The sequence below is a fragment of the Maritalea sp. S77 genome (assembly GCF_049801075.1).
GTDB lineage: Bacteria > Pseudomonadota > Alphaproteobacteria > Rhizobiales > Devosiaceae > Maritalea.
In genome coordinates this window covers 1,027,512-1,083,381 of record NZ_JBNAGG010000001.1, presented here as the reverse complement: position 1 = coordinate 1,083,381, position 55,870 = coordinate 1,027,512, and the positions used below count along the sequence as shown (strand labels likewise).

Sequence of the window (55,870 nt, the reverse complement as noted above, 5' to 3'; positions counted from 1 at the left end):
ATTCCCTGCTGCTGTGAAAGCAGCCACCCAAATCGATCCGGCGCTGCCAGAGTGGCTGAGCGATCTTTATGAGCGCGAAGAGCGCTATGAAGTGATCGCCAACAGTCAGAGTGAAGTGGAAAACTTCATCAAAGCTCATTGCCGCGCCAATAAGGAGCTCTAATGCCACTACGTTCGACCACCCTCGATAATGGGATGACAGTGATCACCCATTCAATGCCAAGCCTTGAAAGTGCGTCAGTTGGCGTTTGGGTAAAGTCTGGCTCGCGCTGCGAAACTGAAGAAGAACACGGCCTGTCCCACTTGCTGGAACATATGGCCTTCAAAGGCACCCATTCCCGCACCGCGCGGCAAATCGCTGAAGAAATCGAAAATGTGGGCGGCGATGTCAACGCAGCCACAAGCATCGAGAATACGGGTTATTTCTCGCGCATTTTGAAAGAAGATGTAGGCCTTGCCGCCGACATCCTTTCTGACATTTTGCAAAATTCTCGCTTTAGTGAAGATGAGCTGACCCGCGAAAAACACGTGATTTTACAAGAAATTGGCGCCAGTCACGATGCGCCAGATGATTATGTGTTTGATTTGTTCCAAGAAGCAGCCTTTGAAAAACAGGCTATTGGCCGTTCCATCTTGGGCACCACCGATTCTGTAGAAAGTTTCTCGCCAGACGCCATCCGCGCCTATATGGACCGGATGTATGTGGGCGACCGCATGGTGATGAGTGCGGCAGGTAATGTGGATCACGATCAACTGGTCGATATCGCGGCAAACCAATTTAAAGATCTAAAGGTCAGCGGCGCACCAGAACCTGTGGAAGCGAAGTTTACAGGGGGCGAACGCCGCCTCAATCGCGACCATGAACAAGCGCACATCTTGATCGGTGTTGAGGGGCGTCCTTACCACCATGATGGTTTTTATGCCTCGCAAATCCTGTCGTCCATTTTAGGCGGTGGCATGAGCTCACGCTTGTTCCAAGAAGTGCGTGAAAAGCGCGGTCTCTGCTATTCAATCTTCGCCTTCCATTGGGCCTTTGCCGACACGGGTACGTTCGGCGTTTCAATGGCCACGGGCGAAGATGATGTAAAAGAACTCATGCCTGTTGTGCTCGATCAATTGCACCAAGCCACGCAAAACATCACCGAAGAGGAAGTGTTGCGGGTGCGCAATCAAATCCGCGCCGGGCTTTTGATGTCTTTGGAGCGCCCATCATCGCGCGCAGGCCAATTGGCCCGGCAGCAGCTGTTGTGGGGACGGCCCATTTCACTGGAAGAAACAGTGGAACGCATCAACCGCATTGATGCAGGGCGAGTGATGGAAGTTGCATCACAATTGTTCCACAATGCAAAGCCCGTCGTCTCAGCCATTGGACCGCTTGATCATTTCCCAACCTATGATCGAATCGAAGACGGCCTCAAGGCATAGGAGATGAGGGGTGATTAAACGATTCTTCTCGTTGAATAGCTTCACCCCGCTTGAAACTGAGCGGTTGCTCCTTTGCTTGCCCGAATTGGAAGATTATCCACAATGGGTTGAGCTGCGGGCGGCCAGCCAGACTTTTCTCAAGCCATATGAGCCAACTTGGGGCGAAACCGAGTTGGCGCGCTTCTCTTTTCGGCACCGCGTTAAAAAGGCGAGGGCCGATGCCAGCGCCGACAAAGCCTATGCTTTTTTGATCTTTGAGAAAGGTGAAAATCCGAGGCTGGTTGGGGGATTGAACCTTTCCAATATACGGCGACGTGTGGCGCAAGCGGTCACGCTTGGATATTGGGTGGGTGCCGATCAAATCAATAAAGGCATCATGACGGAGGCAGTTGCCAGAGTTTTGCCATTTATTTTTGATGAGTTAGGCCTTCATCGCGCTGAAGCTGCATGCCTAGTTCATAATCATCGTTCTATGCGTGTGTTAGAGAAGAACGGGTTTATGCGCGAAGGCCAGGCAGAAGGCTATTTAAAGATTGATGGTAAATGGCAAGATCACGTTCTGTTTGGGCTCACCAAAGAACGTTATCAAAAAGCCTAAGCATTTGAGATCTGAAGATAACCTCGACAATAAAGTTGATGTAACGGCTTTTTCACGCTACGAAAAACCGTTGGGGGTAAATATGGGAATGTACCGCGCGCTGCGTAATGCTGTTATTGTTTTGGCGCACCTATGCCTTTTGCTATGGGCAGGGGCGGCGACAGCATTGGATGTGGTGACCATTCCTGAAAAAGTGGGCGCGGTTGATCTATCCGACGCCATTGAATTGCGCGAGGGCCAAGAAGGCCGGGTGCAGCTGTCCACAGCACCAGACGTGAACGGGATTATCCGCCGTATCGAAGTGCAAGCGACAGACGCAAGTTCAAACCCCAATTGGGCACTTATCGCCATTCACAACCCTCTGGATGTTCAGGTTGAGCGATTATTGGTCGCTCCCTTTTTCCAAATGCCAGGGTCTGGTGTGTTCCGCGCAGATTTGGGCGGCAAGCGCATCAATGTCATCACCGCCAGCCAAGGGTTCCGTCCCACTCGCGTTGATGATCAAGAAGCTGATGTGTTCTCCATCACTGTCGACCCTGGGGCCACGGTCACCTATGTGCTCGAGCTAGAGGGTGAAAATCTGCCCGATATGGTCCTGTGGGAACCATCATCCTACCGCGACTATATCAACGCCTTCACCTTGTTCCGTGGCACCGTATTGGGCGTGTCCGGGCTGCTGGCTGTGTTCTTGTCCATCATGTTTGTGGTGAAGGGGCGCGGGGTGTTTCCCGCCGCTGCCGCACTTGCATGGGCGGTAATGTTCTACTTGCTCGTGGACTTCGGCATCTTGTCGAAACTGATCAATATTCAACCCACCCAGCTACAAACCTATCGCGCCGCGGCCGAGGCGGCGCTGGCCACAACTTTATTTGGCTTCCTTTTTATCTATCTCAACCTGCATCGATGGCATATCCGCTTTATCCATTTGGCGCTCGCCTTGATGTTGGTCATGTTGGCCTTGATCATTTTGGCCTTCTTCCAACCTGTCTTGGCGGTAGGTACCGCCCGCGCAGTGTTGGCATTGCTCGGCGTGTTCGGCATTGTCGTTGTTGGATTCCTAGCGATGCGCGGATATGACCGCGCAGTACTGATCGTGCCGACCTGGATTATCTTTGTAGCTTGGCTGATCTTTGCCTACATGGTGGTCTCAGGCGAAATCACCAATGATGTGGCGCAGTCTGCCGTTGCAGGTGGCTTGGTCTTGATTGTCATGCTTTTAGGGTTCACCGCCATTCAACATGCCTTTACGGATGGGCAAGTGTCCGTTGGTGCGTTGACTGAAGTTGAACGACGCGCATTGGCGCTCACCGGCAGCGGCGATTTTGTTTTCGATTGGAATATTGAGCGCGACCGCGTTGTCGTGTCTGAAGGGTTGGCCGCGCGCTTGGGCGAACATCCATCTGCGCTGCGTGGCGACATTAAATTATGGCTGGAGCGCTTGCACCCGGAAGATCGGGATCGGTTCCGCACCGCACTAGACACGCTAGTGGAATTGCGCCGTGGCAAAGTAGCTGCAGATTTCCGCATCGCCAGCCGTGATGGGAGCTATCGGAGCTTCCGACTGCGGGTGAAGCCAGTATTGGGCGGCAGCGACGAAGTTTCCCGCTGCGTTGGCACTTTACAAGACGTGACCGACGAGCGCGTTGCCCGCGATCGCTTGTTGCATGACGCGGTGCACGACAGCCTGACAGGCTTGCCAAATATCGAGCTATATTGGGACCGTTTGGAACGTGCGCTTGCACGGTCGCGCGAATCTCGCTCCACAAAACCTGCGGTGTTCTTCATCGACTTAGACGGCTTCACCAAACTTGACGAGCGCATCGGTCACGTCGCTGCAGATTCGGTGTTGCTGGCCGTTGCCCGCCGCTTGACACGCCTTATGCGACCATTGGATACGCTGGCCCGCATAAATGGTGATCAGTTCGCGGTCATTCTGGTATCTGAAAGCAGCGCCGCCAACATTGCCAATTTTGCTGAGCAATTGCGCAAGGCGATCAAAGATCCGATCAAATTTGGTGATAGCGAGTTGTCGATCTCCGCCTCCATGGGCATCACGATTTACGACAATAAGCCAACAACTGCGCAGCAAGTGTTGCGCAATGCGGAGCTGGCCATGTTGCACGCCAAACGCGATGGCGGCGACCGTATCGAGGCTTATCGCACCACAACCAACGACACCAGCTTGCCGGGTAACTCACTGTTGGTCGATCTGAAGGCGGCAATTGAAAAGCGCGAATTACAAATTCTGTTCCAGCCGATCTTCGACCTAACCAACGGCCGCTTAGCAGGTGCCGAAGCATTGATGCGGTGGAACCATCCGAAGCGTGGCGCGGTTAGCCCATCTGAGTTTATTCCTTTGGCGGAGCGCAATGGCCTGATCGAAAAGCTGGGGCGTGTGGTGATTGAGCAGGCGTCAGCGCAACTCAAAAGTTGGCTTTCCGGCGGCGATGTGGACAAATCGTTCTTCCTGTCCATCAATCTTTCTGCGCAACAGCTTGGGTCAGAAACATTGCTCAATGAAATGCGTGAGCTTGTCGCGGACAATGAGGGAATCTCCAAGCGTTTCTTGCTGGAAGTGACCGAAAGCCAAGTGATGACCAGCCCAGAGCAGTCTGCCTATATCTTGGAAGCCCTGAAAGGCATGGGATTCCGTTTGGCGCTCGATGATTTTGGCGTCGGCCATTCCTCACTTTCCTATCTGCACCGCTTCCCGTTTGACTTCATCAAAATTCCATCCACATTCGTGCAAATGGATGAGGAGAAAGGGATCGCGCAAACGCAAATGCCAATTATGAAGGCCATCACTTCGCTGGCTGAAGATCTTGAATTGTTGGTCATTGCAGAAGGTGCAGAGCGCGAAGAAGAAGTAACGCGGATCCGTGGGCTTGGCTGCCGCTACGCGCAAGGCTTCGCATTCTCTAAAGCCGTGTCCGGTGGCGATTTTGAGCAATTGTTGAGCAAAGATGCGAAAAGCCGCAAACAAGCGGCGCGCAATGCCGAACTCCGGGCGATCAAAGCCAAGAAAGAGCAACAAAAGATTGCCGCTGCAAAACAAGTGAACGTAGAAAGCCCGCAAAGATAGCGTCTTGCGCACTAGGCTATGCGGTCTTAGTGGATCTAAAGTTTAGGCATTGCCTGAATGAGGCGTGAGGAAGGCCAGATCGATGCCAGCATCTTTCAATGCCTTGCTATAGCGCTGTTCCATCGGTGTCGAAAAGATGATCTCGTCACTCGCGGGCGCTACCATCCAGCCATCGCGCACCAATTCGCTTTCCAGCTGCCCCGGTTCCCAGCCGCAATAACCCAAGGCCAACAGGGCTTTTTCCGGTCCGTCGCCTTCTGCAATGGAGCGCAACACGTCCAACGTGGTGGACAAGCACATATTATTGTCCACATCCATTGAGTTGTCTGCAGTCTGATAATCGGGTGTGTGCAATACAAATCCACGGCCAGTTTCAACCGGGCCGCCAACAACAATCGGTTGTTTATAGGGATCAGCGTGGCCAGCCTCCACATGATCGCTGACCTTGATGTCGAACTGTGCCATCAGGTCCGCAAATTGCAGGTCAGGCATACGCTTATTCACCACCAAACCCATGGCACCCTCTTTTTCATCGTGGGCACACATATAGATCACGGTGTCTTTAAACCGTTCATCTTCCATGTCTGGCATAGCCACCAAGAGTTGGCCTTTAAGCGAAAAAGTCACCACTTCACCTTCTGTTGCTACTAACGAGTCTCGCCCTATCCCTATGAATAAACGCTTAACAGGTAAATGCGTTAAATCAAATATCGTTCACAAAGCTCTGATCAAGAGTGTCTTTTCTGCGCCATAAATATCGCGTATGAACTTCGCCATGAACCCTAAAACACTGCTCGCTTCAGCCCTTATTTTTGCCTTGCCTGCCGCTGCCAGCGCCGAAACTGGTCCTTGGACTGATGTGGCGCCGGGTGCGAAAATTCGTGTGCTAACGTCTGATCATGTGTCGGCTGATGGTAAGATGCTCGCCGGGCTAGAGTTTCAATTGAGCGGTGGCATGAAAACCTATTGGCGCATTCCCGGCGAAAGCGGCATTCCGCTCACAGCCGATTGGAGCAATAGCGTCAACATCGATCATGTCGACTTCTTATGGCCCATGCCCAAGCGCGCGATCAGCAAGGGCTATTTCGATTATGTCTATGATCAGGATTTTGTCTTGCCTTTCGAAATCGCGATCGATGGTGAAAGCGATGGCATGTCGCCCAAGCTTGTCGGTAATCTATTGATGGGAATTTGTGGCGAAATCTGTGTTCCGGTTACCTATGAAATTTCGAAGACATTGGACCTGAGCGCCAAAGACATCTCTGTGAGTTTCAAGTTAGACGCTGCATTGGCTGACGTGCCAATTCTGGATGACCGCCCTAACGCACCGTTTGATGCTGTCTATATTGATGCCACGCAAAATAAGCTGGTTGTACGGCCATCCGATGACTTGCAAGAAAATCAGTCGTTAATACTTGATTTACCAAACCAAAACCTACTTTTTGACGTGCCTCAAAATGGCCCCGGTTCGCAGCTAATCAGTTTTCAACCGCTAAGGGATATTTCCTTGGCCGATCATGTTGGCTCAACAGCACGGTTGACCTATAGTGGTCGCGCGGGCGCCTTTGAAAAAATGGTGCCCATTTTATCGTTTGATGCGATTAACCCGTAAGGGACGCATCGGGGCAAACAGATTTTTGAGAGGGGTTATATGGCTTTGGATATCGGCAGCAAAGCGCCATCGCAGCAGGTTAAACTTGTAAACGCCGAAGGTGCAAAAGATGTTGATTTTGCTGATATTGTGGCAGTAGGAACAACTGTAATTTTCGCGGTGCCGGGTGCGTTCACCGCAACTTGCCACCTCAACCATATGCCGGGCTATATTGGTCTTTCAGACGAATTTAAAAATGCAGGTGTAGATCGCATCCTGTGCTTGTCGGTCAATGATCACTTTGTGATGCAACATTGGGGCGAGCAAACGGGGGCGTTCGGATTTGTCGATTTGATTTCCGATGGCAATGCCGATTTGGCAAAAGCGCTGAAATTGGATAGAGACTTTTCAGCCGCAGGATTTGGCACACGCTATGTTCGCGCTAGCCTTTTGATCAAAGATGGCGTAATTTCCCATGTGGAAATTGAAACGAAGCCGGGCGAAGTTGTGGTGTCCGGTGCGCCGCATATGTTGGATGTGGTAAAAAACAACCACTAGATTTGGTTGTTTCGGGGATAATTCGGGGGGCCTTCGGGTCAAAAGTGAGAAGCATGTCAGTACGCGTAGTAACAAAAAATCTATTTGGCCGTGCCAGCTTTGCTGGAGCAACGGCTATTGTGGGCGCTCTTTTGTTGTCAGGCTGCGTCGGGTCATTCACCGGCGGTGAGTCAGAAAGCAAATATATCAACAGGTCTGCAAGCGAAACTGAAATCGCCAGTTCCGCCCCATCTGCATTGCCCATCATTGCCAGCGAATGCCCCGAAATCAAAATTCGTCCGGGCGGCGAAAGCTTTGCAATCTATTCAAAAGGCCGCAGTGGCGATCCGAAGGGCTTGCGCTATCAAGCCGTGATCGACAAGCAGTCGCGCAATTGCATCGTTTCAAATGGCTTGATCACTGTGAAAATGGGTGTTGTTGGCCGCTTGTTGGCAGGCCCACAGGCCGGCTCTGGCGCAGTTGATGTGCCTTTGCGCTTCGCTGTTGAGCGCGACGAAATGGCGGTCTTTTCTGAGAAGTACAATATCCCGATCACCATCACGCCACCTAATCAGGGCGAAGAGTTCGTCAAGGTTGTGGAAAATGTCGCCATTCCTTATGTGGGCGGCGAACAGATCACCATTTGGGTGGGCTTTGATCCAAAAGGATAATTGGGGGAATCCCCAATAATTGTTGACCTAGCGGAAATTGCTGCTAGGTTGACCACTGCAATGCGGGAGAGATCGGGCCATTGAGCCTGACGCCGAAGGAGCAACCGCCCCGGAAACTCTCAGGCATCAGGGACCGCATGCATAAATAACTCTGGAAAGCGGATTGCTTTTGCAATCACACCGAAGGGGGTAGCCGGAACGTCAGTTCCGGGAAATCTCTCAGGTTTACCCGACAGGGGGGGCGCCAGGCGACATCATTTGTCGCGTTGCTGGCACTTGTCGGATAAACAATTGAGGGAATTATGGCAGGGGCGGATACTTCCAATCTTTTGCAAACGCCATTGAACGACACCCATATTTCATGGAGCGGTCGTATGGTTGGTTTTGCGGGCTATGCAATGCCGGTTCAATATAAAGGCATTGTGGACGAGCACAATCACACAAGAAATGCAGCATCGCTTTTTGATGTGTCGCACATGGGCCAAGTTGCCGTTAAAGGCGCTGACCATGAAACAACCGCGCGCGCGCTTGAAAGCTTGATGCCGGGCGATCTGGTTGGGCTGAAACCAGGTGAAATGCGCTACACGCTTTTGCTAAATGATAATGGCGGTATTGAGGACGATTTGATCGTCACACGGCCAGCCGAAGCGGGCACAGATGGCACATTGCTGATCGTGTTCAACGCTGGTCGTAAAGATCATGACGTGGCCATTTTGAAAGCCGCTCTGGGCGACAAACTGGACATCGACACATTCTTTGACAGCAAAGCCCTTCTGGCGCTGCAAGGCCCAAAGGCGGCTGACGTGTTGTCGCGCTATTGCGATTTGCCACAAAAACTCAGCTTTATGAACGCCGCTGCCACAACCATTGATGGCATCGACGTTTATGTGTCTCGCGCGGGTTACACTGGCGAAGACGGTTTTGAACTTTCTGTTGCCAATGAAGATGCCGTGAAACTGGCTGAATTGCTGGTCAGCAATGACGAAGTTGAACCTGCTGGCCTTGGCGCTCGGGATAGCTTGCGCCTTGAAGCGGGGCTTTGCCTCTATGGTCACGATATGGATGACCAGCGCGATCCCATCAGCGCGGGCCTTATCTTTGCCATTGGTAAAGGTCGCCGCGTTGAAGGCGGTTTCCCCGGCGCATCTAAAATTCAAAAATTGATTGCTGATGGCGTGGCTGAAAAGCGCGTTGGCATTTTGTTTGAGGGCCGTATGCCCGTGCGCGAAGGCGCAGACATTGTTGACGAAAGCGGCACCCCGATTGGCAAAGTTACTTCAGGTACTTTCTGCCCAACCATTGGGTCACCTGTAGCATTTGCCTATGTGCCAAAAGAAAAAGCGAAGATTGGTACGGAATTGACCGCCATTGTGCGTGGCAAGCCGGCTAAAGGCACCGTGACCAAGCTTCCATTCACACCTGCAAATTATGTGCGTCTTTAATCCAAGGGGGAAGAAATGAGCGACACAAAATATACCGAAGATCACGAATATATCCGCGTTGAGGGCAACCAAGGCACTGTTGGCATCACTGATTATGCTCAAGGCCAATTGGGCGACGTGGTGTTTGTAGACGTACCAGAAGTTGGCGCTAAATTCGCCAAAGGCGACGAAGTTGCCGTTGTTGAATCAGTGAAAGCCGCTTCTGAAATCTACGCGCCAGTTTCCGGCACTGTTGTTGCCGTTAATGAATCTTTGGCAGACGAGCCAGGCTTGGTGAACTCTGACCCAGTTGTAAATGGCTGGTTCTTCAAAATCGAAATTGATGACGCTGGCGAGCTGGAAGGCTTGCTCGACGAAAACGCCTATAAGGCGCACATCGACTAAACGAGGACAAATATGCGCTATCTTCCAAATAGTGATCAAGACAGACAGGTCATGCGCGATGCCATCGGCATCAAAAGCGATGACGAGCTGTTTGTACGCGTACCGAAAAAGGTTTTTGACACAGCCAAGCCAGACTTGCCTGATCATCAGCCAGAATTTGCCGTAGAGGCGCATATTCGCCAGCTTGCGGCCAAGAACCGCGCCGGTGGAGATGGTCCATTCTTCGTTGGGGCAGGGGCATATCGCCACCATGTGCCCGCCAGCGTGGACCATTTGATCCAGCGGTCAGAGTTTTTGACCGCCTACACTCCATACCAGCCTGAAATTTCCCAGGGCACGCTGCAAATGTTGTTTGAGTTTCAAACACAAGTGGCCAATTTGACTGGCATGGAAGTGGCCAACGCCTCGCTCTACGACGGCTCAACCGCCGCCATGGAAGCGGTGTTGATGGCCCGTCGTTTGAAAAAGCGCGATGGTGTTGTTGTGTCAGGTGGTTTGCACCCGCAATATCGCGACACCATCGCCACCTATTTGGGCAAAGACCCTGCATTCAAATGCATGCAGGCTGACCCGCAAGCGCAAGAAGACATTGTTGCGCAGATTGACGACAGCACTGCATGTGTTGTGGTTCAGTCTCCAGACTTTTATGGCAATTTGCGTGATTTGCGCCCGATTGCTGAAGCCGCCCATGAAAAGGGCGCACTTTTGATCGCTGTATTCACCGAAGTGGTGTCTCTCGGCGCAATCGAATCTCCCGGCGCACAAGGGGCGGACATTGTGGTTGGCGAAGGCCAATCCATCGGCAACCCACTCACTTTCGGTGGGCCATATGTCGGGTTGATGGCCACACGTCCTAACCTTGTGCGGCAAATGCCTGGTCGCGTTTGCGGTGAAACCGTAGACGCTGAAGGCAATCGTGGCTTTGTGCTGACGCTCTCTACCCGTGAGCAGCATATCCGCCGCGATAAAGCCACATCAAACATCTGCACCAACTCTGGCCTTTGCGCCTTGGCCTTCTCCATCCACATGTCCTTGTTGGGTGAAAAAGGCATCGAGCATTTGGCATTGTTGAACCACCAGCAAGCTGTGAAAACCGCCGATGCCTTGAGTAAGATTGATGGTGTTGAAGTGCTGAACAGCCACTTCTTCAACGAATTTACCGTGAAGCTGCCAAAAGCGGCTGCGCCAATCGTGGAAGCACTGGCCGAGAAGAATGTTCTCGCAGGTGTACCTGTGTCGCGCTTGGAGGCAGGTAAGAAAGAACTTGAGAACCTTTTGGTGGTCGCTGCAACTGAACTGACCAGCGATGCAGATATTGAAGCGCTTGCAAGCGCGTTGAAGGAGGTCATCTGATGTTGAACAATCAAGGCCGTCCAACAGGTGTGGACAATGTTGCCGCATCATCCTCAAATGGCGCAGCTTTGCTGCCATCCGAGCCGTTGATCTTTGAAATTGGCACCAAGGAAAAATCTGGCGTAGATTTGCCTGCGCTTGATCAAAGCGTAGGTTCGAAATTGGGCAGTTTCGCTCGTAAATCAGATATTGATTTGCCAGCGCTAACCGAACCACAAGCTATGCGCCATTATGTGCGCATTTCACGGTTGAACTATTCAATCGATGCAGGCTTCTACCCGCTTGGCTCGTGCACCATGAAGCACAATCCGCGCCTCAATGAAAAAATGGCACGCTTGCCAGGCATTGCGGATATTCACCCACTACAACCACAATCAACTGTGCAAGGCGCAATTGAATTGATGGAAGAGCTGGCGCATTGGTTGATGGAATTGACGGGCACCAAAGCCGTGTCCATGACGCCAAAAGCTGGTGCTCACGGTGAAATGTGCGGCATGATGGCCATCAAAGCCGCCCACGAAGCCAATGGTCAAAGCCACCGCAATATCGTGCTGGTGCCTGAAAGCGCCCACGGCACAAACCCAGCCACTGCGGCATTCTTGGGCTACAAAGTAAAGCCAATCAAAGCCCGCGAAGATGGCACGGTTGACGTACAGGCGGTAAAAGACGCGTTGGATGAAAATGTTGCGGGCATCATGCTCACCAACCCCAACACTTGTGGCTTGTTTGAGCCTGATGTGATCGAAATTGCTGATGCAGTGCACGAAGCTGGTGCTTACTTTTATTGTGATGGCGCGAACTTTAACGCCATCATGGGCGTCATCCGTCCGGGCGACCTGGGCATTGATGCGATGCACATCAACTTGCACAAAACCTTCTCCACGCCGCATGGCGGCGGTGGCCCAGGTGCTGGCCCAGTTGTGCTCTCTGACGCTTTGGCACCTTATGCGCCATTGCCATATGCGAAGCGTGATGGCGACAAGCTCAGCTTGGTGGAAAACAAAGGCGAAGGCAGCGACCATCTTGGCCGTTTGTCAGCTTTCCACGGTCAAATGGGCATGTATGTCCGCGCATTGACCTATATGGCCTCTCACGGGTTGGACGGTCTTGGCCGTGCTGCGCGTGACGCGGTGTTGAACGCCAACTACCTTAAGGCAAAACTGTCAGATCTTTACAATGCGCCATATGGTGATCAGCCTTGCATGCACGAAGTGTTGTTTGATGACAGCACCTTGAAAGGCACAGGTGTTTCAACGCTCGATTTGGCCAAAGCCATGATCGATGAGGGGTATCACCCCATGACCATGTATTTCCCATTGGTTGTCCACGGCGCCATGTTGATCGAGCCGACAGAAAGCGAAAGCCTTCATACGCTTGATCAGTTTATCGGCACCATGCGCGAGCTGATGGAAGACGCTAAAGCAGGCAATGTGGAGCGTTTCACCAATGCTCCAATGAAAGCGCCACTGCGTCGCTTGGATGAGACCCGCGCAGCACGTTCGCCGATCCTAAAATGGGAAGAGCCAACGCAACAAGAAGCGGCAGAATAAGATAAGCCGCCCCATGTGACATCGTGGGGCGGTTTTTTCATCTCCAAAGCGAGGTGAATTGAAACAAAAGCGGTAAAACAATAACAAATAAATACCGCTTCATTAGGCGGTGGGTACTGCAGAACCCGCCGCCTTTTTATTGCTCCAATTGCCATTCATCTTTTCCCCATGATCATCCGACCCGCCCACCGCGAAGAACTTGAAGAGCTGAGCGCACTCTGCCTCCGCGCCAAAGCCTATTGGCCTTATGACGCAGCCTTCATTGAAGCGTGCCGGGAAGAACTAACGATTACCCCGGAGGATCTAGAGCAGCACACAATTATGGTGGGCGAACAGAACAATAAACCGATCGGCGTCATCCGCCTCGACCGGATCGAAGATGGATATGACCTTGATCTATTGTTTGTTGAGCCAGACTATATCGGCATGGGAGTAGGTCGCCAATTACTCGAATGGGGGATCGACCACGCTATAGCGCAAGGATGTCACCTGATAACCACTGTGGCCGATCCGAATGCAGAAGCTTTCTATGCTCATATGGGATTTAAAAGGGTGGGAGAGTACGCTTCGAGTTCAATTCCGGGCAGAACCCTCCCAGCAATGGAACGGGCGCTCTAGTGCGCCCCAGCGCCTTCCGGCGTGTCTTTTGGCAGGCATAGTTGCCAGCAAACGCCAAATTTGTCGCTTACCCAACCATATCGTTTGGCAAAATCATATTCACCCAGCTGCATCATCACATTGCCTTCTTTGGACAATCGTTCATATGCGAGGTCGAGACTGACAGGGTCTTCAAAAAACACAAAGAGAGAGAATGACGGGGTGAAGTCAAAGGGTTGATCGATGGGGCTATCGATCATCAGCAACTGATTGTTCCCGAAAACAAGATTGGCAGATTCGATGGTGCCATCATCGCGGGTGCGCTTGTCGGTGACCAGTGCAGCAGGTATCGCATTCGAATAGTGCGATAGGGCATCGCCAGCATTACCTTTAAACATCAACATTGGATGCAACTTCATAAAATACCTCTTTATTCAATATAGTTGCATTGTGCATAAATTTACGATCAGCTTCAATAAGCCATTGTCGTGTTTGTTGTTTACGTCGCGCAGCGGTGCTAAACCAAAGCGAAGACGAAAGAGGTAAGCGTGCGAAAAATAAGTGTATTCTGGCGGGGGCTAAAAGCAGCATTTGGTGATGAGACCGTCCGCACCATTCTCAGCATGACTATTGCCATCATTTTGTTGGCTGCGTTGGTCTATATGTTTATAGAGGGGTGGGGCTTTATCGATGCGCTCTATTTCACGGTGATGACCATTTCCACCGTCGGTTATGGCGACATCACGCCAGAAACAAATCTGGGCAAGCTGTTCACCATTGTTTATGTGATCTGCGGCATGGGCATATTTGTGGCCTTGGTCACGCGCATTGCCAACACAGTGTTGCGCCAATCAGTTGAAGAGTTTGAGGAGGCTGAGCACCACTCAAAGAAATCAAAAGCGCATAAAGAAGCAGCAGCGAAGTCGCCGGAGGCGGCTATTGGCGACACGCAATTGCCGTCAAAAGACCAATAAAAAAGCGGGCCAAAGCCCGCTTAATTTGTTCAAAACTGATCAAATCAGATTAGTTCAGATTTGCAGAAACATCTTTGATTGCATCATCGATCAGTGCGTCGCCTTTTTCAGACATTTTGTCCGCCAAAACGATCTTTGCAGCTTCCACTGCAATGTCCGCAGAGCGAGCACGCACATCGGCCAAGGCTTGCGCTTCAGCTTGAGCGATCTTTTCTTCCACCGCTTTTGTGCGGCGTGTGATCAACTCATCCAATGAGTTTTGCGCCTCTTCAGCCATCCGATCCGCTTCAGATTTTGCAGCTTCAACAATTTCAGCAGCTTCATCTTCAGCAGCTTTGCGCTTGCGTTCATATTCAGCCAAAAGGGCCTGCGCTTCTTCGCGCAACCGCTTAGCTTCTTCCAACTCATCCGCAATTTGTTTGGATTTGTCGTCCAGCAATGCTGTCACTTTTTTGGGCACGCCCAAATAGGTGATCAACGCCAAAAAGACAACAAGACCGATAAACGCCCAAAAGGTTGCATCTAGTTCCATCTTGTTATCCTTTCACCACTTTCGCGACAGCATCTTTAGCGGCTTTTTGTGCAGTGCGGCCAACAATGTTGGTCACGATTGCCAAAGCTGTTTCAGATGCAATTTCATCAACATTCTCCATAGCAGCTTGCTTGGTTTCGCGAATGTTGTTTTCTGCAGTGGCCATTTTCTTTGCCAAATCGGCTTCGACTTTGGCACGCTTCTTGTCGAGGTCCGCACGGATAGAACCGCGTGTTTCCTCAGCAATATTGTGCGCCTTTTGTTTAGCGTCGGCCAATTCTGCTTCATATGTTTTGATGGCTTGATCGGTTTTCTGCTTCAACCGCTCTGCTTCAGCCAAATCCCCTTCAATGCGATCACGACGCACTTCAAGAATTTCGCCAATGCGGGGCAGGGCAACCTTGCTCATCAAGATATAAAGCGCAGCAAATGTCAGCGCCAACCACAAGAGCTGTGAGCCAAAGGTACTCGGGTCAAAAGGTGGAAATACACCTGTTGCACCGTGGTCCCCGCCATGCGCTTCAGTCGTCGCATGGGTGCCGTCAGTTGTCTCGTGCGAGCTATTTGTATTGCTTGCCATTTGAATACCTGGTTTTTACCGTCGCCTCTAATAGGCAACCAACAGTGCATTTCATTCTGCCAAAAACTGGCGAAAATGCAATGAAAGGCAGCCCATTGATGTACTGGGCTGCCTTAAAACTTTTAACGCGCGTTGATTAAACGGCGAACAAAAGCAAAAGGGCAACCAAGAATGAGAAGATGCCCAAAGCTTCAGTCACCGCAAAACCGAAGATGAGGTTACCGAACTGAGCTTGTGCTGCTGATGGGTTGCGCAAAGCACCTGACAAGAAGTTGCCAAAGATGTTGCCCACGCCCATTGCTGCGCCTGCCATGCCAACACATGCGATACCGGCACCGATAAGTTTTGCTGCTTCCGCTTCCATTTTGAACTCCTTTAAAAGCTGGACCTTATTGCGGCAATTGCCGCATTGTTAGTTGAAAACTGTTAGTTGTTAATGGCTTGGGTGAATTGCATCATTCAGATACATAGAAGTTAGAACCGCGAACACGTAGGCCTGCAAGGCAGACACTAGAAATTCAAGCGCTGTTAGCGCAACGGTCATAGCGAATGGCAAGGTGGCACCCAAAACACCAACCGCACCAAGCGAAGAGAGGCTGACAATAAAGCCGGCGAACACTTTCAAAGTGATGTGCCCCGCAAGCATATTGGCAAACAAACGAACTGAAAGGCTGATCGGACGAGAGAGGAACGATACGATCTCAATCGGAATAACGATCGGCAACACATAACCGGGCACGCCAGCAGGCACGAACAACTTCAAGAAGCCCAAGCCGTTGCGCATAAACCCGTAAATAATCACAACGCTGATCACCAGCATAGCGAGCGCGAAGGTAACGATGATGTGGCTGGTGACGGTAAAGAAGTAAGGCACCATGCCGAACAAGTTGGCCACAAGCACGAACATGAACAGCGAGAACACAAACGGGAAGAATTTCATCCCTTCGGTGCCAGCGCTCGATCGCACCATATTGGCCACAAATTCATAGAGCATTTCTGAGAGAAGCTGCAGACGCCCTGGCACAAGGCCGCGGCCGCGTGTCGAAAGGATCAAAAATGCAGCGATCGCAACAACAGTGATCACCATGAACAAAGCAGAGTTGGTGAATGCGATTTCAAAACCGCCTGTTTCGCCTTCGCCTGCACCGCCAACGGTGAAAATATCAGTGATTTTAAACTGATGAATTGGATCGTTTGCCACGCTCCAGCCCCTTATCGCTAATGCCCTTTTGCGTTCTTATTGTCCGCATCCGAGCCCAAATTCATATCCGGCGTGATTATCGCTTCGGCGTTCATTCGTGCGGCAGATCGCACTACATTCAACACCCCGGCAACAAAGCCCACCAACACCATCACCAATAAAAGCCAAGGCGAAGTGCCCAAACCCATATCAGCAAAATACCCAATAAAGCCCCCCACAATGATCGCTGCGATAAATTCGGTGCCTAAACGCGCCGCTTTCGCGTGACCAGATAGGTGCTCTTTTGGTTTGGTTTCGAATTCGCCATATCCACCGCGTTGCCGTGCTGCCCGAATGCGGGCATCTAGGTCGCCTGTGGGAGCGCTACCCACCAAACTGTCTGAGGCGTCTTTTTTGGCGCCATTTTTATCAGAATTGGACATATTCCCATCCTGCCAAAACTGGCATTTCGCACAAAAAACAGTGCCCCTCAAATTCGGGGGCAACATAGGGCTTTGCCTGTTTGGTGTCAAGATTTGGGTGTGTAAGTTAACCTATTGAAAATAATATAATATTCGACGTGATGGAATCTTTTTATTCGCCCGTTTTTTGTTCATTTTCAACTTTGCACACTTTTTCGCCATAAATTTTAAAGCGCTACCTTCAAGGATTCGGGATTGGCTTGATTTTTGTACATATATGTATAAAATTTTGAAATGATCAAATATCAATTGAATGCTTCGCTCGAGCAATTGGAGTTTACCAACCTGTTGCGAACAGCGTGGCCCGCATTCGAAGTTAGTCATTTTGACCGCATGTTAGCTAGCTGTGCCGCGTATGTATGCGCGAGGGCCGATGGAGACCTGATCGGTTTTGCTAAGCTCATTTCAGATGGGCACCAACATGGATTCGTGTTGGATCCAGTTGTCGCCCCCATATATCAAGGCAACGGTGTCGGGAGTTGCCTAGTGAAAATGTTGGTTGAGTTTGCCTGTACCGCAGAATTGACTTATCTGCATGTAGATTTCGAGCCGTCATTGGCGCCATTTTACAAAAGCCTTGGCTTTAAAATGACAGAAGCAGGGTTGCTTCACATGGGAACTGCATAGCATTGGCCCGGCGCAAATCCTTTCACATAACAGATGCCTACGAAATTTTGCTGGATCGCTTCTGGCGACAGGGGCTGTCGGCGATGAGTGTGAAGGGCATGGCGGATTGTTTAGGGCTCACCCGCTCGAGTTTCTATAATGCCTTTGGAAACCGAGAGACCCTCTTGCAAAATCTGCTGCTGTATTACGAGGTGCAGACCCCACAAATCGCTTTGGTGCTGGCAGAGCCGCCAATCGATGTAAAACAACTGCTGACAAAGCTGATCCGCGAGATGTGTGCTGCGCACCGCGCCGATTTCGACCGCAAAGGCTGTCTTTTGACGAACCTCGCCATTGAAGCGCGCGACAGTGAACCAACCTTGCGCAACATGCTCCTGCAAATCAACACGGATCGCATTGCGCGCTTAATCGAGATTTGCCAATGGGCCGCGACTGCAAAAGAGCTGCCCCGCAACACTGATTGTGAAGAATACGGACATCAATTGTTTGCTCTGTTGGAACAGATCAATCTGTTGGCTCGCAACCTGCCCACTTGCGATCCGCTCGAGGACATCGCGCTCACACAGCTTGCCCGATTGGGGCTTTATACGGAAGATGAGCCGGAGCCTGACCGCGCAACTTGAAGATAAATCTTCGCTCGGCCGCCCCGGATTTAATCCGGGGCCAATCCCTTTTACCCGACATCTTCCAAGAAACTCTCGGCGGTGGTCAAATCTACAGAGACCAAATTGGAAATGCCTTTTTCGGCCATGGTCACACCAAACAAGCGGTCCATCCGTGCCATGGTGATCGGGTTGTGGGTGATGGTCACGAACCGCGTATCGGTTTTGTGCCGCATTGAATCCAGCAAATTGCAGAAACGTTCCACATTGGCATCGTCCAATGGCGCGTCAACTTCGTCCAATACGCAAATGGGGGCCGGGTTGGTAAGAAACACTGCAAAGATCAGCGACATGGCGGTGAGCGCCTGCTCGCCACCAGAAAGCAATGTCATGGTTTGTGGCTTTTTGCCTGGTGGCCGCGCAATAATTTCCAGCCCAGCTTCCAGTGGATCATCGCTCTCCACAAAGGTGAGCTCCGCCGTACCGCCGCCAAACAACTGGGTGAACAAATCTTTGAAGTGATTATTCACTTTATCAAACGCTTCGGTCAGCCGTTGTCGGCCTTCGCGGTTTAGGTTTGAAATGCCCGTGCGCAGTTTGGCAATTGCCGCGATTAAATCTTCGCGGTCAGTCACCATAATGGTGAGCTGCTCTTCGGTCTCGGTTGCTTCTTGCTCCGCCCGCAGGTTCACGCCGCCCAACCGTTCACGCTCGCGCTTTAACCGTTCCAGCTTTGCATCCACCTTATCAAGCTCGGGCAGAGAATCTTCGGGTTTCAGCCCGGCAACCTCGGCAGTGCGGCTGGCTGGAATGTCCAGCGTTTCGGAAACCATCTGCTCAATTTGCATCCGCTGGCTGGCCAACGACTTAAGGCGTTCTTCAATGCGGGCGATCTCTTCACGCACTTTAGCAAGGGCGGAAAGGGCATCGCGGGCATCTTTATCTTCATTGCGCTGGCGTTCCATGGCCACGGCCACTTTGTCCGCCGCACGTCTTTGCGCGTGGGCCGCATCTTCAATCTGGTCTTCCAGCTTCGCGCGTTTTTCGCTGAACTGGTCGGGCGCACTCGCCAATTGTGCCAGTTGCTCGTCAATATCCGCCTTGCGCTTGGCCAACACGTCCAAGTGTGCCTGCGTGTCGTTCAAACGGTTCTGCCACTTTTGCGTTTCAGCGCCGATGCGTTCCAGCCGCTGTTTGCGCATCCGTGCTGCGTTTTCAAATCCGGCCAACCGCATCCGCGCATCGTTGGCCACGCGGCGAAGCTCTGCCAATTGCTGGTTTGCGGCCTCAATCTTTTGCGCCAATGCGCTTTCATCTTCAATCTGCGCCAAAGCTGCTTCTGCATCGGAAACAGCGGCTTGTGCCTCATCATGGCTGGATTTCAATCGAATTTCAGCTTCTTCCAGCGCGGACCGACGAGAAGTAAGGTCCACCAATCCCTTTTGCGCTGCATCCAACGCGCCTTGGGCCACATTGATCAGCCGTTGAGCGTCGCGATAGGCTTGCCGCTTGGCCTGCTCGTCCTGCCGAGCTGCATTCAACTTGGTCGTCGCGTTCTGATGTTGCGCGTCTAGGTCCGCGGCGGCAGTTTTAGCTTTGGCCAAATCCGCCTCAATCTCCTGCAACCGATTGCGCTGTGCCAGCCGTTGAGCCGCTGCGCTCGGCGCATCTGCCCGCGCCACAAATCCGTCCCAACGCCACAAATCGCCTTCCAGCGTCACAAGGGCTTGTCCCACTTGCAATTCATTATGCAGCGCTTTGCCTTGGGCAATGTCCACCAATCCAATTTGCTTGAGCCGCCGCGACACCAAAGTGCTGCCGGTTACAAATTGGCTGAGCGGTGTCACACCATCGGGCAAACTGGGGTCGCCCGCGCCAACTTCAGCGCCCGCCCAATAGAGAGGGGCGCCTGCATCTGAAGAAGCATCCAAATCATCGCCCAGCGCCGCGCCCAATGCGGTCTCGTAACCGGGGGCCACTTGCAGGGCATCCACCACGGCGGGCCATAGCGATTTGTCATGCACATTGAGCATATTGTGGATCGCGTGGGCTTCGGCTTCCAGCCGCGTCACTTCACTTTTGGCACCGTTGCGTGGTTCGGTCAGCGCATCCAAAGCTTGTCGCGCTTGTTCCACTTGCGCCTCAGCTTGGTCTGCCGCTTGCTCACTGGCCGCCAGTTTTGCACGAGCCTCCTCCAGCTCGTGCTCGCGCAGCTGAATGGTTTTGTCTTCTTGCAATTTGGCCACAAGTTGCTGTGCTTCCTCGCGCACATCAGCCAATTGTTGCACCAATTTTTGAGCCCGGACACGGGCATCATTTAAGCTGCGCTCGGTTTGGGCCTTGTGGGCACGCAAATTGCTCAGCTTGTCGCGCTCGGCGCTCAAGCCTTTTTCAAACTCTTCGGTTTCAACGCTGGTGCGCTCGGCCTCTTGTTGGGCCGTGGCCATATCTTTGGCTTCAGCTTCTTCATCAGCCAGCAAACCCTTTTGCTCGTCGATCAGCCCCAGCAAAAATTCCTTGGCCTCTTTCACCTGCGCATCATCACGTTCCACATCGGCATTCACTTGCCGCGCACGGCCTTCCAGCTCAATGCGGCGATTTTTGGCGCGGCGGGCGTCAGCCTCTAATTGCTCCAGCGCCATTTTCACCCGCTGCAATGCAGCTGCGGCCTCGGCCTCGGCCTGCCGCAAAGGCGTCAGTTCCGCCTCCGATTGCTCCAGCTTCTGCCGCGCGCCAAGTTCCACATGGGTTGCATCGGCGAGCAAATTCACCAGCCTTTGATGTTCCGCCTGCGCTTCCTTCTCCGCCACCTTGGCGTTCACCCAGCGCAAATGGAACAGGGTGGCTTCCGCCTTGCGAATTTCGCCCGAAAGCCCGCGATAGCGCGTCGCCTGCCGCGCCTGCCGCTTTAAGTTCTCAAGTTGAGTGCTCACTTGGCCGATAATATCGTCCACGCGGTCGAGATTGTTTTCCGCTGCCCGCAGCCGCAACTCCGCCTCATGGCGGCGCGAGTGCAGGCCGGAAATGCCTGCCGCTTCTTCCAAGATCGCGCGGCGCTGCACAGGCTTGGCCGCAATCAGCTCGCCGATCTGCCCTTGGCGCACCAGAGCTGGGCTGTGCGCCCCGGTTGAAGCGTCCGCAAACAACAGCTGCACATCACGCGCCCGCACTTCGCGGCCATTCACGCGATAAACAGAGCCTTGCTCCCGCTCAATCCGGCGGGTCACTTCCAATTCATCATCTTTATTGAAGATGGCAGGGGCCGTGCGGTCTTTATTGTCCAGCACCAGGCTCACTTCTGCCGAGTTGCGTTGCGGGCGGTTGGATGAGCCGGAAAAAATCACATCATCCATGCCCGAGGCACGCATATTTTTGTAGGAATTTTCCCCCATCACCCAGCGCAAGGCTTCCACAAGGTTAGACTTGCCGCAGCCATTGGGGCCAACAATGCCGGTCAGACCAGATTTGAGGTGAAGTTCGGTGGGGTCGGTAAAGCTTTTAAAGCCGACAAGTTTGAGGCGCGAAAATTTCATCTCGCGCCTCTTATAAAGAAGTGCGAGGGTCTAAAGAAGTGGATCGATTTCTTTAGCCCAATTTTCAAGCGGAACTACCCCTTCAATCAGCTTGCCGTTCACGAAGAACGAAGGTGTCGCGCTCAGGTTAAACTCTTCAATCGCCTGGGTCCGCAACAATTCTAGTTCCTTAAAAAGCGCTTGGTTTGTCAAGCTGGCGTCGAATGTTTCCTGTGTAAATCCGTTATTTAGTGCAATTTCAGCAATTGCATCGCGCGGCGTTTCGGAGGTTGCCCATGTGCGTTGAGTCGCAAAGAACTTCGCCAGGATGTCGTAATAATCCACATTCACGCCTTCTTCTTCGCTTGCAGCGAGCATGTAAACCACTGCATCGAGGATGTTGCGCACGAACGGACGCACCACAAAGCGGATCTTGCCGCTATCGACATATTGCTCTTTAAACTGCGGATAAACTGAGTTGTGGAACGTGCCACAGTGCGAGCAAGTGGGTGATGAATATTCAATCACAGTCACTTTCGCATCATCATTGCCGATCCAACGGTCTTCAAATGCCAATGGCTTCATCAAATCGCCAGTTGGGGCATATTCAGTTGGGGTTTCGTTATCGGCTGTGTTCACTTCGCTTTTGTTGCCAGCTTGTGCATTGCCGTTATTGTTGTCGCACCCGGCCAGCAAAAAGGCACCGGCCCCAGCGCCAACCATCAGCATATGTCTGCGAGAAAGTTCCACGTTCCACTCTCCATCAATTGTTTGATGGCAACTTACACATAATAATGATGGCAGCAAGAGGGCAGGGCGCTAATGCCGTCCTGCCCCCACCTCACATTTGAGTGATGTGGCGCTTATTTCCGCAGCAAATACACGCCGGCCCAGATAAACCAGACGATAAAGCCAAGCCCAAAGATCGAGCCGCCAATCTCTTCCGCACCGGGGAGAAGCGTGGAGAGACCTGCAACACCGATCACCATGCCCCAAATATTGAGCGGCTTTTGCAATTGGTTCGACAAATACGCCCCGAGCGAAATCACCAGCACCCAAAAGCCCCCGGCCAATTCATTGCCGCCGCCAATGCCGTTTTCCACATGCGATAGCGCCAGCATCAATGTCGCCGCACCTTCGGGATCGTTCCCCGCCATGCTCGTCACCGCTTCCAGCGAGATGTTGGACACCATGCCCGCCGCCAAAATCAGCCCGGCCCAGATGATGCCATAGGCCGACCCGATGGCCGCCAAAGTCGGCGCGCCGCCTTTCAATCGGTCATAAAGCGCCACGGCCAGCACCACCATGGCAAAGCTGTTCAAAATCCAGATCACAAAATTCCACACGGCGAGCGTGGTTTTATTGTCGATCATAAATTGAACCTTGTCGGCCGCGCCGCCTTCGAAATAGCCCGCAGGGGCCAACACGGCGAGCAACAAGGCAAAGCCAAACAAATAGGTGCCGCCAGCCACAATGCCCGCAACGCCGCCGGCCTTTTGCAATTTCACATTCATCATTTTCATCCTGCACAATTAACGTGGCTTGCACATAAGGTGCATTGGGCAGAGCGCAAATGACTTGAGAAATCATTTTATTGACCCCACATATCACCCGGCTAATATGTGGGGCAAAGTGGGGGCACGGTGATGGAAAAAGGCAGCGTTTCAGCTGGTTATCTAAAATCAATCTTGGATTATGCGGTAGATAAGGGCGCGTCTCGTTCCGCGCTATTGGCCGCAGTCGACTTGGATGACGCCATTTTCGCTAATGCGGACAACCGCGTGCCGATGGAAAAATTCCGCCGCATGATGCAATTGGGCGCGGAGCACACCAACAACCCGTCCTTTTCGCTGGATTATTGTTGGGACATGCCCTTTGTCCGCACCTCCATTGTCGGGCTGATCGCGGAATCCACCGCCAATATGGGCGAAGCACTGGCGCAGCTCAACCGCTATGGCCAATTGGTGGCCGAGGTCGATATCGGCACCGCAGGCGAACGCTTTGCCCTTGTGCCAGAAGGCAATGAATTGTGGCTGGAAGATACGCGGATCAATCCCAATGAGTTTCCCGAACTCACCGAAAGCACCTTTGGCCGCTTCATCTGCGAGTTCCGCCGCCATTTTGGCGACACCCCCTTCGTCAAACGCATCAAAGTCACCCACGAGAAGCCCGCCCATTATAAAGATTATGACCGGGTGCTGCAGGCCCCGGTTGAATTCGCGGCTGACCGTAACGCCATGGAAATCGAAACCTCATGGCTTACGGTGCAAACCGATTATGCGGACCGCTATGCCTTTGGCATTCTCTCCAAACATGCCGATGCATTGATGAAGGAGCTGGAAAGCAGCAAAACCATAAAGGGCCGGGCCGAAAGCATCATGATCCCTGTGCTGCACACGGGCGAGCTAACCATGGATCAAGTGGCCGAAAAAATGGGTCTCTCCCGCCAAAGCCTTTATCGCGGCCTCAAAGCCGAAGGCATTTCCTTCGAACAATTGCGCGACGACCTCCGCCACAAAATGGCCTGCCACTATCTGGCCGAGAAAAAAGTCTCCGCCAACGAAACCGCCTACCTCGTCGGCTTCTCCGACCCCAGCGCCTTCTCCCGCGCTTTCAAACGCTGGACGGGGCAGGCCCCCGGATCGTGGCAGGCGGTGGGGTAGGGGCGAACTGACACCGCGGTAGCCACACCCGCTACCGTCACCCCGGACTTGATCCGGGGGGCAAGCAGCGCCTGAGCAATTCGCACTGCGCAAAAAAAAACTCTCGCGTCATTGCAAGACCAGCCTCGCGGCGTGAGCGTGTATCTGTCTTGCAATCCATTTCACCTGTCGGCAGTCAGAAGCGGTACATTAGGGTACTACCATTCCAACGCCCACCACCGTCACCCTCGGGCTTGACCCGAGGGTCCAAGCAGCACAAGCGAATCGGCTCAATGCCAAATCACCCACAAATCTGATCAAACAAATCATCCCAGAACGGATTGGATTTCTGGATCAACTCAACCTTCCAAGCCCGCGACCAGCGCTTCAAACTCTTCTCCCGTTGAATAGCCGCGCCAATTTCATCATGCGCTTCAAAATACACCAAGCGCTTTAACTCTTGTGTCTTTGTAAAGCCGTCAACAAGACCTTCGCGATGTTCATAAACCCGCCGCACCAAGTCACTCGTCACCCCAACATATAGCGTGCCGTTCATCTTGTTGCTCATGATGTAAACCCATCCACCCATGGCGAAAACATTGCCGCTACATGGATTACCGGGTCAAGCCCGGTAATGACGGAAGGGGGGGGCAGAAATGACGGGAGAATGTCTGGCAGAGATTTCTCAAACGCATGTGGATTATGGCACCAAGCCAACCACGCCCCATCACGTCACCCTCGGGCTTGACCCGAGGGTCCAAGCACTGCCAGCGCAGTTGCACCGCCCAAACCATCATCCAAGTGATGGCAAGCGCACTCCTGCGGCGTAAGCGTGTATCTGTATTGCCATCCATTTCGCCTGTCGACGTACAAAACAGCGGGTCATAACTACTACATTCACCCACCCACCACCGTCACCCTCGGGCCTGACCCGAGGGTCCATGCAGCGCAAGCAAAGGCGTACGCGATTATTGAATTACAGTGAAGATAGTCCAATCTGGATTCCCGCCTACGCGGGAATGACTTTGAGTTTGTACGAAGCACTAAACCAACCCCAAGTCACCCCGGATTTGATCCGGGGGCCATGAAGCATCGGTTACTTGACACAAAGTCTAGGAATCGCACGGAATGGGCACAGACATATCGAAAGCAATACTTATGAAGTTTAAACTCAAGCAATTTGAAATAGATAAAGACGACCCCTTTGGCCCAAGCGATATCTTAAACCGCAAGGCCCAAGGTGAAGCGCTTGCCAATTTAATCCAGAACGTTGAGCCACCCTTTGTGATCGCGCTTAACTCACCATGGGGTACAGGCAAAACAACATTTGTTCATCAAATGAAACAATATCTGGAAAATCAGGACCATTGCCACCCATGCGTGTACTTCAATGCTTGGGAAACAGATTACCACAGTGATCCGATTATTGCCTTCACAAGCGAGATCATTGACGTGCTCAGTGAAAATGGAAATAGCGGTGCTGAGCAAAAGAAAAATATAGAAAAGCTAAAAGAAACTGCTGGAAAAATTTCTCAGAGGTTGCTGCCTCTTTTGCTGAAGTTTCTAACTCGCGGGGCCATTGATCTTGATAAAGAGATAGAGGATTTCTTAGCCGACGGTGCCGCCGCAGCAGCCTCAGAATTGGTTGATGCATATAAGGGGGAGAAAGATCTCCTCGAGGAATTTAAGCGCACACTTGGAGCTGCAATTGATAATTTAGAGACAAATTGCAAAAGATTGCCACTTGTGATCTTCGTGGATGAATTAGATCGATGTCGTCCAACCTATGCCATCGAACTTCTTGAACGGATCAAGCATATTTTCGACGTCGATAATGTTGTGTTCCTTTGTTCAATTGAAAAACAGCAACTAATGGTAAGCTTGTCCTCAGTTTATGGCAGTGGCACAAACTCGAATGGATACCTGAAACGCTTCTTTGATTTAGAAATTACTTTACAGCGACCCAATCGCTCTCAATTTACCGGAGCATTGGTCCAAAAATTTGGTTTGGCAAATTTCTTCAAAAACAGAAAAGTGGATTTAGAATTAGAAGAGTTTTTCGAATCGGCAGGTCTCCTATTCAGTATTTTTGATGCTGACTTAAGAGCTCAGGAGCATTGTATGTCTGCAGTAGCTGTTGCAGCGTTAATGACTCCAGAAAACCAATACCTTTTTCCCAGAATGTTGTTAGTTTTAATAACCCTAAAAGTTTTCGTGCCTGATCTTTATCACAAATACGCATTCGGGGATGCAAGTGGGAAGGCGACATGGGAAGCTTTGAAGGAGAAATACCCGATCATTTCTAACTTGAATGAAGACGATAAAATACCAATCCAAGCAGAATTAATAATTGCAAAAATGGCGAGATCAGCAATTCAATCTGAAGATAATCAATATTACACAGAGCTTGTAGGAAACCCCCGGGAAGAAGTAGAACGCACTAGACTTGGCGAATATCTAGCATTATTTTCTAGAGGCTATCCTACGCGAAGGCCGCAACTGTCCTACATAGTGAACAAGATTGAACTATCGGACATATCTGACTACTAACCCCGCCCCTTAAGCCCCCGCCCAAGCTTCATCAGTGCCTCGCGCAGTTCCGCATCCTCAATGCCATCCAGCTCTGCATTCAGCTCCGCCTCAACTTTCGGCGTCAGCGGCCGCAACTGAGGCCTTGCATCCTCTTGCTGCTGCGGCAAAAAGGGGCGGCGGGAGGGTTTGATTTTATCCACCAGATAAAAGCCGAAATAGCGGTTGATCGCGCCTTTGATCATGTCGGTTTCGTGGGTGAAGGCGAGGGCGTATATGGGGTCGACGCTCACGGTGAGCACAGCGCCCGCCGCGCCTTCCATTTGCCCGGAATGGGGCCATTTGAGCTGATCGGGGATCACCGATTGATCAAACGGTTCGGGCACAATATGCGCCCAACGGGTCAGCAGTTCGGCATTGGCAAAGCCGCGCTTTTGCGCCAGCGGTTCAATCGCGCGTTCGGCCAGTTCCGAAATCGACATGGCGCGGTTGAAATGCTTATAGGCTCTGGTCTTTTTCTTCTCTGCCATTGCGTGCCCGTTCAAATATGTTGCGCACAAATGGTGCTTTTGGCTTGAGCCAGCGGCGCAACGCAGTACAGTGCCCATCATGCATGAAAAAATCTCAAAAACTAGGGGGAAAAATGCCCCCACTTTAGACGCGGAAGCGATGCTCGACTGGTATGATCGTTCGGCCCGCACCCTGCCATGGCGCGTGGGGCCGCAGGCGCGGGCAGAAGGGGTGTTGCCCAACCCTTATTTCGTCTGGCTGTCGGAGATTATGTTGCAGCAAACCACCGTGCCCACGGTGGGGAAATATTTCGCGGCCTTCACCAGCACGTGGTCGACCATTTTTGATTTGGCCGCCGCCCCGCGCGACGATGTGCTCAAAGCTTGGGCGGGCCTTGGCTATTATGCCCGCGCCCGCAATCTGCACGCCTGCGCCCAGGTGCTGGTGGACGAGCACAATGGCATCTTCCCCGCCAGCGCCGAGGAGTTGCAAAAACTGCCCGGCATAGGGCCTTACACCAGCGCCGCCATCGCCGCGATTTGCTTTGATGAGCAAGTGGCCGTGGTGGATGGCAATGTGGACCGGGTGGTGGCGCGCTATACTGCACTGGAGAAGTCGGTGCGCGACGAAAAGCCCTTTGTGCGCGACGTGGTGGCGCGGTCCGTGCCCAAGCGGGCCGGGGACTTTGCCCAAAGCCTGATGGATTTGGGCGCCACCATTTGCGCCCCGAAACGCGCCAACTGTCTGATTTGTCCCATCGCACAAAACTGCGCGGGCAGAAAATCCGGCGCGCCGGAAAACTATCCGGTGGCCGCGCCGAAAAAGCCAAAACCCCAGCGCTTTGGCCATGCCTTCGTGGTGCAAAACAAACAGGGCGAAATCTTCCTGCGCCAGCGCCCGGAAAAAGGCCTGCTCGCCGCCATGACCGAAGTGCCCGGCAGCGAGTGGATTGGCGAGCGCACCGAACCTGAATTTCCATTCGTGGGCGATTGGCACAAGCGCGGCACCATCGACCATGTGTTCACCCATTTCGCCTTGGAAGTAACCGTCTGGTTCATCCAAAGCGACAGGCCGCCGGCGGCTGAAGGGTGGTGGCAGCCGCGTGAAACCGTTGAGGGGGAAGCCTTGCCGACCGCCTTCAAAAAAGTGCTGCAAAAGGCGTTGAAATAGCCCTTAGCGCAAAATCTTCGCGGCGATGGGCGGGGCCAGCAGGTTTAAAAACCGCAGCAATTTAGCTTTGCCCACCCAGATTTCATGCTGCCCTTTGGCAAGACCATTCACCACCTCAAGCGCTGCCTGTTGCGGGGTAATCTTTCCGGTGCCACGCCCAGTTGTCATCTCCGTATCCACCAGCGCCATCACCGCTTCGCTGACCTGAATCTGCGGCGCTTCATCCTCACATTGATAGCGGATCGCGCGGCTAAAATTGCGCACGCCCGCCTTTGTGGCGCAATAAACGGGGGAGGCCGCTTTCGGCGCAATCGCCAGCCCGGTGCTGATATTGCAGATCAACGCCCGCTCTTGCCGCGCGAACTGCGGCAACAGCCCAAGACTCAAAGAGATAAGCGCATCAAGATTGAGCGCAATTTCATTGCGCCCATCCGCAATATTCTGTGCTGTATTGCCTGCGAGCGCATCCATCTCAACCTGCCGCGCTGCGTTGTTGATCAGCACATTCAGGTCCAAATGTGCGGTGCGCAGAAATTCAATCAGTCGGTCAACCGCTTCAGCCTGCGCAAGGTCACAAACATAGGGCGTCACCGCTTGAGGGAATTGCTGTTGCAGCCGCCGCAAATCATCTTCATTGCGGCCCACCACAATAAGCTGAGCCCCCCGCGCGATCAGCAGTTTTGAAATCTCCAGCCCAATGCCCCGCGCACCGCCGGTCACCAGCGCCTTGCTGCCCGAAAAGTCAAATCCCATCACCACACCTCATTTACAATCAAATTGTTGAGTGTGATAATTGAGCAATTACTCAGTTTTGGAAACTCGCATTTGACTTCGCCCGTCGCACAACCCGCCAGCCCCCGCAAACAGCCGCGCCAAGCACGCGCTCGCGCCACTGTCAACGCAATTTTGCAGGCCAGCACTCGCATTTTACAAACGCACGGGTTGGAGAAACTCAACACCAACCACATCGCCGAGGTGGCTGGGGTTAGCGTGGGTACGCTATACCAATATTTCCCAAGCAAGGATGCAATCCTGATCGAACTGATCCGGCAAAAGCGCAGCCAATTGCACGATGCATTGGCAGACGCGGCAGCGCAAACTGCTGAACTGACGCTGGAGCAGGCATTGGACAATTTGTTGCGCGTGACCATCGCCCACCAATTGCGCTGGCCGATGGTGGGACGTACGCTCGACTATGCCGAAAGCTTCCTGCCTCTCGCTGACGAAAGCCTTGCCTTCAAGCGCGGCCTCACGGAAATCATTTCGACAATGCTCGTCAAATTCGCAGTGCCAAATGCTGAGATGGTGGCGCGTGATTTGATCTTCGCTTTAAACGGGTTGATCGAGGGGATTTTGGCCACGCAAAACGCAGATGCGGACCAAATCTTTGCCCGCGCGCAAATTTTGGCACACGGCTATATAAAAGCGGCCGGAGAAAACTGAAATTTGCTGAAATTATCTAAAACTTTTTGGAGTTTTAGCGGACAAGAAAAAGCCGCTGATCCAACTTAGACCAGCGGCGTCAGGTTGCCTGTATGCAGTACTGGAGGTCAGGCTGATAATTTCTCCATGCGCGAGCGAATGTCCGCGCGTAATTCGTCAATCAAAACAAGGTCTTTGCCCTGTTGGATGTGCCAATAGGTCCAGCCATTACAGGCCGTTTGCCCTTGCACCGCGGCCCCCACTTTGTGGATCGAACCTTCATGCCCTTCGCAGGCAAGGGAACCATCGGCGCGTACAACCGCTTTGAATTTCTTTTTTGAATCCAACAAGATAGCGCCCGGTTCCACCATGCCTTGCTCGATCAAAGAGCCAAACGGAATCCGCTTTTCCGCGCGCTTGCCCTTCACTGTTTCCAGCACCACCTTGTCCAGCGGCTTGATGGTCGCAATGCGTTTCAGCGCCGCGTTGATATAATCGCTCTCGCGCTCAATCCCGATAAAATGGCGGCCCAGTTTCTTGGCCACAGCACCTGTTGTGCCGGTGCCGAAAAACGGATCAAGGATCACATCGCCCGGCTTAGTGGTTGCCATAAGCACCCGATATAAAAGCGATTCTGGCTTTTGCGTTGGGTGCACCTTGTCGTCATTCTCATCCTTCAACCGCTCTTGCCCCGTGCAGATCGGGAACAACCAATCAGACCGCATTTGCGTGTCATCATTGGCCTGCTTCAGCGCGTCATAATTAAAGACAGGCTTTGAATCTTGACTTTTACTGGCCCAGATAAGTGTCTCATGTGCATTAGTAAATCTCGTGCCGCGGAAGTTTGGCATCGGGTTGGATTTACGCCAAATAATGTCGTTCAGCATCCAATAGCCAAGGTCTTGCAACGTCGCGCCAACGCGGAAAATATTGTGGTAAGACCCGATCACCCAAATCGCGCCATTCGGCTTGAGAATGCGCTTTGCAGCAGCAAGCCAGTCGCGGGTGAATTTGTCGTAATGGGCGAAATCATTGAACTTGTCCCAATCATTATGAACACCATCCACATGTGACTGGTCCGGGCGTGTAAGCCCCTTATCCAATTGAAGAAAATAGGGAGGATCGGCAAACACCAGATCAACTGACCCGGCGGGCAGGGCATTCATCCGTTCGATACAGTCGCCAACCAAAATGGTGTCGATTGGCAAAACTTCTTTCGCTTCCTCAGAAGCTGGCGCCATATCCCGCGCCTCGGAACCCAACTCACGCAACATTTACTTAACCCTAACGCAATACTACCTCGCCAGTTGTAATTTGTTAGGGTTAAGCGAGCTTTAAATCTTATGGTAAACCAAAAGTAAATATTGAGCTCTCGGGCCTAAAGTGCTGTTTTGAATCACTTTTCTTTCGCGATTATTTCTGCGATCGGCTTAAAATCTTTGCGGTGGTGATAGCAGGCACCATGGTCGAGCAAGGCAGTCAAATGCTGCTTGGTGCCATATCCCTTGTGCTTCAAAAATCCGAAATGCGGCGCATCGCGTTCCATGATCTCACACGCACGATCTCGCGTGACCTTGGCGATGATCGAAGCCGCAGCGATGGATAAGGACCGACTATCCCCCTTAATCAAGGAGTGACCAGCGCAGGGCAGGTTAGGCGGCACATCGCGACCGTCAATCAGCGCAACGTCCGGCAACTGGGCCAAAGCCTCCACCGCGCGACGCATGGCAATTAAAGTCGCGCCACGAATATTGTGCGCTGCGATCATCTCCGGCGGTGCGCTGGCAATGCCCACAAAGGCGCCGCTTTTGAATATCTCATCATAAAGCCGGTCGCGGGCCTTCTCTGTCAGTTTCTTACTGTCATTCAATCCATCGGGCACATTGGCCTGATTCAAAATGACAGCAGCCGTTACAACGGGCCCGGCCAACGGGCCACGGCCTGCTTCATCTACACCGCATACAATATTGCCTTGCTCGCGAAACGAGTCTTCGAGTGACATGTCGGGGTCGCCAAAAAGATCTGACTGAGAAGTGGGGTGTGAATCGCGCTTAGCCATGCCATTTTGTGCCATAGAGATTGGCGGTAGGGAAGGCGAAACAAAAATGTCCGCCGACTTTCAAACCGAATTGACGGCTGATAAACTATTGAAACAAATCACCACTATCACTGAGATGAGCCAGAAACGAAGGAGAAATTTTTATGGATCAGATGGCTGAAATGGCAATGGGCTACTGGCCGATTGTGTTCAACGCAATCAAAGCACTGATCGTTCTAATTGTGGGTTGGATCGTGGCTGGCGCCGTTTCTGGTCTGGTGCGCAGAAAGGTCGCTGCCAATGAGCGGATTGACAACACGATTGGAAATTTTATCGCCGCGATCGTGAAATGGGCCATCCTGCTGATGGTTGGCATCACCGTTTTGGGACTGTTCGGCATCGAAGCCACATCGCTTGTGGCCGTTATGGGCGCGGCGACATTAGCCATCGGCTTGGCATTGCAGGGCACACTGTCCGACTTGGCGGCAGGCTTTATGCTTATTCTGTTCCGCCCCTATAAAAATGGGCAATTTGTCGATATTGGCGGTACGTCTGGCACCGTGGTGGATATCAACTTGTTCGTGACCGAATTGGTGACACCCGACAATGTGCAAATCATCATCCCCAACGGCCAAGCGTGGGGCTCGATCATTACCAACTATTCCCATCACAAAACACGTCGCTGCGACTTGCTGTTCGGCATTGATTATGGCGACGATGCGGATGTTGCGATGAAAATCATCGAAGATCTCGCAAAAGCAGATGAGCGTGTTTTGGATACGCCGGAGCCGTGGCTACGTGTGACCAATTTGGGCGACAGCAGCGTGGATATTTCTGTGCGCCTATGGTGCAATGCGGCCGATTATTGGAACCTGAAATTTGCCATGACGAAAGCAGTGAAAGAGGCCTTTGATAAGGGCGGAATTTCCATTCCTTACCCACATTCTGTGGAGATCCAAAAGGAAGGCTAAACCCCAGCTGCAACGAGGTAAAATGAGTGCCCGCCGGAAAACCGGCGGGCTTTTTGATTTCATGGAGCGCTCAACGCGCTCTATTTTCCAAGCCAATTCAGGATGGCCTGATTGGTCTCTTCAGGCTTTTCCTGTTGAATCCAATGGCCGCAATCAAGGCTGACTATATCCACATTTGGCACAAAATCAGCGAGGTTTTCTGATTTTGGGATCATGTCTTGCTCGCCGTAAATCATCAAGGTTGGCTGCTTTATGATTGGATCGACTTCGGCCAATAGATGCCAGTTGCGATCCATATTGCGATACCAATTGATGCTGCTGGTGAAACCGTTCTTCTCAAACGCAGAAACCAAAACCGCTAATTCTTCATCGCTTAAAATTGGGTCGCCAAAAGCGAGTTCCGCTTTCGCGAGATTGATCATCATCATGCCCGGTTCTGGCGGGGCGAGGGGCACATTTTTGCGGTACAGATTGTTGAGAAAGCGTTTTGTGTTTTGATCCAACACGGCATCGGCGATGCCCGGTTGGCGGTTGAAATGCACGAAGTAGTGATCGCCACCAAAAATTTCCTCCAAAAATTCAATCCATGGCTTTTCGGTGCGTGCCTGATAGGGAAGGGCCAAATTGATGATTTTGCGCACGCGCTGCGGGTGCAGTTGCGCCAAGCTCCACACCACATTGGCGCCCCAATCATGACCAACAAAAATCGCATCATCATAGCCAAAATGATCAAGCAGAGCGACGAGGTCGCCCGTAAGGTGCGCAATGTCATAGGCGGTCACCTCATCTGGGCAAGATGAATGACCATAGCCCCGCTGATTGGGCACAATGACATGATAACCCGCCGCGGCAAGCGCTGGAATTTGGTGCCGCCAGGCAAATGCATGTTCGGGCCAACCATGGCAAAGCACAATTGGGTTGCCGCGATGCTCTTGGCCAGCCTCAAAAACTTCCAGCTCAACGCCATTGACCGCGATCATGGTGGGTTGAGGAAATTCAGTTGAATTGATCATTATATCCATTTGTCTCTACCTGCTCACTTTTCGAGATATTTCGCAAAATGGAGACTATGGATAAATATGCCATTTTCTGACATATTAAATGCATGGGCGACAATAATTTTGAAAAGCGGGCCGAACGGCGCAGCAGGCTTTTAGGGTTGTTGCGATCTGAAGATCATTGGACAACAGCCGATTTGCGCACGCAATTGGGCGTCAGCCAACGTACCCTGATGCGCGAGTTGGCGGCGTTGAAAGAGGCGGGTTATCCGATTGACTCTGACCGAGGACGAGGCGGTGGCATTCGGCTGGATGGGCGCTGGGGCATCGAGCGGCTGAACCTAAGCCATTATGAAGTGATCGAGCTGATCCTCTCCCTCGCGATTGTCGAAAGCCTGCAATCGCCGTTGCTCACCAGCAACCTGAAAGCCATTAAGCAAAGGCTGTTTCAAGCCTTTCCACAAAAGCAGCGCAGCGCTGTTAGCAATATCCGCAAGCGGGTGATGATTGGCGATAACGCCAACAAATTTATGCTCTCAGAATATGCGCCTCCGCCACAACAAATCTCCGAGCGCATCGCCGAGGCGTTCCTGCAGCAGGGGCTGTTGGAGATCGACTATCAAAACGAAGCCATGGAGCGCCGCACGCGGGTGATCGAAGCCCAATATATCCTGCTCAACTGGCCGATCTGGTACATCATCGCCTGGGACCACCTGCGCGATTCGTCTCGCGTGTTCCGCATTGACCGGATCAAACAGGCAAAGCTGGTGGAGGGCAGTTTCACCCTGCGCCCGAAAGAGGATTTTACCGGAATTTATCGGCCATTTTATCAGACGATTTAAAGGGGAACATCGTGTCGAAAGTCTCAGCTTATTTCAGTCGTTGTGCATAATCTTTTAGCTGATCTCTAAGTACATGGTCAGTATTGTAGAAATAGAAGCGAAGTTTTTCCATATATTCCGCATCTGGATGGCTATTTCCACCCGAGAGTAAAATATCAATTAGCATTGCACGTATTTTGCTACCTTGTGCAAGATCTGACATGTCGTTCAATATGCAATTGTGTAAATATTGAACGAAATGGATACTGATTTCATCTGACTTTGCTACTCTTAAAAAGACTTTTCCAATTGTCGTTGCTGCACCAATAGGAATGATCCATAGGTCAGTCTCATCACTATTTTGTTTCACCGTATGGGGTGAGTCTTGTTCTATGTGTTTGCTTGCAACTACCCAATTGCCTAGAACATGGACTATTTCATACAATAAACGTGCACTTGTCGTTGGGAACTCAGAGTGTTTATCAAAGCCCGGTGCAGACTCTGTGTAGCAGTTTACCAGCTCGTCGGCGAAGTGCTGAAGATACATCAGCCACATATGATAGGGCAGTCCTTGGCGTATGGCTTCGTTCACCATTATATCAAAAAAACGTATGGCTACGAACGTGCAATCTTTCCAACAAGTTTCCTCAAAGTTATCAGGAGGATCGTTTAAATTTTCGTGGTAACTGGTTTTTGAACCGGCCCGAATATGATTGATGACGTAATCTCCGACAGGTTTCCATACTGCAAGCCGCTCTGCTGTTCTTATATTGCTAAACAAATAACTCAGTAAATAGTTTTGCTTGGCAATTGCATATCCAAAATCACTATTGATGTTCTCGTTGTTCGATATTTCTTGATATAGCCTGCTACTGCTTTCTGAAATTAAATCTTGCATTACCTTATCCGCAAAATTGAAGCGGGATTGCAGTCTAATGGACATTAAATCCGGTAATATATCAGGTCTCATAGAAGTAATGAAGCTTCGAAGTTCATTTGACTGTAGCAAACTTCGGAGGATACTTTCCGCTTCTGCTTGCACCTTGTATTGGCCAGGCACGAGCTTCGACGTCCAGCTGATGCTATGCCTGAATTTTTCGTATACAGCTTCGAGAGTTCTTGTTTTTTCGTCTTTGGCTTCTTCGCTTTGGCCAGTTCTGAGGGTTTGCACATTTTGTCGTGTAAACCAGTTTCTATTAGCAAGCCAGTCGTGCAATTTCTGTATTGAAAGCTCTCGATTAGCTGTCCTTTCAATTAGTTTAAGATTAGGTCCCATGAAGTGCAGTAATTCAGCAAATCGCTGTGTGAGGAGTAGCTCCTGAGTGATTTTACCAATTGCCGAAATTGAGTTGGAACCTGGCTTTAGTATGTTGTTGAGTACGATTGCCAATAACATCCAGCAAAAAGCAACTAAGAAAGCAGCTTGTTGAGGCGTGAAGTTTCCTCCTTTTTTAAAGCTGATCAGGTCGCATATTTCAGGTTCATTTACATAACAGGGCTGCCCCAGAACGTAGAAAAACTCGAAATATAGTACCAATAGGATGGCAAGAAAGGCTAGCGGAATTTGGTATTTCAAATGTAGCTGGACACGAAGGCGGGTCACAGGAGGAAGAATTGCATAGAACGCCACAAATAGCGCAATAAAGCCAAGAAATCCGTCGAGTGTCATTTAGAAAAACCTAATAAAACTAGAATGAGTTGATTCCGACGATATAATATTAATTGATTGAAATCACGGCAAAATATCCGGAACGACGTCCCCAAAATAATGGAGTACCGTGTGGGGACACGACAATTGGGGCGTGCACTCCGATCAGGCGGAAGCGGTTTTAGCTGGCGGATATTAAGGCGTCGCCTATCCGCTGGCTTTTGCTATTGCATTTACCGACATATGTCGGTATAAACGCCATTATGCGAACAAGATTGACGAAAAATGATCGCCGCGCAGGTATTCTGGCAGAAGCACGAAAGCTATTTGCGGCTCGAGGCTATGCGCGCACCGAAATGGAAAACATAAGGCTTGCCTGCCAATTGTCGCGCGGGGGGCTTTATCACCATTTTGGCAACAAGCGTGCAGTGCTAGACGCATTGGTGGAAGAGGAGATATTGGCATTGGCTGATGTGCTGCGAGAAACCAGCGTGTGGCCAATTGCCGTGTTGCTAGATGCTGGGTCGTGCCATTTGGGCAACGACCCTGGCATCGTCGCCAATCTGAACACCAAAGAAGAGCAGCTGGAATATCTGTCCAGTCTCGAGGTGGCGATGGGGCAGCATTTGAACAAAGTGCTGGCCTTGCGGTTCGGGGACATCATTCGCCCCGAATTTGACGCAGGTCATGTGGCGGAGCTGTTTCTAACGGTCAATATGCATATCAATCGGCGCCAAATTCTCGGCGAATGGAACGATGCACAGGCCGCAGGATTTGCGGCAACCGCGCTTCAAGCCCTGGAGAAATTCTTAAAAGATCCATCAGAACTACAATCCGCAATTGCAGAACTCAAAAAGGTTGGGAATGCATGATGCCTGTGCTTTTTCTCGGACTTACATTTGCCATATCACTCGCCGGCTTTGCGTGTATCTGGGCAATCCCGGCCGCCAGATCTCCCGAAACAGCAGTGGGGCTGCCATTCTGGCTGATCATGGTGTGGGGGCCGACACTGGCCGCACTGTTGGTGAGTGCTAAAAACGGAAGCTTACCCGACTTATTGAGCCGTACCGTCAAACTATCGACAGTGCCGCCCGAAGTTTGGCTTATGATCATCGCACCCATCATACTGCTTCTTTTGATGCGCCCACTTGCGCAGGAGGCAACAACACCGCTCAATGTTGGGCTCCTCTTCGCGATGATTGGCTTTAACCTGATCCTTGGCCCATTGGGCGAGGAACTGGGGTGGCGCGGCATTCTTCAGGAACATCTAAACCAAAGATTTGGCTGGTTAGAAGCATCATTGATTGTGGGAGGAATCTGGTTGATTTGGCATTTGCCCTTATGGGCAATCGACTCGCCCCACGCGCAGATCGCGCTGCCACTTTTTGCGGTGCACGTTATGCTTTACTCTGTGATCATCGGGGCAGCCTACACAATTTCTGGTGGCTCAATATTGCCTGCAATCTTGATACATTTGTCGGTCAATGTTGCTGCAAATCTAGCCATATTTGCAGGATTTAAAGATCCCAACTCGTGGTTTTCCATGAGCATCGGGCCCTATCTCGTGCTTGCGATTTGCGCGTGCATTATCGTTTTTGCACGAACCGGACAATCCGGCCTGCGGTGGCTGCCCTTCTAAAAGCGTTATGGCGAATTGCATATTTGAACGGCAGAACAATGCCGCACTAAAAAATGTCCAGAGCGCCGCCCCAAAATGTTGGAGTACCGTGCGGGGGCACGACGATTGGGGCGGTCGCTCTGGTAGAGAGCTAAGTCTGGTGGCTAGCGGGCCAAAGGATAGGGGAATCCTAGAACAGACTTAGCTGCGGGTCGTCTACTTTCGGAGGTGTAAAAAGGTCAGTACGCAAATGCGGCAGGCGCTTTTTCATGCCGTAGCGTTCCAGCGCCAGATCAAACCGGCGTTGTAGCGAGAAGGCATAGGGGCCTTGCCCGGCCATGCGCGAATGAAACCGCGGATCGTTTTCGCGACCTTGCCGCACATCGCGCACAAGATTGAGCACATGGCGCAACCGGTCCGGATAATGCCGCAGCAGCCATTCGCGGAACAATTGCCGCACTTCACCGGGCAGGCGCAGCATAATCATGGCCGCGCCACTTGCCCCATTGGCAGAGGCAGCGGCCAAAATCTTTTCAATCTCCGCATCATTGATCGCCGGAATGATAGGGGCAACCGCCACAGAAACGGGAATGCCCGCTGCTGACAACAACTCCACCGCTTCCAGCCGCCGTGCGGGTGAGGACGCACGGGGTTCTAACTTTCGGGACAAAAGATGGTCGAGCGAGGTGATGGAAATGGTGACATGCACCAGATTTTGCTTGGCCAACTCGGTCAATAAATCCAAATCCCGCACAATCAGGCTGGATTTGGTGGTGATGGTGATCGGGTGCTTATGCGCCACGAACATTTCAAGCAAGGCGCGCATGATCTTCTTGTCGCGCTCAATCGGCTGATAAGGGTCCGTGTTGGTGCCAATAGCAATTGGTTTCACACCATATTTCTTATTCAGCCATGCTTCATAAAGCCGATCTGCAGCGTTGGTCTTGGCGTAAAGTTCACGCTCAAAATCCAGCCCTGCCGAATGGCCCAGATAAGTGTGTGTCGGCCGGGCAAAGCAATAAACGCAGCCATGCTCACACCCGCGATAAGGGTTGATGGAGCGGTCAAAATGAATGTCCGGTGAGTCATTTTTGGTGATGATGCTCTTGGACTTTTCGTCCCGAACCGTGGTTTTCACCGTCTCCAACGCATCAAGGTTGCCCCAACCATCATCCATGGTCTCGCGGCTATAGGGTTCAAACTTTGAGGTTTGATTGGATTGCGCGCCGCGGCCGCGATTAAGATGTGGTGCGATAATGGTGCGCGACAACACATCCGCATCGCCGCTTTTTGCGATACGCGCCAGGCTTTCCGGTGAGGGCGGAAATACTGCGTTCATTCCCATTTTAGTCTCCGTGCCTTTGGCGCAAATAAGCGCGCTCAGTTCAAATCAGTTCAGAACCGATTCTTAGCACAGAAATGAGAACAAAAAAAGAACATTTAACGCGATTTTAAGAAGTTCAACCGCGCCGAAAACGGAGCTAAGCCCCGTCAGTCATGGTCTGGCGCCACATTTAGGCGGGGGATATTATCAATGAAATTGCACGGCTTGTGACGACTATCCAATTGATAATTGATCACGCCCTGCCAGCCATCACGGCAGGCACCTTTAGAGCCGGGTAGGCAGAACACCAGCGTGTCCCGCGCCAAGCCTGCCGTGGCGCGGCTTTGCAAGGTGGAGGTGCCAATCTGCGCAGCTGAATATTGATGGAACAGCACGGAAAACCCATCAATACGTTTGTCGAACAACGGCTCAAGCGCTTCTGGCGTCACGTCGCGCTTGGCAAAGCCAGTACCGCCTGTGGTGATCACCACATCAATGTTCTCATCTGCGAGCCAAGGCTCAACCACGCCACGAATGGCGTCCACATCATCTTTGACGATTTGCCGATCCAAAACCTTGTGACCGCTTTCCTCAATCATGGATTTGAGCAGCGCACCGCTATCGTCATTTTCCAGGGTACGCGTGTCGGACACGGCCAAAATGGCAATGTGCAGCGGGATAAGGGTTTTGGATTCGTCGATATTGAATTTGAACATTGCAGCTCACAAGAAGTTAGGCGCTGATGGCGCGTTTGAACTTTAACATATCATGCCAAACAAGCGCCTTTTGCGCGGGCTTGTTGAGCAAATGAGAAGGATTGAGGGTGGCGAATGCTTGGGTGCTGTGCCCATCGATTTCCACTTTATGAGCCTCGCCACGCAGGCGCAAAATGCTGCCTTTTTGGTTGAGGACCGCGTGAGCTGCCTGTTCCCCCAAGCAGAGGATGAAATCTGGCTTGATCAACCCCACTTGGCGTTGGAAAAATGGCATGCAAATATCATGCTCAATCGGCGAGGGGCGACGGTCGCCCGCGGGTCGCCAAGGTAAGATATTGGTGCGGTACACATTTGCATAGTCGAGTTGGATGGCTTCCAAGATCTTTTGCAACAGGATGCCCTCTGCCCCTTGGAAGGGGAGGCCCACCATATCATCCTGTTTGCGCGGGGCACCGCCGACAATCATGATGCGAGCATCTTCTGGCCCTTCGCCAAATACAAGCTTATCTGCATGGCGTTTCAGCGGGCAAGCATCAAAATTGAGCAAGGCTTCGCGTAAATCTTTGAGGTTCTCAGCGGCCTTGGCCGTCTTTTGCGCGACTTCAACCTCAGTTTTGCCCGCAAGGTTTTGCTGTTTCGCAACAGGCTTTGCGTCCTGTTGCTCCAATAATGGATTGGCAATTGGTCCTGACCCGTGGGACACGCCACCTGATTGCGCTGGGGCAGACTGAATTGGAGCCTGTTGCTGCGGTGCGGGTGCGCTGACGGGTGCCTTCGGTGCGGCAAACCGATCGATTGCTTCTTCTTCCACCGCCAAGTCGACACCCATCGCATCATACCATTCCAAAAGCCCAGCAAGGCTGGCAGTATCCGCATCCAAATAGGCAGCGCCGGGCACAGGCGCAAAGGCACCTTTTTCGGTTTCGTCTTCTGATGGTGGGGCAGTGTCGCTCATAAAACAGTCTTAGCGCATGAATTGACGTGCGCCTAGCGGTTCACACCGAAATTTGAACGAATTTTTGCGCGAAAAATTCCGCACACATCCTTGCGCCTCAGCCATAAAATCGCCAATCTATGCGTTAAATATCGCTTTGACCGAATCCAAATCAATTAAGGGCTATCCCAAACGTGATGAATTGTTCAAAAAAATTGCAGCACCTCGTTCTGGCTTCAGCAATGGTGTTGGGACTAAACGTGACCGCACACGCGCAAGACACGACCAACATCGAACAATTTTCGCTCTATCATCCCTCGATTTCCGGCAGCTATTTGGCTGGTCGCGGGGCGTTTGAGGATCGCGAGAATGATCTGGCAGCGTCTTACTTCCTAGATGCGCTGGAAGCGGATTGGGGCAATATCGCCCTATTGGACCGGGCGTTCGTTTCTTTAGTGGCCGCCGGGCGCGTGGATGAAGCCGAAATGGTAGCAAAGCAATTGCTGAGCGTTGAGCCAGAGAACGAATTGGCCCGCATCGCCGTTGGCGTCGTGGCACTCAAAGAGCGTCGTTATGCGTCCGCGCTGAAGGCGCTGGAAGGCATGTCTAAGGACTCGCTGTTCGGCATCACCGGCAATGTGATTTGGTCTTGGGCACTAACCGAGGAACGCGGTGGCCTCGCTGGCGTGGAAAATCTTGAACCCATAAGCCAGCCTGGTTTTAAAAACTTTCTGGTTTTCCAAAGCGCTTTAATGGCCGACCTCGCAGGTAATGCAAGCCAAGCCAATGCGCTTTATGAGCAAGCATATGAGGCCGACCCATTTGTGTTTCGCATCGTGGAAGCCTATGCGCGCTTTTTGGGCAATCAAGGCAAACATGATGAAGCGCTAGATGTGATCCAGCGCTACAATGATCGCGGGCTAACCCATGTGAACATTGAAGTGCTGGGCGAAACCTTGCAGCAAAAGAAGCGTCCCGGCCGCATGTCAGATAATGTGCAACAGGGCGCAGCTGAAACGCTACGCGGATTATCTTCCGCCTTGTCGCGCGAGCAAGCCTCAGACATCTCAATCGTCTTGATGCGTTTGGCGAGCTATCTGCACCCAAAATCAGACCTCATTAAATTTTCAATTGCGGATTTGATGGAGCGCGCAGAGCGCTATGAAACGGCGAATGCCCTTTATGCGCAGGTTGACCGCAAGTCGCCATTGCACGGGCAAGCATTGGTACGCACCGCTGAAAATCTGCAAGAAATCGGCGATATTGATGAAGCTATTCGCAAGCTTTCAAACTTGGCAAACACCATGCCGGACAATTTGACCGCGGTGATTGCACTTGGCGATGCCTTGCGTCGCGATAAGCGATATGGCGAAGCGGCAAAAGCCTATGATCGGGCGCTGGATATGACTGGTGGCGAACGCGCCATTGATTGGCACCTTCATTATGTGCGTGGCATCGCGTTTGAACGCGAAGGCGAATGGGAAAAAGCTGAAAGCGATTTCCTAAAAGCGCTGGAGCTGAACCCAGACCAGCCGCAAGTACTGAACTATCTCGGCTATAGCTGGGTCGATCAAGAATTGCAGCTTGAACGCGCATTGGACATGATTGAAAAGGCTGTCGCGCTGCGGCCCGAAGATGGCTATATCGTAGACAGCTTGGGTTGGGCCTATTATCGCTTGGAACGTTTTGAAGAAGCAGCGGAAACGCTGGAACGCGCCGCGCGTTTGAGCCCAAGTGACCCTACAATTAACGACCATTTGGGTGATGCCTATTGGCAGGTCAATCGCAAACGCGAAGCGAGATTCCAATGGTCAATTGCATTGGAATTGGCGGGCGAAGATGATGCGGAACTCATCGAAGAAATTCGCGAAAAGCTAGATGGGAACCTGAGCGCGCTTAAGCGTGTGGCGGAATTGAGCAACTAACCCATGAATGCTGAATGGCGCGAGCCAGCCCCTGCCAAGATTAACTTGGCACTCCATATTGTGGGCCAACGCAGCAATGGTTATCACGAGTTGGAAAGCTTGTGTGTGTTCACCGAGCTTTGTGATGAGCTAACGGCCACGTCCGCCGACGTGGACGAATTGGGGCTCACCGGGCCATTTGGTGCGGCGCTAAAGGGCGAGCGATCAAACATTGTCTTGAAAGCCTTGGCGCTGTTTCGCTGTGAATTTCCAGATACTTTGCCCGCTGGTCTCAAGATCGAATTGGACAAGGCACTGCCAGTTGCCGCGGGCATTGGTGGCGGGTCCGCCGATGCGGCGGCCATGTTGCGGCTGGCCAACCGCATTTCAGGCCTCAATCTCGAGCTAAAAGATATGATGGGCATGGCGCTGGAACTGGGCGCTGACGTGCCCATGTGTCTATTATCGCGCACCGCCTTTGTGGATGGCGTGGGAGAAAATTTGGACCCGATGCCAGACTTTCCCAAATTGCATTTGGTGCTGGCCAATCCGGGTAAACCTGTGTCCACGGCAGATATTTTCCGCAAATTGACGGAAAAACAAAACCCACCACTGCACCGGGATGCCGCAGACTATCGGCACATTACAGCGATCACAATGTGGCTGGAAGGCACGCGCAACGATTTGCAAAAGCCAGCAATTCAATTTTTGCCAGAAATCGGCGAGATGCTAATGGAATTGGGCGAGCAGAAGGGGTGCCTCTTGTCCCGAATGTCCGGATCTGGTGCCACCATATTCGGCATGTTCGGCACCGCAGGAGAAGCGATGTTGGCAGCACAAACGTTCCGCAAAAGCTGGCCGCACGCTTGGGTGGCTCAGTCAGCAACGCTTTAGGAAATTGGCGGCTTAGTAAGCCCGCTCAACGCAATAATCTGCTACTTCAATAAGAATACGACCGCCGGGTTGATCAGCAAACATCTCAAGGTGTGCCTTTGCTGCATCTGCGTGGCGTTGCGCGCGGGCGAGCGCATCGGCCAAAGCGTTGGTGCTTTGCAAGATTTCAACGACTTTGGTCACAACGTCTTCGCTGGCTTCAGCGTCACCAAGATGTTGTTTGATAAAAGCGCAATCCGCTTCATTGGCATTTTGCAACGCGTGTAAAATCGGCAGCGTCATTTTACCTTCGCGCAAATCATCGCCCACATTTTTACCGATGGTGCCGGTGGCGCCACCATAATCCAGCACGTCATCTACAATCTGGAAGGCAATGCCCAACTCTGCGCCATAGCCTTTAAGAGCATCGCGCTGTTCGGGAGTGGCCCCGCCAGCCATAGCGCCAACACCAGTCGCGGCTTCAAAAAGTGCGGCTGTTTTGGCTTTGATCACGGCGAAATATTCATCCACTTGCGTGGTCAAATCATTGGCTTTGGACAGTTGAAACACTTCACCTTCGGCAATGATTGCTGCCGCTTGCGCCAAAACGCCAAGCGCGTCCACATCGCGAGTTTCCACCATCATCATAAAGGCTTGGCCAAGCAAAAAGTCGCCCACCAACACTGAAGCTGCATTGCCCCACACCATGCGTGGCGCCAGTTTGCCGCGGCGCTTTGAGCTTTCGTCCACAACATCATCATGCAGCAATGTGGCGGTATGCATAAATTCAACCGCTGCCGCATAATTAATGTGATGGGTGTTTTTCGGCGCGAACAAACGGGCAGCAGCAACAGTGAGCATAGGGCGCAAACGTTTGCCCCCGGCGTCGATCAAATAAGCAGCAATTTCAGGCACCATTTCCACGCGACTGCCGATGCGCGCCAACAGCATTTGATTGACAGCTTCCATGTCGTCGCGCGTAAACTCAATCAGTTCACCAACCACATCTTTTGGTTTGACCTGATCAGCCATTGCCTGCGCACCACTCATTTTTCGCCCCATGGACAAATGTCCCAATTCGCTTAATCGAATTTTTGCTGTAATCTTGTGACAAACTCAAGAAAACTTGTTGCTCACCGTCGGACAAGATAACCCTATTCGATACAAAGATTCATATATGTGCTTATGTCCGTAGACCACCCGCAAGGGAAAGTAAAACAACATTGTGTCACATCTGACGCTTTTTTAGGCGGTAAACTCAATGTTTGCCAGCCCGAAAAAGGCTTTCGTGCAGGGGTAGATAGCGTGTTATTGGGGGCAGCCGTTGATGATGCGACCAAAAAACTGCTTGATCTTGGGGCGGGCGTTGGCGTGGCGGCCATGACAGCGCTGACCTATTGCCCAGACGTGACGGCACTTTTGGCTGAATTTGATCCAGAAATTGTTGGGATTGGCAGGCAGAATATCCGCAGTAACGGATTTGAGGCGCGCGCCAACTATTGCCAAATCGACATTATGTCCCCAGGGCCTGAGCGCGAAGCGTCTGGCATGGTGCAAGATCATTTCGACACGGTGATCGCCAATCCGCCTTATTTTGATGAAAAGACCGTCTCTTTACCGAACGACAATTACGGCAAACGCGCCCATGCCCACGCCATCGATTGCTTGGAACGCTGGGTGAAGGCGGCAGTGAGCTGCGCAAGGGCAGGCGGCGAAGTGATTTTCATTCACCGGGCAGCAGAGCTGCAAAAGCTGATGAAATATTATGATCGGCGGCTCGGCAACATCACCATCCTGCCGATCGTGTCGCGTCCAGAGCAACAGGCGAGCAGAGTGCTCGTGCGTGGTTACAAGGGCTCCAAAGCGCCCTGTAAGCTCTTGTCTCCTCTCTCATTGCATGGCGTGGAGGGGCGCGAATTTACGCCCCAACTACAAGCCATTTTGATGGGAAAAGACAAATTGCACTGGTAGTTTGAAATTTACACCTTACATTGTGGCAAAATAGCAAAGAACAACGCGCATGTGCGCAAACAGGGACATATATGCACGACGATTTGACTGATGAAATCAAAGCACCATGGCACGCCCGTCTTTTGGGCCGCGACAACGTGCAAATTCCGGTTGTGCGGTTGACCGGCACAATCGAGGCCAGCCAGAAGCCAGATCGCATTAATATTGCCAGCGCGGCGCCGATGCTTAAACGTGCGTTCAAAATCAAAAATGCGCCTGCTGTGGCCATCATCATCAATTCGCCAGGCGGTTCCCCCGTCCAGTCGCGGATGGTGGCGAAATATATCCGCGACCTCGCCAAAGAAAAAGACAAGAAGGTCTTGGTGTTTGTTGAGGATGTCGCGGCATCAGGTGGCTATTTTATCGCCAGTGCTGGTGACGAAATTATTGCTGATCCTGCATCCATTGTCGGCTCAATTGGTGTCATTTCGGCCGGTTTTGGATTTGTCGACGCGATTGAAAAGCTCGGCGTAAGTCGTCGTGTTTACACCGCCGGGGAAAACAAATCGACGCTAGACCCGTTTTTGCCCGAAGATCCAAAAGATGTGGAGCGCCTGAAAAAGCTGCAACTCGACGTGCATGAAGTGTTCAAAGACTATGTAAAAGAGCGTCGCGGCAACAAATTGAACTTGGAACAAGAAGGATTGTTCTCTGGCGAGTTCTGGACCGCAAAAACCGCCATCGAGTTTGGCCTAGTCGACGCGCTCGGCGACATCTACGAGACTTTGAAAAAGCGTTATGGTAAGAAGGTCAAGCTGGTCAAAATTGAAGAAAAGCGCGGATTTTTCTCCATGCCTCGCATTCCATTTTTGGGCGGACAAATTGGCCAAACTTCATTAAGCGATGATATGCTTTCAACCTTAAAAGCGCAGGCCCACTGGTCTCGCTTCGGCCTATAGAGGTATTGCCATTGTTGCTTCGTATTGCTGTTTTTGTTCTGTTGGTTGTGCTGGTCTATTACGGCATCAAATCCATTCGGGAAAATTTCCGGCAGCATTTCAAAGATATTGATGAGCAAAAAAAGGCGCGTGATCAATCTGATCGCGCGCGCGGCAATATTGTCGATTTGGAAAAAGACCAAAAAACCGGCGTTTATAAGCCCAAAGACAAAAAAGACTAACGCATTTTCTAAAACTGCACTTGTTCGCACAAGGGCATTCGCGATCAAATCTTGAAAAGCCCGTTCAAGGGACAAAGCGAATCATGAAAATGCAATTTGTCGACCACCCTTTTCGCGCCCAGGCTTTGGGAGAAATTCACGCTCGGCCGGTGCAGCCGTTGGAGGCTGAAGGGCGCTTGCGACGCGTGGCAACCTATTTCGGCCATGAGCCGGGACGTCACGACCAGATGCGCGAAGAATTCGCGGCATGGTGCTACAAAAATCAAGTCAAACCCACCTTTATGACCGACCGACAGGCGCGCTATGAGGTGGACGGCATCGAAACCACTTGGCAATTGCATTCAGAGCATGTGTCCATCACATGGATGTGTCCGCAAAAGCAGGACGAGCCTTGGCCGGAAAATATTGGCTTGGAAGCTATTATGGGCGCCAAATTGCTGGTGACCACGCGGATGGATTTAATCGACGCCACCACCATTCATGAAAATGCCCTCAAAGGCTTCCGCCGTGCCAGCCTGTCTTACGCCAAAGTCGAAGAAGGTCTGGCAGAGATCGCAACAGACTTTTTGCCCGATAAAGATGGTTTTACGCGGATCGAATTTGCAGGCGCTGGCATTGCCGATGTGAGGCGAGGGGTGATCGCCCGCTATTTATTGGAAATTGAAACCTTCCGATCACTTGCCTTGTTGGCATTGCCTGTAGCGCAGGATGTGGGCCAGCGCGTGGACAATGTTGAACGCGGATTGGAGAACATCCTCAAACGGTTGAACAGCGAAACAGATTCGCAAATCATTGATGAGTTGCTGAGTGAGCTCAACAAATTGTCGATGGAAACCACCCATCTGCATGGTGAAACCAACACGCTTTTCGCCGCCAGCTATTCCTATGACCAATTGGTGCGCCACAGGTTGGGGCTGCTGGAAGAAAAACGCGTTACGGGACACACCAACATGGCGCGCTATCTCAGCAACCGAATGGACCCGGCCATGGCTACATGCGCCGCACTGCAAAATCGATTGAACGCGCTGACCGATAGATTGACGCGAGCAATCGAGCTGCTGAACACCAGAGTCACAATTGAAATTCACAAGCAAAACCAAGACGCGCTGAACGCGATTTCCAGCACATCGGTGAGCCAATACAAGCTGCAAACCACGGTGGAAGGCTTGTCGACAATTGCCATCACTTACTATGCGCTGGGCGTTATTGGTTATGTTTTGGCGGGGTTGAGCATGGATGCCTTGCCATCAAAATCAATAATGCTGGCCATTGCTGCGCCCTTTGTTTTGATCCTCACATGGCTTGCCATGCGCCGGATTCGACAACTACACGACAAGCACTAACCGCGCCCACAAAAATTAGTTTGCCGCAACTGCCACCTGCCGCTTGATAATTCGGCAAGGCCCAATTAGGTTGCAGCGCGATTATACCCCATGCGATGAACGCGCGGTTCTGCCAAAGGTCAAGTTTATGAGCGAACAAAAAGTACCAGCCCATTTGGACCCAAAACAGTCTTTCCAAGGGCTGATTTTGACATTGCAAAATTTCTGGGCCGCCCAAGGCTGTGTGATTTTGCAGCCTTATGACATGGAAATGGGCGCGGGTACGTTCCACCCGGCAACAACTTTGCGCTCTTTGGGGCCAAAGCCGTGGCGCGCTGCTTATGTGCAGCCATGTCGCCGCCCAACTGATGGCCGCTATGGTGAAAACCCAAACCGTTTGCAGCATTATTATCAGTTCCAAGTGATCTTGAAGCCAAGCCCGGAAAACTTGCAAGAGCTTTATCTGCAGTCGCTCTACGCCATCGGCATCGATCCGAAACTGCATGATTTGCGCTTTGTAGAAGATGACTGGGAAAGCCCAACCCTTGGCGCATGGGGCCTTGGCTGGGAATGTTGGTGCGATGGCATGGAAGTAAGCCAATTCACCTATTTCCAACAGGTTGCTGGCTTTGAATGTTCTCCGGTTTCAGGCGAGTTGACCTATGGGCTTGAGCGGATCGCCTGCTATTTGCAGGACGTGGACAGCATCATGGAACTGAACTTCAATGGTCGCCAAGGCGATGAGAAGGTCACCTATGCAGATGTGTTCCTGCAAGCCGAACAAGAGTTCTCGCGCTACAATTTCGAGCAAGCCAACACCGAAATGTTGTTCCAGCACTTTAAAGACGCCGAAGCAGAGTGCCGCGCCATTCTTGAAGCGGGTGACCAAGGTAATCAGCACCAAATGGCAATGCCTGCCTATGAGCAATGCATCAAAGCGTCTCACATCTTCAACTTGCTGGATGCGCGCGGCGTAATCTCAGTGACTGAACGGCAAAGCTATATCTTGCGGGTGCGTGAGCTGGCCAAGGCCTGTGGCGGCGCTTGGTTGAACACCGAGGCGGGCGGTGCATAGCGGCCAAAGTGAGTGGTTGTTGCGGTTTGTCACCAATGACCGACACGAGCCATTTGGGCATCGAACAGGTATTGTTCATTGTGTTTATAAACTTTTAGACGCGAGGCCGGAAATAGCACTGGTTGCGCGGAGTGAGCTTACCAATGAGCTTAACTGGTTGCGCCAGAATATGGAGGTTCCTCAAAAATTTGCCCGTTCCAGCCGGAGTCACGCTGCTGATGTTGCAATCTCTTGGGTCAAGTCTACCGCGCACGAGCACCTAAATTGTCTTCGCCAAATGCAGTTATTGCTCAATGTCGAAGGCGTTCCATCAGAGTGTTTGCGCACCCGGAAGCCTGGAACAATAGTGTATGAAGATGATCATCAGGTCGTCGCTTTACCTTTCGCAGACACACCGTGTTAGCTTGATTTTGCGCCACGCGCGACCTATATCAAGGCGGCAAACTGAAGGAGCCTTGATATGCCCAAAAAGCAAAAGCGGGCGCTGATCAAGCCGCAAAACCTTGCGGCGAAAGCCTTAGGCGACAAGCGATTCAGCGCCAAAGTTGTTGAGCAAAAACAGAAATATTCACGCAAAGTGAAGTTTAAAAAAGGGCGAATTGATGTTGATCAGTCGCCCTTTTATTTTGCTCATATGGACGCGTTGGGTTTTTCGTGTAATGTTTGCGCTTAGATGTTGAAAGACATAAAAAAATTGGCATAAGCCATGCCGCGAGGCGGGAGAGGGACATGGAAGTTTTACTGGTTATTTTGGCGTTGGCCGCTGGCCTCGTATTCTATGGCATAACGGCCTACAACAATTTGGTGAAGCTGCGCCAATTGGTGCGCGAAGGCTGGTCTGGCATTGATGTGCAGTTAAAGCGTCGTGCTGACTTGATCCCCAATTTGCTTGAGACGGTGAAGGGCTATGTGACCCATGAACGGGAAACTTTTGAAGCCGTAACCAAAGCGCGGGCTGCCGTGCAAAGCGCAGGCGACGCATCGCCGCAAGAGCGTGGCAAGCTGGAGGGTATTTTGTCCGGCGCATTAGGCCGCTTGTTTGCTGTGGCGGAGGATTATCCGGATTTGAAAGCCGACAGTTCTTTCATCGAATTTCAAGAAGCACTGCAGCAAGTGGAAGAAGAAATTCAGCTGGCCCGCCGCTATTATAACGGCACGGTGCGCAATTTGAACGTGAGTGTGGAAAGCTTCCCGTCCAACATTGTGGCCAACATGTTCAGCTTCAGCCAAGAAGAGTATTTTGAGCTTGAAAATGAAATGGATCGCGCTGTCCCGAATGTGTCCTTCTAACCGATTGCATTACAGTTTAAAGACCTTAGTTCTTGCTGTGCTGGCGGGCCTGTGGCTCGCCACATCTGCGCTTGCGGCAGAGCGGATCACTTCTTATGCCGTCAACATCAAAGTGCTGCCCAGCAGTGAATTGCAGATCACCGAAAATATTTCTGTGCGGGCCGAAGGCAATCAAATCAATCGCGGCATCTTCCGCGACATCCCAACCGTGTTGGAAGATGAGCAAGGGCGCAAAATTCGCAGTTCAATTTATGATGTTGAAGTGACGCGTGATGGAAATATCGAGAATTTCTCCATTGCAGGCATCAGTGGCGGCAAACGTATATATGTTGGCCATGAAGATGTTTATCTGCAGCCCGGTTTTTATACCTATGAGCTGAAATATAAGATGGATCGACAGATCCGTTTCCGCGACGAACATGATGAGCTGTTTTTCAACGCCATCGGACAATTTTGGGCGTTTCCCATTGATCGGGCAGTGGTGCGCGTGCAATTGCCTGACGGCACAAAAGTGTTGAACTCAACCGCGTTCAGTGGCCGTTATGGCGAAAACAAGCGGGATGTCGATATCAGGAACAATGAAGATGGCGACATTATCTTCAGCGCCTCGCGCGCTTTTGCGCCTTATGAAGGGGTGACCGTTGCCATCGCGATGGAAAAAGGGACAATCAACCCACCTGAAGGCACTCAGGCATTCCTCTATACGCTGTCTGATATGCGTGGGCAGATTTTCCCGCCAATACTTGCTGTCTTGGTGTTGCTGTACAATGTTGGGGCCTGGATGCGTGTTGGGCGCGATCCGCCAGCAGGCACAATCATTCCAATGTATTACCCGCCAGAGGGTTTTTCGCCAGCACTGGTGCATTACGTGCACCATTATGGTTGGCACAAAGCGGGTTGGCCTGCCTATATCGCTGCGCTGATGTCGCTGGCGGTAAAAGGTTTGGTGGTGATTGGCGAAACATCTGACAAGAAAACGACTGTAAAAGTAACCAATGCGGCCACCCCTTCGCTGCCGCCCGGCGAAATGCGCCTGTTCAATTGGCTGCGATCTAAAGGCGAAATAGAGATCGATAAAGACATTGGCGAAAGTCTGCACGACAACCACAATGAAGTGTTGGAAATCATCGAAGATGAGAACCGACGCACCTACTTCAATCATAATGTGGCGTATATCGCATTTGGGATTGTCTTCTCCGCGGCTTCTATCATTGGCATGGTCTTCTTCGAGATCATCGATTTTATCTGGATTCCAATCGCTGTCGCGATGGCGGCATTGACCATGATGGCGACGGCGGGCCTTTCGCACCTGATGGCAGCACGGTCCTTATTTGCATGGGCCAAGTTTTTTGTTTTGTCGGCCATCATCGGCAATTTCATTCCCATTCTCTTCACCACAACTGGATTATGGGCGACCTTGCAGGAAGCTTGGGGGCGAGGCGAATTGCAGAATGTGCTGCTGGCGTGGCGTGGCGATGTCGCAGTGATCGCAGTGCTATCTATCGTCGCGGTGAATGCCATTTTTGCAGTGCTGATGCGCGCGCCAACCATTCAAGGCCGTAAAGTGATGGACCAGATCGAAGGGTTCAAAATGTATTTGGAAACAGCCGAAAAAGAACGGCTGAACCTGAATGATGAACCTGAATTGGATAAACGCCGGTTTGAGGCGATTTTGCCCTATGCCATCGCATTGGGAGTGGAAAAACCTTGGGCCGAGCATTTCCAGAACGAGATGAAACGCGTGGCGGAACGCACGGGCGAAAAAGCCGATGTGCACATGGGCTGGTATAGCGGCCGGCGCTTCTCGGCAAACCGCTTGGCATCAAGCCTTTCCAAAACTACTGCAGCCATCAGTACGGCGATGATTGCGGCCAAACCGCAATCGTCATCCTCTTCGGGCTTTTCCTCCGGCGGCGGTTTTTCCGGCGGCGGTGGTGGCGGTGGCGGCGGTGGTGGCTGGTAAGCCGAACCACCGCAGCAGCATTTGCCATGGACAAGCCGCGGCAAGCCCGTTATCAAGCCCCAGATATCAACACTCATACAACAAGCGATCATCAATATGCCTGAACTTTTGCTTGAACTGTTTTCAGAAGAAATCCCGGCTGGCCAGCAGCGCCGCGCGGCTGAAAATTTGAAGAAACTGATCACCGACCAGTTGGTGGAAAAAGGCGTATTGTATGAAGGCGCAATTGCACATGCGACGCCACGCCGTTTGGCGGTACACATCGCCGGCCTGCCTAAAGCATCACAAGATGTGAAAACGGAGCGCAAAGGCCCCCGCACAGATGCACCGGAAAAAGCCATTGAAGGTTTTTTGCGTGCTGCAGGACTAAGCTCAGTGGACGAAGCGCAAGTGCAGTCTGACCCGAAAAAGGGTGACTTCTATGTGGCCGTAATCGAGAAGAAAGGTGAATTGACCACCGATATTCTTGCCAATTTGCTGCCGGGAACAATTGAGAAATTTCCTTGGCCAAAATCGATGCGTTGGGGCCGAGGCAAACTAAACTGGATCCGCCCTTTGCGCGCGATTACGGCAACCTTCGGCCATGAAGGCGAAGATCCTGAAATTATCGATTTCGAAGTCGATGGCTTGAAATCCGGCGACACCACATATGGTCACCGCTTTATGGCGCCCGACGCCATCAAGGTGCGCCGCTTCGACGATTATGCCCATGCGCTAGAACAGAATAAAGTGGTGCTCGACTTTGAACGCCGCAAAGAAATGATCCGCGCCGATGCGGCAAATTTGGCTTTTGCGCAAAATCTCAAAGTGATTGATGATGAGGGCCTGTTGGATGAGGTTGCAGGGCTGGTCGAATGGCCTCAAACCATGATGGGCCGTTTTGACGAGAAATTCCTCTCACTGCCGGAAGAGGTGGTCATCACCGCAATCCGCGCGCACCAGAAATGTTTCTGTTTGCGCGATGGCACTACAGGCAAGCTAGCCAATCATTTCATCTTGGTGTCGAACCTTGAAGCTGAAGATGGCGGCAAAACAATTGTTGGCGGCAATGAACGGGTAATCAAAGCCCGCTTGTCGGATGCGAAATTCTTCTATGACACAGACCTGAATGTGCCGCTGGAAAGTCGCTTGAAAAAGCTCGACAATATGGTGTTCCATGAAAAACTGGGCACGCAGAGCGCACGCGTGGAGCGCTTGGTTGAATTGAGCAACGCCATTGCAGGGCAGATTAATGCCCCAATCGCTGACGTAAACCGCGCCGCCAAGTTGGCAAAGGCCGATTTGGTCACTGATATGGTGTTTGAGTTCCCTGAATTGCAGGGGTTGATGGGCCGCTATTATGCTGAAGCTCAAGGCGAACAAGACAATGTTTCCGCAGCGTTGCAAGATCATTATAAGCCCGTTGGCCCAAGTGATAGCGTACCTGCAGAGCTAACATCTGCCGCTGTTGCCTTGGCAGATAAGCTGGACATGCTAATAGGCTTTTGGGCGATTGATGAAAAGCCTACAGGTTCAAAAGACCCATTCGCGCTACGCCGTGCTGCGCTTGGTGTGATCCGTATTTGCTTGGAAAATAAGCTCGACTTTGCTTTTGACCAATTGCTGGCCGATCATCTGAAGCATTTCAATTTGGCTGGAGATGCTGCCGAAACCTTGGAGTCTCTTTGTGGGTTCATCGAAGACCGTTTGATCGTTCAAATGCGCGAGCAGGGTATCGCCCACGATGTATTGAGCGCAGTGCTGCACAAAAATGGTTTGGCCAAAGGCGTAAGCTTGGTGAACATTGTGGCGCGGGCAAATGAGCTGAATGGCTTGGTGAAAAGCGAGCAGGGCGAAAGCCTAGTGGCGGGTTATCGCCGCGCAGCGAACATTTTGCGAGCCGAAGAGAAAAAGGATGGTCGCCGCTATCATGAAGAGGTCGATCACAAACTGTTCAAAGCTGACGAAGAAGAAAAGCTGGCCACCTCAATTGAAGTGATCAATGAGGCGGTAGCGGCCAACATCGCAGCGGAAGATTTCGCCACAGCAATCACCGAACTTTCCACATTGCGGGCGCCTGTTGATGCGTTTTTCGAGCAAGTGCTGGTGAATGATGACGATCAAAATGTGCGTGTGAACCGCCTGAACTTGTTGGCAAAATTGCGCGACACAATGCATTTAATCGCCGATTTTTCAAAGTTGGATGGCTAAGGCTTGGACCAATTTTAGACAAATTGTTTTTGTAGTAAACGCCGCAAGCCAAGGGTTTGCGGCGTTTTGTTTCATTTTGAACAAATCTAAACACTTCATTAACCATAATTCTCTAGACGCTTATATTCAAAAATGACTAATCTATGGCCCATATGCGAGTGAGTAAAAGAAAGTGATGCAGTTGCGTAAGATTGTTTTATTGATGCTGATGACTTTGGTGCCGGCATCTGCCATGGCTTCTCAATATGAGGTGCAGGCTCAAAATGGCAACGAGCAGGGTTGGTCTTTGAAAGAAGAGTGCGAGGCCAATGCAAGTGCAAATTGCACATCTGCCTATTTCTGTTCCAACGAAATCTGGATGGCCAGCGTCTCATTTGATGCCGTGCAACAGCGTCGTTATGATGGTCAGCAATTGGTGATTGTGAAAGACGGCAACCCGATTTGCGCGGTCAACTAATCATCACCCTAATGCTAGTTTAGGTGGTTGCGCTTATGGCAGCTTTCAAATTTGAGGCCGTAGCCAACCAGGCGATCCACACCAATATGAAACACCCAAATCACCGCAACAGCCATCAGCCAATTTAGGCTGAGCAAATGCGCCACGCCCGCTAAGGCCGCGGGGACAAGATATGTGTGTGCGATATTATAGACCCGAATGCCAATTTTTTGGTTGAGGGCGAAGGCCACAAAACTCAAATCCGGCATTAAAAACAAAGCAGCAAACAGCCACCAATTGCCAAACGCTTGCCCATAGTACCAAAAGGCAAAAGCCGCAACCAAAGCCCCTTCCAACCGCAACAGATATTTCGCGTAAGCGGCCATGTTTTATCCTTTAAAAGGGGCCATGCCTTTATTGGCCAGCTGGTCGGCCCGCTCATTGCCTTCATGGCCGGCGTGCCCTTTCACCCAATGAAACTCGACCTCGTGCCGCTTTAAGGCATCATCCAGTGCCCGCCAAAGATCTTCATTTTTAACCGGCTTCTTGGCAGCCGTGCGCCATCCATTGCGCTTCCAATTGGCGACCCAGCCCGTGATGCCGCCTTTAACATACTGACTATCAGTA

The 55,870-nt window shown here is 51.8% G+C and carries 59 protein-coding genes and 1 riboswitch (2 of these 60 only partly in view); of the genes, 36 read left to right on the top strand and 23 right to left on the bottom strand.

Annotated features, from left to right (window positions below):
* From thrC to ACP15Y_RS05180, 4 genes are all read left to right on the top strand, one after another.
* Window positions 1-163 carry the end of a threonine synthase gene (gene thrC / locus ACP15Y_RS05195; protein ID WP_424981935.1) on the top strand. Its footprint begins 1,241 nt before the window's first position, so the window shows 163 of its 1,404 coding nt (coding positions 1,242-1,404); the start codon falls outside the window, past its left edge; it ends in the stop codon at window positions 161-163.
* Window positions 163-1,425 carry a M16 family metallopeptidase gene (locus tag ACP15Y_RS05190; RefSeq protein WP_424981934.1) on the top strand — a complete coding sequence of 421 codons (1,263 nt, stop codon included), beginning with the start codon at window positions 163-165 and terminating at the stop codon, window positions 1,423-1,425. Before thrC ends, ACP15Y_RS05190 begins: the two co-directional genes overlap by 1 nt.
* A gap of 10 nt (window positions 1,426-1,435) precedes the next feature.
* Window positions 1,436-2,023 carry a GNAT family N-acetyltransferase gene (locus ACP15Y_RS05185; protein ID WP_424981933.1) on the top strand — a complete coding sequence of 196 codons (588 nt, stop codon included), beginning with the start codon at window positions 1,436-1,438 and terminating at the stop codon, window positions 2,021-2,023.
* Window positions 2,024-2,105: 82 nt separating this feature from the next.
* The gene (locus ACP15Y_RS05180; protein ID WP_424981932.1) at window positions 2,106-5,105 is read left to right on the top strand and encodes an EAL domain-containing protein; all 3,000 of its coding nucleotides are present in this window, start codon (window positions 2,106-2,108) and stop codon (window positions 5,103-5,105) included.
* 42 nt (window positions 5,106-5,147) lie between these two features.
* On the opposite strand, the gene ACP15Y_RS05175 is transcribed toward ACP15Y_RS05180, so the two are convergent.
* A complete protein-coding gene (locus ACP15Y_RS05175; protein ID WP_424981931.1) occupies window positions 5,148-5,732 on the bottom strand; it encodes a YqgE/AlgH family protein in 585 nt (194 codons plus the stop codon).
* 148 nt (window positions 5,733-5,880) lie between these two features.
* Between ACP15Y_RS05175 and ACP15Y_RS05170 the strand changes: the two genes are divergently transcribed.
* From ACP15Y_RS05170 to ACP15Y_RS05135, 8 genes are all read left to right on the top strand, one after another.
* Window positions 5,881-6,717, top strand: a complete 837-nt coding sequence (locus ACP15Y_RS05170) for a protein-disulfide reductase DsbD domain-containing protein (protein WP_424981930.1) — start codon at window positions 5,881-5,883, stop codon at window positions 6,715-6,717.
* Window positions 6,718-6,756: 39 nt separating this feature from the next.
* Window positions 6,757-7,254, top strand: a complete 498-nt coding sequence (locus tag ACP15Y_RS05165) for a peroxiredoxin (protein WP_424981929.1) — start codon at window positions 6,757-6,759, stop codon at window positions 7,252-7,254.
* A gap of 53 nt (window positions 7,255-7,307) precedes the next feature.
* Complete coding sequence (locus tag ACP15Y_RS05160; RefSeq protein ID WP_424981928.1) at window positions 7,308-7,904, top strand: hypothetical protein; 597 nt, start codon at window positions 7,308-7,310, stop codon at window positions 7,902-7,904.
* 53 nt (window positions 7,905-7,957) lie between these two features.
* Window positions 7,958-8,050, top strand: a riboswitch (glycine riboswitch).
* 156 nt (window positions 8,051-8,206) lie between these two features.
* The gene (gene gcvT, locus ACP15Y_RS05155) at window positions 8,207-9,346 is read left to right on the top strand and encodes a glycine cleavage system aminomethyltransferase GcvT (RefSeq protein WP_424981927.1); all 1,140 of its coding nucleotides are present in this window, start codon (window positions 8,207-8,209) and stop codon (window positions 9,344-9,346) included.
* 15 nt (window positions 9,347-9,361) lie between these two features.
* On the top strand, window positions 9,362-9,730 hold the full coding sequence (gcvH, locus tag ACP15Y_RS05150; RefSeq protein WP_424981926.1) for a glycine cleavage system protein GcvH: 369 nt from the start codon (window positions 9,362-9,364) through the stop codon (window positions 9,728-9,730).
* A 12-nt stretch (window positions 9,731-9,742) separates the two neighbouring features.
* Window positions 9,743-11,083, top strand: coding sequence for an aminomethyl-transferring glycine dehydrogenase subunit GcvPA (gene gcvPA, locus ACP15Y_RS05145; RefSeq protein ID WP_424981924.1), 1,341 nt, complete (start codon window positions 9,743-9,745; stop codon window positions 11,081-11,083).
* Complete coding sequence (gene gcvPB, locus ACP15Y_RS05140; protein WP_424981923.1) at window positions 11,083-12,633, top strand: aminomethyl-transferring glycine dehydrogenase subunit GcvPB; 1,551 nt, start codon at window positions 11,083-11,085, stop codon at window positions 12,631-12,633. Before gcvPA ends, gcvPB begins: the two co-directional genes overlap by 1 nt.
* 168 nt (window positions 12,634-12,801) lie before the next feature.
* Window positions 12,802-13,251: a GNAT family N-acetyltransferase gene (locus ACP15Y_RS05135; RefSeq protein ID WP_424981922.1), complete on the top strand. Its 450-nt coding sequence runs from the start codon at window positions 12,802-12,804 to the stop codon at window positions 13,249-13,251.
* Here ACP15Y_RS05135 and ACP15Y_RS05130 read toward each other — a convergent pair.
* Window positions 13,248-13,649 (bottom strand): VOC family protein, encoded by a 402-nt coding sequence (locus ACP15Y_RS05130; RefSeq protein WP_424981921.1) that lies wholly within the window; start codon window positions 13,647-13,649, stop codon window positions 13,248-13,250. The genes ACP15Y_RS05135 and ACP15Y_RS05130 overlap by 4 nt on opposite strands.
* 129 nt (window positions 13,650-13,778) lie before the next feature.
* On the opposite strand from ACP15Y_RS05130, the gene ACP15Y_RS05125 reads away from it, so the two are divergent.
* A complete protein-coding gene (locus ACP15Y_RS05125; protein ID WP_424981920.1) occupies window positions 13,779-14,204 on the top strand; it encodes a potassium channel family protein in 426 nt (141 codons plus the stop codon).
* Between the two features lie 49 nt (window positions 14,205-14,253).
* Here the strand turns inward: ACP15Y_RS05125 and ACP15Y_RS05120 are convergent, their stop codons facing one another.
* The 5 genes from ACP15Y_RS05120 to ACP15Y_RS05100 form a co-directional block, all read right to left on the bottom strand.
* Window positions 14,254-14,736 carry an ATP F0F1 synthase subunit B gene (locus ACP15Y_RS05120; RefSeq protein WP_424981919.1) on the bottom strand — a complete coding sequence of 161 codons (483 nt, stop codon included), beginning with the start codon at window positions 14,734-14,736 and terminating at the stop codon, window positions 14,254-14,256.
* Window positions 14,737-14,740: 4 nt separating this feature from the next.
* Window positions 14,741-15,316, bottom strand: a complete 576-nt coding sequence (locus ACP15Y_RS05115) for a F0F1 ATP synthase subunit B (protein WP_424981918.1) — start codon at window positions 15,314-15,316, stop codon at window positions 14,741-14,743.
* 136 nt (window positions 15,317-15,452) lie between these two features.
* Window positions 15,453-15,680, bottom strand: a complete 228-nt coding sequence (locus ACP15Y_RS05110) for a F0F1 ATP synthase subunit C (RefSeq protein ID WP_236113365.1) — start codon at window positions 15,678-15,680, stop codon at window positions 15,453-15,455.
* Between the two features lie 69 nt (window positions 15,681-15,749).
* A complete protein-coding gene (locus tag ACP15Y_RS05105; RefSeq protein ID WP_424981917.1) occupies window positions 15,750-16,517 on the bottom strand; it encodes a F0F1 ATP synthase subunit A in 768 nt (255 codons plus the stop codon).
* A 17-nt stretch (window positions 16,518-16,534) separates the two neighbouring features.
* Complete coding sequence (locus ACP15Y_RS05100; RefSeq protein ID WP_424981916.1) at window positions 16,535-16,939, bottom strand: AtpZ/AtpI family protein; 405 nt, start codon at window positions 16,937-16,939, stop codon at window positions 16,535-16,537.
* A 273-nt stretch (window positions 16,940-17,212) separates the two neighbouring features.
* On the opposite strand from ACP15Y_RS05100, the gene ACP15Y_RS05095 reads away from it, so the two are divergent.
* On the top strand, window positions 17,213-17,605 hold the full coding sequence (locus ACP15Y_RS05095) for a GNAT family N-acetyltransferase (protein WP_424981915.1): 393 nt from the start codon (window positions 17,213-17,215) through the stop codon (window positions 17,603-17,605).
* 83 nt (window positions 17,606-17,688) lie between these two features.
* Window positions 17,689-18,228 (top strand): TetR family transcriptional regulator C-terminal domain-containing protein, encoded by a 540-nt coding sequence (locus ACP15Y_RS05090; protein ID WP_424981914.1) that lies wholly within the window; start codon window positions 17,689-17,691, stop codon window positions 18,226-18,228.
* A gap of 50 nt (window positions 18,229-18,278) precedes the next feature.
* On the opposite strand, the gene ACP15Y_RS05085 is transcribed toward ACP15Y_RS05090, so the two are convergent.
* The 3 genes from ACP15Y_RS05085 to ACP15Y_RS05075 all read right to left on the bottom strand — a co-directional run bounded on the left by ACP15Y_RS05085 (window position 18,279) and on the right by ACP15Y_RS05075 (window position 23,236).
* Window positions 18,279-21,740, bottom strand: coding sequence for an AAA family ATPase (locus ACP15Y_RS05085; RefSeq protein WP_424981912.1), 3,462 nt, complete (start codon window positions 21,738-21,740; stop codon window positions 18,279-18,281).
* A 30-nt stretch (window positions 21,741-21,770) separates the two neighbouring features.
* Window positions 21,771-22,469: a thioredoxin domain-containing protein gene (locus ACP15Y_RS05080; RefSeq protein ID WP_424981911.1), complete on the bottom strand. Its 699-nt coding sequence runs from the start codon at window positions 22,467-22,469 to the stop codon at window positions 21,771-21,773.
* A gap of 113 nt (window positions 22,470-22,582) precedes the next feature.
* Window positions 22,583-23,236: a DUF4386 family protein gene (locus ACP15Y_RS05075; RefSeq protein WP_424981910.1), complete on the bottom strand. Its 654-nt coding sequence runs from the start codon at window positions 23,234-23,236 to the stop codon at window positions 22,583-22,585.
* Between the two features lie 129 nt (window positions 23,237-23,365).
* Between ACP15Y_RS05075 and ACP15Y_RS05070 the strand changes: the two genes are divergently transcribed.
* The gene (locus ACP15Y_RS05070; RefSeq protein WP_424981909.1) at window positions 23,366-24,382 is read left to right on the top strand and encodes an AraC family transcriptional regulator ligand-binding domain-containing protein; all 1,017 of its coding nucleotides are present in this window, start codon (window positions 23,366-23,368) and stop codon (window positions 24,380-24,382) included.
* Window positions 24,383-24,662: 280 nt separating this feature from the next.
* Here the strand turns inward: ACP15Y_RS05070 and ACP15Y_RS05065 are convergent, their stop codons facing one another.
* Window positions 24,663-24,950, bottom strand: coding sequence for a GIY-YIG nuclease family protein (locus ACP15Y_RS05065; protein WP_424981908.1), 288 nt, complete (start codon window positions 24,948-24,950; stop codon window positions 24,663-24,665).
* A 67-nt stretch (window positions 24,951-25,017) separates the two neighbouring features.
* On the opposite strand from ACP15Y_RS05065, the gene ACP15Y_RS05060 reads away from it, so the two are divergent.
* Window positions 25,018-25,191, top strand: coding sequence for a hypothetical protein (locus tag ACP15Y_RS05060; protein WP_424981907.1), 174 nt, complete (start codon window positions 25,018-25,020; stop codon window positions 25,189-25,191).
* A 328-nt stretch (window positions 25,192-25,519) separates the two neighbouring features.
* The gene (locus ACP15Y_RS05055; RefSeq protein WP_424981906.1) at window positions 25,520-26,911 is read left to right on the top strand and encodes a KAP family P-loop NTPase fold protein; all 1,392 of its coding nucleotides are present in this window, start codon (window positions 25,520-25,522) and stop codon (window positions 26,909-26,911) included.
* Here the strand turns inward: ACP15Y_RS05055 and ACP15Y_RS05050 are convergent.
* A complete protein-coding gene (locus tag ACP15Y_RS05050) occupies window positions 26,908-27,420 on the bottom strand; it encodes a DUF721 domain-containing protein (RefSeq protein ID WP_424981905.1) in 513 nt (170 codons plus the stop codon). The genes ACP15Y_RS05055 and ACP15Y_RS05050 overlap by 4 nt on opposite strands.
* Window positions 27,421-27,499: 79 nt before the next feature.
* Here ACP15Y_RS05050 and mutY point away from each other — a divergent pair, with 79 nt between their 5' ends.
* The gene (gene mutY, locus ACP15Y_RS05045; protein WP_424981904.1) at window positions 27,500-28,570 is read left to right on the top strand and encodes an A/G-specific adenine glycosylase; all 1,071 of its coding nucleotides are present in this window, start codon (window positions 27,500-27,502) and stop codon (window positions 28,568-28,570) included.
* A 3-nt stretch (window positions 28,571-28,573) separates the two neighbouring features.
* Here mutY and ACP15Y_RS05040 read toward each other — a convergent pair whose 3' ends face one another.
* A complete protein-coding gene (locus tag ACP15Y_RS05040) occupies window positions 28,574-29,323 on the bottom strand; it encodes an SDR family oxidoreductase (RefSeq protein WP_424981903.1) in 750 nt (249 codons plus the stop codon).
* Window positions 29,324-29,395: 72 nt separating this feature from the next.
* Here ACP15Y_RS05040 and ACP15Y_RS05035 point away from each other — a divergent pair, with 72 nt between their 5' ends.
* Entirely contained in the window at window positions 29,396-30,013 is a 618-nt protein-coding gene (locus tag ACP15Y_RS05035) for a TetR/AcrR family transcriptional regulator (protein ID WP_424981902.1), read from the top strand.
* Window positions 30,014-30,120: 107 nt separating this feature from the next.
* Here ACP15Y_RS05035 and ACP15Y_RS05030 read toward each other — a convergent pair whose 3' ends face one another.
* Together ACP15Y_RS05030 and ACP15Y_RS05025 are read right to left on the bottom strand one after the other, a co-directional pair.
* Entirely contained in the window at window positions 30,121-31,266 is a 1,146-nt protein-coding gene (locus tag ACP15Y_RS05030) for a site-specific DNA-methyltransferase (RefSeq protein WP_424981901.1), read from the bottom strand.
* A 122-nt stretch (window positions 31,267-31,388) separates the two neighbouring features.
* Complete coding sequence (locus tag ACP15Y_RS05025; protein WP_424981900.1) at window positions 31,389-31,994, bottom strand: ribonuclease HII; 606 nt, start codon at window positions 31,992-31,994, stop codon at window positions 31,389-31,391.
* A 200-nt stretch (window positions 31,995-32,194) separates the two neighbouring features.
* On the opposite strand from ACP15Y_RS05025, the gene ACP15Y_RS05020 reads away from it, so the two are divergent.
* The gene (locus ACP15Y_RS05020; RefSeq protein ID WP_424981899.1) at window positions 32,195-33,001 is read left to right on the top strand and encodes a mechanosensitive ion channel family protein; all 807 of its coding nucleotides are present in this window, start codon (window positions 32,195-32,197) and stop codon (window positions 32,999-33,001) included.
* A gap of 80 nt (window positions 33,002-33,081) precedes the next feature.
* Here ACP15Y_RS05020 and ACP15Y_RS05015 read toward each other — a convergent pair whose 3' ends face one another.
* Entirely contained in the window at window positions 33,082-34,014 is a 933-nt protein-coding gene (locus ACP15Y_RS05015) for an alpha/beta fold hydrolase (protein WP_424981898.1), read from the bottom strand.
* Between the two features lie 92 nt (window positions 34,015-34,106).
* Between ACP15Y_RS05015 and ACP15Y_RS05010 the strand changes: the two genes are divergently transcribed.
* Complete coding sequence (locus ACP15Y_RS05010) at window positions 34,107-34,841, top strand: helix-turn-helix transcriptional regulator (protein WP_424981897.1); 735 nt, start codon at window positions 34,107-34,109, stop codon at window positions 34,839-34,841.
* Window positions 34,842-34,869: 28 nt separating this feature from the next.
* On the opposite strand, the gene ACP15Y_RS05005 is transcribed toward ACP15Y_RS05010, so the two are convergent.
* On the bottom strand, window positions 34,870-36,489 hold the full coding sequence (locus ACP15Y_RS05005) for a hypothetical protein (protein WP_424981896.1): 1,620 nt from the start codon (window positions 36,487-36,489) through the stop codon (window positions 34,870-34,872).
* 254 nt (window positions 36,490-36,743) lie between these two features.
* On the opposite strand from ACP15Y_RS05005, the gene ACP15Y_RS05000 reads away from it, so the two are divergent.
* Both ACP15Y_RS05000 and ACP15Y_RS04995 read left to right on the top strand, forming a co-directional pair.
* Window positions 36,744-37,340, top strand: coding sequence for a TetR/AcrR family transcriptional regulator (locus ACP15Y_RS05000; protein ID WP_424981895.1), 597 nt, complete (start codon window positions 36,744-36,746; stop codon window positions 37,338-37,340).
* Window positions 37,337-38,107 (top strand): lysostaphin resistance A-like protein, encoded by a 771-nt coding sequence (locus ACP15Y_RS04995; RefSeq protein WP_424981894.1) that lies wholly within the window; start codon window positions 37,337-37,339, stop codon window positions 38,105-38,107. The genes ACP15Y_RS05000 and ACP15Y_RS04995 overlap by 4 nt, the downstream gene beginning before the upstream one ends.
* Window positions 38,108-38,276: 169 nt before the next feature.
* Here the strand turns inward: ACP15Y_RS04995 and ACP15Y_RS04990 are convergent, their stop codons facing one another.
* The 3 genes from ACP15Y_RS04990 to ACP15Y_RS04980 form a co-directional block, all read right to left on the bottom strand.
* A complete protein-coding gene (locus ACP15Y_RS04990) occupies window positions 38,277-39,425 on the bottom strand; it encodes a PA0069 family radical SAM protein (RefSeq protein ID WP_424982465.1) in 1,149 nt (382 codons plus the stop codon).
* Window positions 39,426-39,577: 152 nt separating this feature from the next.
* Entirely contained in the window at window positions 39,578-40,126 is a 549-nt protein-coding gene (gene moaB / locus ACP15Y_RS04985) for a molybdenum cofactor biosynthesis protein B (RefSeq protein WP_424981893.1), read from the bottom strand.
* Between the two features lie 16 nt (window positions 40,127-40,142).
* Window positions 40,143-41,081, bottom strand: a complete 939-nt coding sequence (locus ACP15Y_RS04980; protein ID WP_424981892.1) for a uracil-DNA glycosylase — start codon at window positions 41,079-41,081, stop codon at window positions 40,143-40,145.
* Window positions 41,082-41,257: 176 nt separating this feature from the next.
* Here ACP15Y_RS04980 and ACP15Y_RS04975 point away from each other — a divergent pair, with 176 nt between their 5' ends.
* Together ACP15Y_RS04975 and ACP15Y_RS04970 are read left to right on the top strand one after the other, a co-directional pair.
* Window positions 41,258-42,985 (top strand): tetratricopeptide repeat protein, encoded by a 1,728-nt coding sequence (locus tag ACP15Y_RS04975; protein WP_424981891.1) that lies wholly within the window; start codon window positions 41,258-41,260, stop codon window positions 42,983-42,985.
* A gap of 3 nt (window positions 42,986-42,988) precedes the next feature.
* Window positions 42,989-43,858, top strand: a complete 870-nt coding sequence (locus ACP15Y_RS04970; RefSeq protein ID WP_424981889.1) for a 4-(cytidine 5'-diphospho)-2-C-methyl-D-erythritol kinase — start codon at window positions 42,989-42,991, stop codon at window positions 43,856-43,858.
* Between the two features lie 12 nt (window positions 43,859-43,870).
* Here the strand turns inward: ACP15Y_RS04970 and ACP15Y_RS04965 are convergent, their stop codons facing one another.
* Complete coding sequence (locus ACP15Y_RS04965) at window positions 43,871-44,887, bottom strand: polyprenyl synthetase family protein (RefSeq protein WP_424981888.1); 1,017 nt, start codon at window positions 44,885-44,887, stop codon at window positions 43,871-43,873.
* Between the two features lie 135 nt (window positions 44,888-45,022).
* On the opposite strand from ACP15Y_RS04965, the gene ACP15Y_RS04960 reads away from it, so the two are divergent.
* The 10 genes from ACP15Y_RS04960 to ACP15Y_RS04915 all read left to right on the top strand — a co-directional run bounded on the left by ACP15Y_RS04960 (window position 45,023) and on the right by ACP15Y_RS04915 (window position 55,264).
* The gene (locus ACP15Y_RS04960) at window positions 45,023-45,808 is read left to right on the top strand and encodes a tRNA1(Val) (adenine(37)-N6)-methyltransferase (RefSeq protein WP_424981887.1); all 786 of its coding nucleotides are present in this window, start codon (window positions 45,023-45,025) and stop codon (window positions 45,806-45,808) included.
* A gap of 71 nt (window positions 45,809-45,879) precedes the next feature.
* The gene (locus ACP15Y_RS04955) at window positions 45,880-46,746 is read left to right on the top strand and encodes a S49 family peptidase (protein WP_424981886.1); all 867 of its coding nucleotides are present in this window, start codon (window positions 45,880-45,882) and stop codon (window positions 46,744-46,746) included.
* An 11-nt stretch (window positions 46,747-46,757) separates the two neighbouring features.
* Window positions 46,758-46,967, top strand: a complete 210-nt coding sequence (locus tag ACP15Y_RS04950) for a hypothetical protein (RefSeq protein WP_424981884.1) — start codon at window positions 46,758-46,760, stop codon at window positions 46,965-46,967.
* An 83-nt stretch (window positions 46,968-47,050) separates the two neighbouring features.
* On the top strand, window positions 47,051-48,310 hold the full coding sequence (locus tag ACP15Y_RS04945; protein WP_424981883.1) for a DUF3422 family protein: 1,260 nt from the start codon (window positions 47,051-47,053) through the stop codon (window positions 48,308-48,310).
* 127 nt (window positions 48,311-48,437) lie between these two features.
* Window positions 48,438-49,364, top strand: coding sequence for a glycine--tRNA ligase subunit alpha (locus ACP15Y_RS04940; protein WP_424981882.1), 927 nt, complete (start codon window positions 48,438-48,440; stop codon window positions 49,362-49,364).
* Between the two features lie 460 nt (window positions 49,365-49,824).
* Entirely contained in the window at window positions 49,825-50,037 is a 213-nt protein-coding gene (locus ACP15Y_RS04935; protein ID WP_424981880.1) for a DUF7230 family protein, read from the top strand.
* Window positions 50,038-50,093: 56 nt separating this feature from the next.
* On the top strand, window positions 50,094-50,654 hold the full coding sequence (locus ACP15Y_RS04930; protein WP_424981879.1) for a LemA family protein: 561 nt from the start codon (window positions 50,094-50,096) through the stop codon (window positions 50,652-50,654).
* Window positions 50,617-52,617 (top strand): DUF2207 domain-containing protein, encoded by a 2,001-nt coding sequence (locus ACP15Y_RS04925; protein WP_424981878.1) that lies wholly within the window; start codon window positions 50,617-50,619, stop codon window positions 52,615-52,617. Before ACP15Y_RS04930 ends, ACP15Y_RS04925 begins: the two co-directional genes overlap by 38 nt.
* A 96-nt stretch (window positions 52,618-52,713) precedes the next feature.
* Window positions 52,714-54,807, top strand: a complete 2,094-nt coding sequence (gene glyS / locus ACP15Y_RS04920) for a glycine--tRNA ligase subunit beta (protein WP_424981877.1) — start codon at window positions 52,714-52,716, stop codon at window positions 54,805-54,807.
* 175 nt (window positions 54,808-54,982) lie between these two features.
* Complete coding sequence (locus tag ACP15Y_RS04915; protein ID WP_424981876.1) at window positions 54,983-55,264, top strand: hypothetical protein; 282 nt, start codon at window positions 54,983-54,985, stop codon at window positions 55,262-55,264.
* 14 nt (window positions 55,265-55,278) lie between these two features.
* Here ACP15Y_RS04915 and ACP15Y_RS04910 read toward each other — a convergent pair whose 3' ends face one another.
* Both ACP15Y_RS04910 and rnhA read right to left on the bottom strand, forming a co-directional pair.
* Entirely contained in the window at window positions 55,279-55,629 is a 351-nt protein-coding gene (locus ACP15Y_RS04910; protein WP_424981875.1) for a DUF4260 domain-containing protein, read from the bottom strand.
* Between the two features lie 3 nt (window positions 55,630-55,632).
* Window positions 55,633-55,870: the 3' portion of a ribonuclease HI gene (gene rnhA / locus ACP15Y_RS04905; protein ID WP_424981874.1), read on the bottom strand. The gene runs 203 nt beyond the window's last position; 238 of the gene's 441 nt are visible here — the last part of the coding sequence; its start codon lies off the right edge, out of view; the stop codon is at window positions 55,633-55,635.

Bases quoted from the DNA above. Each gene is read 5' to 3' on its own strand.
- ACP15Y_RS04980 (WP_424981892.1), bottom strand. From the start codon at position 41,081: ATGAGCGACACTGCCCCACCATCAGAAGACGAAACCGAAAAAGGTGCC.
- glyS (WP_424981877.1), top strand. From the start codon at position 52,714: ATGCCTGAACTTTTGCTTGAACTGTTTTCAGAAGAAATCCCGGCTGGC.
- ACP15Y_RS05010 (WP_424981897.1), top strand. From the start codon at position 34,107: ATGGGCGACAATAATTTTGAAAAGCGGGCCGAACGGCGCAGCAGGCTT.
- ACP15Y_RS05165 (WP_424981929.1), top strand. From the start codon at position 6,757: ATGGCTTTGGATATCGGCAGCAAAGCGCCATCGCAGCAGGTTAAACTT.
- ACP15Y_RS05190 (WP_424981934.1), top strand. From the start codon at position 163: ATGCCACTACGTTCGACCACCCTCGATAATGGGATGACAGTGATCACC.
- ACP15Y_RS05065 (WP_424981908.1), bottom strand. From the start codon at position 24,950: ATGGGTGGATGGGTTTACATCATGAGCAACAAGATGAACGGCACGCTA.
- ACP15Y_RS05095 (WP_424981915.1), top strand. From the start codon at position 17,213: ATGATCAAATATCAATTGAATGCTTCGCTCGAGCAATTGGAGTTTACC.
- mutY (WP_424981904.1), top strand. From the start codon at position 27,500: ATGCATGAAAAAATCTCAAAAACTAGGGGGAAAAATGCCCCCACTTTA.
- ACP15Y_RS04940 (WP_424981882.1), top strand. From the start codon at position 48,438: ATGAGCGAACAAAAAGTACCAGCCCATTTGGACCCAAAACAGTCTTTC.
- ACP15Y_RS05070 (WP_424981909.1), top strand. From the start codon at position 23,366: ATGGAAAAAGGCAGCGTTTCAGCTGGTTATCTAAAATCAATCTTGGAT.
- ACP15Y_RS04955 (WP_424981886.1), top strand. From the start codon at position 45,880: ATGCACGACGATTTGACTGATGAAATCAAAGCACCATGGCACGCCCGT.
- ACP15Y_RS05135 (WP_424981922.1), top strand. From the start codon at position 12,802: ATGATCATCCGACCCGCCCACCGCGAAGAACTTGAAGAGCTGAGCGCA.
- ACP15Y_RS05030 (WP_424981901.1), bottom strand. From the start codon at position 31,266: ATGTTGCGTGAGTTGGGTTCCGAGGCGCGGGATATGGCGCCAGCTTCT.
- ACP15Y_RS04975 (WP_424981891.1), top strand. From the start codon at position 41,258: ATGAATTGTTCAAAAAAATTGCAGCACCTCGTTCTGGCTTCAGCAATG.
- ACP15Y_RS04915 (WP_424981876.1), top strand. From the start codon at position 54,983: ATGCAGTTGCGTAAGATTGTTTTATTGATGCTGATGACTTTGGTGCCG.
- ACP15Y_RS05040 (WP_424981903.1), bottom strand. From the start codon at position 29,323: ATGGGATTTGACTTTTCGGGCAGCAAGGCGCTGGTGACCGGCGGTGCG.
- ACP15Y_RS04965 (WP_424981888.1), bottom strand. From the start codon at position 44,887: ATGAGTGGTGCGCAGGCAATGGCTGATCAGGTCAAACCAAAAGATGTG.
- ACP15Y_RS05120 (WP_424981919.1), bottom strand. From the start codon at position 14,736: ATGGAACTAGATGCAACCTTTTGGGCGTTTATCGGTCTTGTTGTCTTT.
- ACP15Y_RS04990 (WP_424982465.1), bottom strand. From the start codon at position 39,425: ATGAACGCAGTATTTCCGCCCTCACCGGAAAGCCTGGCGCGTATCGCA.
- ACP15Y_RS04935 (WP_424981880.1), top strand. From the start codon at position 49,825: ATGCCCAAAAAGCAAAAGCGGGCGCTGATCAAGCCGCAAAACCTTGCG.
- ACP15Y_RS04945 (WP_424981883.1), top strand. From the start codon at position 47,051: ATGAAAATGCAATTTGTCGACCACCCTTTTCGCGCCCAGGCTTTGGGA.
- ACP15Y_RS05060 (WP_424981907.1), top strand. From the start codon at position 25,018: ATGACGGGAGAATGTCTGGCAGAGATTTCTCAAACGCATGTGGATTAT.
- ACP15Y_RS05090 (WP_424981914.1), top strand. From the start codon at position 17,689: ATGAGTGTGAAGGGCATGGCGGATTGTTTAGGGCTCACCCGCTCGAGT.
- gcvT (WP_424981927.1), top strand. From the start codon at position 8,207: ATGGCAGGGGCGGATACTTCCAATCTTTTGCAAACGCCATTGAACGAC.
- gcvPA (WP_424981924.1), top strand. From the start codon at position 9,743: ATGCGCTATCTTCCAAATAGTGATCAAGACAGACAGGTCATGCGCGAT.
- ACP15Y_RS05130 (WP_424981921.1), bottom strand. From the start codon at position 13,649: ATGAAGTTGCATCCAATGTTGATGTTTAAAGGTAATGCTGGCGATGCC.
- ACP15Y_RS05085 (WP_424981912.1), bottom strand. From the start codon at position 21,740: ATGAAATTTTCGCGCCTCAAACTTGTCGGCTTTAAAAGCTTTACCGAC.
- ACP15Y_RS04960 (WP_424981887.1), top strand. From the start codon at position 45,023: ATGTCCGTAGACCACCCGCAAGGGAAAGTAAAACAACATTGTGTCACA.
- gcvH (WP_424981926.1), top strand. From the start codon at position 9,362: ATGAGCGACACAAAATATACCGAAGATCACGAATATATCCGCGTTGAG.
- ACP15Y_RS05020 (WP_424981899.1), top strand. From the start codon at position 32,195: ATGGATCAGATGGCTGAAATGGCAATGGGCTACTGGCCGATTGTGTTC.
- gcvPB (WP_424981923.1), top strand. From the start codon at position 11,083: ATGTTGAACAATCAAGGCCGTCCAACAGGTGTGGACAATGTTGCCGCA.
- ACP15Y_RS04910 (WP_424981875.1), bottom strand. From the start codon at position 55,629: ATGGCCGCTTACGCGAAATATCTGTTGCGGTTGGAAGGGGCTTTGGTT.
- ACP15Y_RS05050 (WP_424981905.1), bottom strand. From the start codon at position 27,420: ATGGCAGAGAAGAAAAAGACCAGAGCCTATAAGCATTTCAACCGCGCC.
- ACP15Y_RS05115 (WP_424981918.1), bottom strand. From the start codon at position 15,316: ATGGCAAGCAATACAAATAGCTCGCACGAGACAACTGACGGCACCCAT.
- ACP15Y_RS05110 (WP_236113365.1), bottom strand. From the start codon at position 15,680: ATGGAAGCGGAAGCAGCAAAACTTATCGGTGCCGGTATCGCATGTGTT.
- ACP15Y_RS05075 (WP_424981910.1), bottom strand. From the start codon at position 23,236: ATGATGAATGTGAAATTGCAAAAGGCCGGCGGCGTTGCGGGCATTGTG.
- ACP15Y_RS05100 (WP_424981916.1), bottom strand. From the start codon at position 16,939: ATGTCCAATTCTGATAAAAATGGCGCCAAAAAAGACGCCTCAGACAGT.
- ACP15Y_RS04995 (WP_424981894.1), top strand. From the start codon at position 37,337: ATGATGCCTGTGCTTTTTCTCGGACTTACATTTGCCATATCACTCGCC.
- ACP15Y_RS05005 (WP_424981896.1), bottom strand. From the start codon at position 36,489: ATGACACTCGACGGATTTCTTGGCTTTATTGCGCTATTTGTGGCGTTC.
- ACP15Y_RS04925 (WP_424981878.1), top strand. From the start codon at position 50,617: ATGAAATGGATCGCGCTGTCCCGAATGTGTCCTTCTAACCGATTGCAT.
- moaB (WP_424981893.1), bottom strand. From the start codon at position 40,126: ATGTTCAAATTCAATATCGACGAATCCAAAACCCTTATCCCGCTGCAC.
- ACP15Y_RS05180 (WP_424981932.1), top strand. From the start codon at position 2,106: ATGGGAATGTACCGCGCGCTGCGTAATGCTGTTATTGTTTTGGCGCAC.
- ACP15Y_RS05170 (WP_424981930.1), top strand. From the start codon at position 5,881: ATGAACCCTAAAACACTGCTCGCTTCAGCCCTTATTTTTGCCTTGCCT.
- ACP15Y_RS05015 (WP_424981898.1), bottom strand. From the start codon at position 34,014: ATGATCAATTCAACTGAATTTCCTCAACCCACCATGATCGCGGTCAAT.
- ACP15Y_RS05025 (WP_424981900.1), bottom strand. From the start codon at position 31,994: ATGTCACTCGAAGACTCGTTTCGCGAGCAAGGCAATATTGTATGCGGT.
- ACP15Y_RS05160 (WP_424981928.1), top strand. From the start codon at position 7,308: ATGTCAGTACGCGTAGTAACAAAAAATCTATTTGGCCGTGCCAGCTTT.
- ACP15Y_RS04930 (WP_424981879.1), top strand. From the start codon at position 50,094: ATGGAAGTTTTACTGGTTATTTTGGCGTTGGCCGCTGGCCTCGTATTC.
- ACP15Y_RS05055 (WP_424981906.1), top strand. From the start codon at position 25,520: ATGAAGTTTAAACTCAAGCAATTTGAAATAGATAAAGACGACCCCTTT.
- ACP15Y_RS04970 (WP_424981889.1), top strand. From the start codon at position 42,989: ATGAATGCTGAATGGCGCGAGCCAGCCCCTGCCAAGATTAACTTGGCA.